Annotated in this window: 48 protein-coding genes (1 of these 48 running past the window's edge); 23 read left to right on the top strand and 25 right to left on the bottom strand. The window is 66.0% G+C overall.

The window, feature by feature from the left end; translation table 11 throughout:
* The first annotated feature begins 58 nt into the window (after window positions 1-58).
* Together ACSHT2_RS26185 and ACSHT2_RS26180 are read left to right on the top strand one after the other, a co-directional pair.
* Window positions 59-1,528 (top strand): YcjX family protein, encoded by a 1,470-nt coding sequence (locus ACSHT2_RS26185; RefSeq protein ID WP_440637439.1) that lies wholly within the window; start codon window positions 59-61, stop codon window positions 1,526-1,528.
* Entirely contained in the window at window positions 1,525-2,556 is a 1,032-nt protein-coding gene (locus ACSHT2_RS26180; RefSeq protein ID WP_440637437.1) for a YcjF family protein, read from the top strand. The genes ACSHT2_RS26185 and ACSHT2_RS26180 overlap by 4 nt, the downstream gene beginning before the upstream one ends.
* 274 nt (window positions 2,557-2,830) lie before the next feature.
* Here ACSHT2_RS26180 and ACSHT2_RS26175 read toward each other — a convergent pair whose 3' ends face one another.
* Window positions 2,831-4,360 (bottom strand): glycosyltransferase family 39 protein, encoded by a 1,530-nt coding sequence (locus tag ACSHT2_RS26175; protein ID WP_440642932.1) that lies wholly within the window; start codon window positions 4,358-4,360, stop codon window positions 2,831-2,833.
* 386 nt (window positions 4,361-4,746) lie between these two features.
* On the opposite strand from ACSHT2_RS26175, the gene ACSHT2_RS26170 reads away from it, so the two are divergent.
* The 4 genes from ACSHT2_RS26170 to ACSHT2_RS26155 all read left to right on the top strand — a co-directional run bounded on the left by ACSHT2_RS26170 (window position 4,747) and on the right by ACSHT2_RS26155 (window position 8,646).
* Window positions 4,747-6,480 carry an adenylate/guanylate cyclase domain-containing protein gene (locus tag ACSHT2_RS26170; RefSeq protein ID WP_440637436.1) on the top strand — a complete coding sequence of 578 codons (1,734 nt, stop codon included), beginning with the start codon at window positions 4,747-4,749 and terminating at the stop codon, window positions 6,478-6,480.
* Between the two features lie 235 nt (window positions 6,481-6,715).
* Window positions 6,716-7,915 carry a SorA family sulfite dehydrogenase catalytic subunit gene (gene sorA, locus ACSHT2_RS26165; RefSeq protein WP_440637434.1) on the top strand — a complete coding sequence of 400 codons (1,200 nt, stop codon included), beginning with the start codon at window positions 6,716-6,718 and terminating at the stop codon, window positions 7,913-7,915.
* 12 nt (window positions 7,916-7,927) lie between these two features.
* On the top strand, window positions 7,928-8,236 hold the full coding sequence (gene sorB / locus ACSHT2_RS26160; protein ID WP_440637432.1) for a SorB family sulfite dehydrogenase c-type cytochrome subunit: 309 nt from the start codon (window positions 7,928-7,930) through the stop codon (window positions 8,234-8,236).
* A 209-nt stretch (window positions 8,237-8,445) separates the two neighbouring features.
* On the top strand, window positions 8,446-8,646 hold the full coding sequence (locus tag ACSHT2_RS26155) for a cold-shock protein (protein ID WP_008563500.1): 201 nt from the start codon (window positions 8,446-8,448) through the stop codon (window positions 8,644-8,646).
* A 169-nt stretch (window positions 8,647-8,815) separates the two neighbouring features.
* Here ACSHT2_RS26155 and ACSHT2_RS26150 read toward each other — a convergent pair whose 3' ends face one another.
* The gene (locus ACSHT2_RS26150) at window positions 8,816-9,277 is read right to left on the bottom strand and encodes an Lrp/AsnC ligand binding domain-containing protein (protein WP_440637430.1); all 462 of its coding nucleotides are present in this window, start codon (window positions 9,275-9,277) and stop codon (window positions 8,816-8,818) included.
* Between the two features lie 113 nt (window positions 9,278-9,390).
* Here ACSHT2_RS26150 and putA point away from each other — a divergent pair, with 113 nt between their 5' ends.
* Together putA and ACSHT2_RS26140 are read left to right on the top strand one after the other, a co-directional pair.
* Entirely contained in the window at window positions 9,391-12,390 is a 3,000-nt protein-coding gene (putA, locus tag ACSHT2_RS26145; protein WP_440637429.1) for a bifunctional proline dehydrogenase/L-glutamate gamma-semialdehyde dehydrogenase PutA, read from the top strand.
* A 114-nt stretch (window positions 12,391-12,504) separates the two neighbouring features.
* Window positions 12,505-13,710 (top strand): CaiB/BaiF CoA transferase family protein, encoded by a 1,206-nt coding sequence (locus tag ACSHT2_RS26140; RefSeq protein WP_440637427.1) that lies wholly within the window; start codon window positions 12,505-12,507, stop codon window positions 13,708-13,710.
* Window positions 13,711-13,725: 15 nt separating this feature from the next.
* Here ACSHT2_RS26140 and ACSHT2_RS26135 read toward each other — a convergent pair whose 3' ends face one another.
* A complete protein-coding gene (locus tag ACSHT2_RS26135; RefSeq protein ID WP_440637426.1) occupies window positions 13,726-14,334 on the bottom strand; it encodes a TetR/AcrR family transcriptional regulator in 609 nt (202 codons plus the stop codon).
* A 90-nt stretch (window positions 14,335-14,424) separates the two neighbouring features.
* Between ACSHT2_RS26135 and ACSHT2_RS26130 the strand changes: the two genes are divergently transcribed.
* Window positions 14,425-15,087, top strand: a complete 663-nt coding sequence (locus ACSHT2_RS26130) for a glutathione S-transferase family protein (protein WP_440637424.1) — start codon at window positions 14,425-14,427, stop codon at window positions 15,085-15,087.
* A gap of 123 nt (window positions 15,088-15,210) precedes the next feature.
* On the opposite strand, the gene ACSHT2_RS26125 is transcribed toward ACSHT2_RS26130, so the two are convergent.
* From ACSHT2_RS26125 to ACSHT2_RS26100, 6 genes are all read right to left on the bottom strand, one after another.
* On the bottom strand, window positions 15,211-15,375 hold the full coding sequence (locus ACSHT2_RS26125; protein WP_440637423.1) for a hypothetical protein: 165 nt from the start codon (window positions 15,373-15,375) through the stop codon (window positions 15,211-15,213).
* A gap of 24 nt (window positions 15,376-15,399) precedes the next feature.
* Window positions 15,400-16,938: a hypothetical protein gene (locus tag ACSHT2_RS26120; RefSeq protein WP_440637421.1), complete on the bottom strand. Its 1,539-nt coding sequence runs from the start codon at window positions 16,936-16,938 to the stop codon at window positions 15,400-15,402.
* A gap of 92 nt (window positions 16,939-17,030) precedes the next feature.
* A complete protein-coding gene (locus ACSHT2_RS26115) occupies window positions 17,031-18,005 on the bottom strand; it encodes a hypothetical protein (protein WP_440642931.1) in 975 nt (324 codons plus the stop codon).
* A 326-nt stretch (window positions 18,006-18,331) separates the two neighbouring features.
* The gene (locus ACSHT2_RS26110; RefSeq protein WP_440637420.1) at window positions 18,332-18,829 is read right to left on the bottom strand and encodes a TPM domain-containing protein; all 498 of its coding nucleotides are present in this window, start codon (window positions 18,827-18,829) and stop codon (window positions 18,332-18,334) included.
* A 5-nt stretch (window positions 18,830-18,834) separates the two neighbouring features.
* Window positions 18,835-19,740: a TPM domain-containing protein gene (locus ACSHT2_RS26105; protein WP_440637419.1), complete on the bottom strand. Its 906-nt coding sequence runs from the start codon at window positions 19,738-19,740 to the stop codon at window positions 18,835-18,837.
* Between the two features lie 138 nt (window positions 19,741-19,878).
* Window positions 19,879-20,487 (bottom strand): LemA family protein, encoded by a 609-nt coding sequence (locus tag ACSHT2_RS26100; protein WP_271527738.1) that lies wholly within the window; start codon window positions 20,485-20,487, stop codon window positions 19,879-19,881.
* 256 nt (window positions 20,488-20,743) lie between these two features.
* Between ACSHT2_RS26100 and ACSHT2_RS26095 the strand changes: the two genes are divergently transcribed.
* The 3 genes from ACSHT2_RS26095 to ACSHT2_RS26085 are packed head-to-tail and all read left to right on the top strand — an operon-like array spanning window position 20,744 to window position 23,964.
* Window positions 20,744-21,598: an enoyl-CoA hydratase gene (locus ACSHT2_RS26095; protein WP_440637417.1), complete on the top strand. Its 855-nt coding sequence runs from the start codon at window positions 20,744-20,746 to the stop codon at window positions 21,596-21,598.
* Between the two features lie 5 nt (window positions 21,599-21,603).
* A complete protein-coding gene (locus ACSHT2_RS26090; protein ID WP_440637415.1) occupies window positions 21,604-22,752 on the top strand; it encodes an acyl-CoA dehydrogenase family protein in 1,149 nt (382 codons plus the stop codon).
* Window positions 22,753-22,767: 15 nt separating this feature from the next.
* Window positions 22,768-23,964, top strand: a complete 1,197-nt coding sequence (locus ACSHT2_RS26085; protein WP_440637414.1) for an acyl-CoA dehydrogenase family protein — start codon at window positions 22,768-22,770, stop codon at window positions 23,962-23,964.
* A gap of 98 nt (window positions 23,965-24,062) precedes the next feature.
* Here the strand turns inward: ACSHT2_RS26085 and ACSHT2_RS26080 are convergent, their stop codons facing one another.
* The 3 genes from ACSHT2_RS26080 to ACSHT2_RS26070 form a co-directional block, all read right to left on the bottom strand.
* Window positions 24,063-26,387 (bottom strand): xanthine dehydrogenase family protein molybdopterin-binding subunit, encoded by a 2,325-nt coding sequence (locus ACSHT2_RS26080; protein WP_440637412.1) that lies wholly within the window; start codon window positions 26,385-26,387, stop codon window positions 24,063-24,065.
* 126 nt (window positions 26,388-26,513) lie between these two features.
* On the bottom strand, window positions 26,514-27,605 hold the full coding sequence (locus ACSHT2_RS26075; RefSeq protein WP_440637411.1) for a S1C family serine protease: 1,092 nt from the start codon (window positions 27,603-27,605) through the stop codon (window positions 26,514-26,516).
* 171 nt (window positions 27,606-27,776) lie between these two features.
* Window positions 27,777-28,652 carry a dihydrodipicolinate synthase family protein gene (locus tag ACSHT2_RS26070; RefSeq protein ID WP_440637409.1) on the bottom strand — a complete coding sequence of 292 codons (876 nt, stop codon included), beginning with the start codon at window positions 28,650-28,652 and terminating at the stop codon, window positions 27,777-27,779.
* Between the two features lie 172 nt (window positions 28,653-28,824).
* Here ACSHT2_RS26070 and ACSHT2_RS26065 point away from each other — a divergent pair, with 172 nt between their 5' ends.
* The 3 genes from ACSHT2_RS26065 to ACSHT2_RS26055 all read left to right on the top strand — a co-directional run bounded on the left by ACSHT2_RS26065 (window position 28,825) and on the right by ACSHT2_RS26055 (window position 31,419).
* The gene (locus ACSHT2_RS26065; RefSeq protein ID WP_440637407.1) at window positions 28,825-29,961 is read left to right on the top strand and encodes a diguanylate cyclase domain-containing protein; all 1,137 of its coding nucleotides are present in this window, start codon (window positions 28,825-28,827) and stop codon (window positions 29,959-29,961) included.
* A gap of 223 nt (window positions 29,962-30,184) precedes the next feature.
* On the top strand, window positions 30,185-31,051 hold the full coding sequence (locus ACSHT2_RS26060; protein ID WP_440637405.1) for a S1C family serine protease: 867 nt from the start codon (window positions 30,185-30,187) through the stop codon (window positions 31,049-31,051).
* Window positions 31,048-31,419: a response regulator transcription factor gene (locus ACSHT2_RS26055; protein WP_440637403.1), complete on the top strand. Its 372-nt coding sequence runs from the start codon at window positions 31,048-31,050 to the stop codon at window positions 31,417-31,419. Before ACSHT2_RS26060 ends, ACSHT2_RS26055 begins: the two co-directional genes overlap by 4 nt.
* 12 nt (window positions 31,420-31,431) lie before the next feature.
* Here ACSHT2_RS26055 and ACSHT2_RS26050 read toward each other — a convergent pair whose 3' ends face one another.
* The 4 genes from ACSHT2_RS26050 to ACSHT2_RS26035 form a co-directional block, all read right to left on the bottom strand.
* Window positions 31,432-32,508, bottom strand: coding sequence for a sensor histidine kinase (locus ACSHT2_RS26050; protein ID WP_440637401.1), 1,077 nt, complete (start codon window positions 32,506-32,508; stop codon window positions 31,432-31,434).
* Complete coding sequence (locus tag ACSHT2_RS26045; RefSeq protein ID WP_440637399.1) at window positions 32,495-33,187, bottom strand: response regulator transcription factor; 693 nt, start codon at window positions 33,185-33,187, stop codon at window positions 32,495-32,497. The genes ACSHT2_RS26050 and ACSHT2_RS26045 overlap by 14 nt, the downstream gene beginning before the upstream one ends.
* 102 nt (window positions 33,188-33,289) lie before the next feature.
* Window positions 33,290-33,730, bottom strand: coding sequence for a hypothetical protein (locus ACSHT2_RS26040; protein ID WP_440637397.1), 441 nt, complete (start codon window positions 33,728-33,730; stop codon window positions 33,290-33,292).
* Between the two features lie 335 nt (window positions 33,731-34,065).
* Window positions 34,066-36,402, bottom strand: coding sequence for a Tex family protein (locus tag ACSHT2_RS26035; RefSeq protein WP_440637396.1), 2,337 nt, complete (start codon window positions 36,400-36,402; stop codon window positions 34,066-34,068).
* Window positions 36,403-36,696: 294 nt separating this feature from the next.
* On the opposite strand from ACSHT2_RS26035, the gene ACSHT2_RS26030 reads away from it, so the two are divergent.
* Window positions 36,697-37,809, top strand: a complete 1,113-nt coding sequence (locus ACSHT2_RS26030; protein ID WP_440637394.1) for a ring-opening amidohydrolase — start codon at window positions 36,697-36,699, stop codon at window positions 37,807-37,809.
* Window positions 37,810-37,936: 127 nt separating this feature from the next.
* On the top strand, window positions 37,937-39,406 hold the full coding sequence (locus tag ACSHT2_RS26025) for an amidase (RefSeq protein WP_440637392.1): 1,470 nt from the start codon (window positions 37,937-37,939) through the stop codon (window positions 39,404-39,406).
* A 36-nt stretch (window positions 39,407-39,442) separates the two neighbouring features.
* Here ACSHT2_RS26025 and ACSHT2_RS26020 read toward each other — a convergent pair whose 3' ends face one another.
* Window positions 39,443-39,763: a hypothetical protein gene (locus tag ACSHT2_RS26020; protein WP_440637390.1), complete on the bottom strand. Its 321-nt coding sequence runs from the start codon at window positions 39,761-39,763 to the stop codon at window positions 39,443-39,445.
* A 150-nt stretch (window positions 39,764-39,913) separates the two neighbouring features.
* On the opposite strand from ACSHT2_RS26020, the gene ACSHT2_RS26015 reads away from it, so the two are divergent.
* On the top strand, window positions 39,914-40,822 hold the full coding sequence (locus ACSHT2_RS26015) for a PaaI family thioesterase (protein ID WP_440637388.1): 909 nt from the start codon (window positions 39,914-39,916) through the stop codon (window positions 40,820-40,822).
* A 67-nt stretch (window positions 40,823-40,889) separates the two neighbouring features.
* Window positions 40,890-41,255 (top strand): hypothetical protein, encoded by a 366-nt coding sequence (locus ACSHT2_RS26010; protein WP_199751513.1) that lies wholly within the window; start codon window positions 40,890-40,892, stop codon window positions 41,253-41,255.
* Between the two features lie 65 nt (window positions 41,256-41,320).
* Here the strand turns inward: ACSHT2_RS26010 and poxB are convergent, their stop codons facing one another.
* The 3 genes from poxB to ACSHT2_RS25995 form a co-directional block, all read right to left on the bottom strand.
* On the bottom strand, window positions 41,321-43,057 hold the full coding sequence (poxB, locus tag ACSHT2_RS26005) for a ubiquinone-dependent pyruvate dehydrogenase (protein WP_440637387.1): 1,737 nt from the start codon (window positions 43,055-43,057) through the stop codon (window positions 41,321-41,323).
* Window positions 43,058-43,164: 107 nt separating this feature from the next.
* Window positions 43,165-43,797, bottom strand: coding sequence for a 2-dehydro-3-deoxy-6-phosphogalactonate aldolase (locus ACSHT2_RS26000; protein WP_440637385.1), 633 nt, complete (start codon window positions 43,795-43,797; stop codon window positions 43,165-43,167).
* Between the two features lie 13 nt (window positions 43,798-43,810).
* Window positions 43,811-44,725 carry a 2-dehydro-3-deoxygalactonokinase gene (locus ACSHT2_RS25995; RefSeq protein ID WP_440637384.1) on the bottom strand — a complete coding sequence of 305 codons (915 nt, stop codon included), beginning with the start codon at window positions 44,723-44,725 and terminating at the stop codon, window positions 43,811-43,813.
* Window positions 44,726-44,957: 232 nt separating this feature from the next.
* On the opposite strand from ACSHT2_RS25995, the gene ACSHT2_RS25990 reads away from it, so the two are divergent.
* Together ACSHT2_RS25990 and ACSHT2_RS25985 are read left to right on the top strand one after the other, a co-directional pair.
* Window positions 44,958-46,055, top strand: a complete 1,098-nt coding sequence (locus ACSHT2_RS25990; RefSeq protein ID WP_194391757.1) for an LLM class flavin-dependent oxidoreductase — start codon at window positions 44,958-44,960, stop codon at window positions 46,053-46,055.
* A gap of 57 nt (window positions 46,056-46,112) precedes the next feature.
* Entirely contained in the window at window positions 46,113-46,667 is a 555-nt protein-coding gene (locus tag ACSHT2_RS25985; RefSeq protein WP_440637382.1) for a flavin reductase family protein, read from the top strand.
* Between the two features lie 198 nt (window positions 46,668-46,865).
* Here the strand turns inward: ACSHT2_RS25985 and ACSHT2_RS25980 are convergent, their stop codons facing one another.
* The 5 genes from ACSHT2_RS25980 to ACSHT2_RS25960 all read right to left on the bottom strand — a co-directional run bounded on the left by ACSHT2_RS25980 (window position 46,866) and on the right by ACSHT2_RS25960 (window position 55,555).
* Window positions 46,866-48,740: a sigma-54-dependent Fis family transcriptional regulator gene (locus ACSHT2_RS25980; RefSeq protein WP_440637380.1), complete on the bottom strand. Its 1,875-nt coding sequence runs from the start codon at window positions 48,738-48,740 to the stop codon at window positions 46,866-46,868.
* Between the two features lie 198 nt (window positions 48,741-48,938).
* Window positions 48,939-52,244 (bottom strand): carboxyl transferase domain-containing protein, encoded by a 3,306-nt coding sequence (locus ACSHT2_RS25975; protein ID WP_440637379.1) that lies wholly within the window; start codon window positions 52,242-52,244, stop codon window positions 48,939-48,941.
* A 12-nt stretch (window positions 52,245-52,256) separates the two neighbouring features.
* On the bottom strand, window positions 52,257-53,978 hold the full coding sequence (locus ACSHT2_RS25970; RefSeq protein WP_440637378.1) for an AMP-binding protein: 1,722 nt from the start codon (window positions 53,976-53,978) through the stop codon (window positions 52,257-52,259).
* A gap of 148 nt (window positions 53,979-54,126) precedes the next feature.
* Window positions 54,127-54,783 (bottom strand): aspartate/glutamate racemase family protein, encoded by a 657-nt coding sequence (locus ACSHT2_RS25965; protein ID WP_440637377.1) that lies wholly within the window; start codon window positions 54,781-54,783, stop codon window positions 54,127-54,129.
* 1 nt (window position 54,784) lies between these two features.
* A complete protein-coding gene (locus ACSHT2_RS25960; protein WP_440637375.1) occupies window positions 54,785-55,555 on the bottom strand; it encodes a GntR family transcriptional regulator in 771 nt (256 codons plus the stop codon).
* A 200-nt stretch (window positions 55,556-55,755) separates the two neighbouring features.
* On the opposite strand from ACSHT2_RS25960, the gene ACSHT2_RS25955 reads away from it, so the two are divergent.
* Window positions 55,756-56,877 carry an ABC transporter ATP-binding protein gene (locus ACSHT2_RS25955; protein WP_440637374.1) on the top strand — a complete coding sequence of 374 codons (1,122 nt, stop codon included), beginning with the start codon at window positions 55,756-55,758 and terminating at the stop codon, window positions 56,875-56,877.
* A 1-nt stretch (window position 56,878) separates the two neighbouring features.
* A protein-coding gene (locus ACSHT2_RS25950) for an extracellular solute-binding protein (RefSeq protein ID WP_440637372.1) crosses the window boundary here: on the top strand, window positions 56,879-57,069 show its beginning. 859 nt of this gene lie beyond the right edge of the window; only the first 191 of its 1,050 coding nucleotides appear in the window; the start codon lies at window positions 56,879-56,881; the stop codon falls past the right edge of the window.

The following is a 57,069-nucleotide window of genomic DNA, read 5'->3' as shown; positions in this document are numbered from 1 at the left end:
ATTGCCACTTTTGTGAACAGTCGCACATATCTGCCCGCCGAAATCACCTAACGTTCATATGGCATTCAGTTTCCAGGATATGGTCGAAGAGGCGCGGCTGTCGGCGAGGGCGCTGATCGATTATGGCGAGCATTTCTTCAATCCTACGGTGCGGCTTGGCGTCACCGGCCTGTCGCGGGCCGGTAAGACCGTATTCATCACAGCGCTGATCCACGGGCTGACGCGCGGCGGGCGGTTTCCGGTGTTCGAAGCCTATGACTCCGGCCGGATCGCCCGAGCGCATCTGGCGCCACAGCCGGACGATGCCGTGCCGCGCTTTGCCTATGAGAACCACCTGCGCGCGCTGATCGAGGAACGGCGATGGCCGAACTCGACGGTCGACATCAGCGAGCTCAGGCTCGTCGTCGAGTACCAGCGCCCGAACGGAGCGGACCGCACGTTGACGCTCGACATCGTCGACTATCCCGGCGAATGGCTGCTCGACCTGCCGCTGCTCCAGAAAAGCTATGAGCAATGGTCGACGGAAAGTCTGGCGCTGTCGCGCGGGACACCCCGGGCGCATCTCGCGGCGCACTGGCACGCGCATCTCGCAACGCTCAAGCCCGAAGCGCGCGAGGACGAGCAGGCGACGCTGACGGCCGCAAAGCTCTTCACCGATTATCTGCGCGCGTGCCGCGAGGAGCGGTTTGCGATGAGCCTGTTGCCGCCCGGCCGCTTCCTGATGCCCGGCAATCTCGCAGGCTCCCCCGCGCTGACCTTTGCGCCACTCGATCTGCCCGCTGGCGGACAGGCACCCGACGGCTCGCTATGGGCGATGATGGTGCGCCGCTTCGAGGCCTACAAGGACGTCGTGGTGCGGCCGTTCTTCCGCGATCATTTTGCGCGGCTCGATCGCCAGATCGTGCTGGCGGACGCGCTCGCCGCATTCAACTCGGGCCCCGAGGCGCTGCACGATCTCGAAGCCGCGCTTGCCGGCATTCTCGGCTGCTTCAACATCGGCCGCAGCACCTTGCTCTCCAGCCTGTTCCGGCCGCGCATCGACCGCATCCTGTTTGCGGCGACCAAGGCGGACCATCTGCATCATTCCAGCCACGACCGGCTCGAGGCGGTACTGCGCCGCGCCGTTGCGGGCGCCGTCGCGCGCGCGGAAAATACCGGCGCGGCGATCGACGTCGTTGCGCTCGCCGCCGTCCGCGCCACGCGCGAGGCGCAGGTGGCGCGTGGCCGCGACAAATTGCCGTCGATCCTGGGCACGCCCGCCGCGGGCGAAAGCGCCGGCGGCGAGTTCTTCGACGGCAACACGGAAGTTGCGACTTTTCCGGGCGATCTGCCCGTCGATCCCGAGCCGCTGTTCAACGGCGCCGATGCGTTCCGCGGGCTCTCGACGGAGGCGGCCGAGAAAAGCGACTTCCGCTTCCTGCGCTTCCGCCCGCCCAAGCTCGAACGCGAGGGCAACGACGAGCCGGCATTGCCACACATCCGCCTCGACCGTGCCTTGCAGTTCCTGATCGGAGACAAGCTGTCATGAACGACCGATCCCAGCAGCGGCGGCCGGCGACGTTCCGGCTCGACGATCCCAGCGTCGTCGTCACCGAGGCCGACGAGACGGGACGGCTCGGTCGCGGCACGATCCAGATCACGCCGGAGGCCGATCCATCGACGCTGCCGGTGCCGGTTCAGGCCGCACTTCCGGCGCGGCGCCGCTTTCCCTGGGGCGCGCTGTTCTGGTCCGGCCTCGCCGGGCTGACGCTGCTCGGGGTCGGGCTCGGCGTCGTCCATTTGATCGAGGATTTGTTTGCGCGCAGCGAGAGCCTCGGCTTCGTCGGGCTTGCGCTTGCGTGCGTCACCGCACTTGCGCTCGCGGTGGTGATCGGACGCGAGGCGGTCGGGCTGACGCGCCTCGCAACAATCGAGAAGCTGCATCAGCGCGCGGCCGCGGTGCTCGCCAGCGACGATCGCAAGGAGAGCCGCGTCATCGTGCAGGACCTGCTGAAGATCGCGCACCAGAACCCGCAGCTGGCGCGGGCCCGCGCCACGCTGGAGAGCCAGGCCGGCGAGATCATCGACGGCGCCGACATGATCCGCCTGGCAGAGCGCGAACTGATGTCGCCGCTGGATGCGGAGGCGCGGCGGCTGGTGTCATCGGCCGCGCAAAAGGTATCGATCGTCACAGCGGTCTCCCCCCGCGCGGCGATCGACGTGCTGTTCGTGTTCGTCGCCGCGCTGCGCCTGATCCGCCAACTTGCCTATCTCTATGGCGGCCGCCCTGGCGCGCTCGGCATGATCCGCCTGCTCCGTCACGTCATCGCCCATCTCGCCATCACCGGCGGCATGGCCGCGAGCGACAGCCTGGTGCAGCAGATGCTCGGCCATGGCATCGCCGCGAAGCTTTCGCAGCGACTGGGTGAAGGCGTGCTCAATGGTTTGCTGACGGCGCGACTGGGGCTAGCTGCGATCGACGTCACGCGGCCGCTGCCGTTCGCGGCGCTGCCGCCGCCGAAACTGTCGGATCTCGCGACGGATCTGCTGCGGAAGAAGGACGACGAGGAGGCGTAGCGCGCTTCTTCCCCTCTCTACCCCTTGCGCAGGGCCGTCGCATATGAGGAAACTCGGCTGCGGCCATCCTTCGAGACGCCCGCCTCCGGCGGGCCCTCAGGATGAGGGCGGAGTGTGCAGCAGCGTTTCAAAGGACACCGCTTTGGCGAAGCCTCATCCTGAGGAGACCGCAAAGCGGTCGTCTCGAAGGACGAGGCGCTTGCTCAGGCCCGTCCGAAAAGTCATATGCGATAGCCCTGCCCCCTTGCGGGAGGAAGCAGCCCGATCTTGGCGCTTATCCGAGCGAACGCCTCTCGAATTCCCCGGCCAGCACCCGCCACTGGAACAGCGGCGAGTCCTTCGGCGGTGAAAGCTCCGGGGTCCAGCCGGTGAGCTTTTCAAGCACATAGGTGTCCATCACGAGGCCGCGCCAGCGGCGCTCGACCTCGCCGAGCTGCTCGCGCTTGGCCGGGATGTTCTGCCACAGCGACGAACGATCTTCCGGCGCGCGCCCGACATAGACGCCGGCCTGTCCCCTGATCTTGTCCATGCCGGGGTCGCGAAAATCCTGGAAGCGGCCGCGCTCGTTGATCTCGATCACGGGCACGCGGCCCCTGAACAGCCAGCGCATCATGGCGTAGGTGCGGTAGTCCGTTGTCGCGATCCAGGTCGCGCCGGTCTCGTCGAGCGCGGCCTGCGCGCGCGCGGCGACCTGCTCGTAGCCGGCCTCGGCGCCGATCGGATCGATCTTGCCGAGGAAATTCCAGGGCGCGGCGACGTAATAGAGAAACACGATGACGACGAAGGCGATGCCCGAGACAATTGCGGTCCTGGCCCAGAACAGTGACGATTTGAGCATTCGGGCCGACCATCCCTCCTTCGTCATCGTTGCGAGGTTCACCGCGGTGGCCGCGAAGCCGACCGGCCACATGAACATCGGCCAGGTGTCGCCGACCCGGAGCGTCATCGACTTCGCAAGGAAATAGAGGAACGGGATCAGCACGGCGGTCGACAGCAGGATCGCGACCGGCTCGCGCGTGCGATAGCCGCGCCACGCCGTCAGCACCAGGCCGGTCAGGACCACCGGCAGCATGACGAAGCCGACCAGGCCGAATTGCAGGCCGATGTAATCGCCGATCGTCCGCAGCGAGATGCCGTAACTGGCGGTGGCGCGCACGCCCTGGAAACGGAACGAGGCCCAGTCGTGCTGCGCATTCCAGATCAGCACCGGCGAGAACGCGGCGATCGCAATCAGGACGGCGAGGTAAGGGTAAGGGCTCCGAAGCCAACGCCAGCGCCAGTCCGGCACCAGCAGAAAGGCGGCAACCGCCGGCGCGAACATGATCGCCGTGAATTTCGACAGCATAGAGAGGCCTGCGAACAGGCCCGCCGCGAGCCACCAGCGGCCGTCGCCGCCCTGTGCGAGCCGCACCAGCGACCACATCATCGCGACCGCAAACGGGATCATCGCGACATCGGGCGCGACCTTGGCCATCAGCAGGCCGTAATAGAGCGCGGCCTCCGGCATCAGCACCGCGAACATGACAGCGCGCGCATCATGGGTGAGGCGGCGGACGATGTCGGCGAGCAGCAGCTGAGTCATCAGCATTGCGACGATGCCGCCGAAGCGGACGCCGAGCGCGGTGTCGCCGAAGATCGCGGTACTGAGGCGGATCATCCAGGCGATGCCGGGGGGATGATCGAGAAAGCTGAGCGCCGTTTCCTTCGACCAGGTCCAGTAATAAGCTTCGTCCGTGCGCAGCTCGATGGCGGAGGCGTAGACGATGCGCAGCACGGTCATCGCGGCGATGATCGCTGCGGCCATCACGAGCGGCCGGCGCGCTGCGCCGCGGAGGGGCACGGAGATGTCAGGGGCTGTCGTCACGGCCGCGCTTTTCGCCAACCTGAGAGGGGGTGTCAATGCGGGGGGTAACACCGCAAAACGCCGCTGTCGTCCCGGGCAAGCGTAAGCGCAGACCTGGGACCCATGGCAACAGGACGGAGTTTGGCGATGGCTCGTAGCTACCAACCGGCCCTAAACCGCTCCCTGGGATTATGGGTCCCGGATCTGCACGCGCCTACGGGCGCGCTTGTCCGGGACGACGGCGGTGTGTGTGGCTCCTTGCCGCGCAAGTGATCCCGCAGCCTGTCCACATCAGGAATTAAACGCTACGCTGGCTGTTCTCCTTGGTGAACTGATACAAGCGAATCATGGCCACCGCTCCCGTACACATGCCCGAACTCGTCCGCGCTACCGGCGTCCGGCAGCTGCGGCTCATCTGCGGCGTCATCCTGTTCGCCTATGTGGTCAGCCATTTCCTCAACCATGCGCTCGGCAACATCTCGGTGGATGCCATGGAGGTCGGGGTCTACTATCATACCCTGTTCTGGCAGTTCCTCCCCGTCGCGATCGTGTTCTACGCGGCTGCGCTCACCCATATGGGCCTCGGCATCTACGCCCTGTATCAACGCCGGCAGTTCCGCTGGCGGACGGTCGAGCCGCTCCAGCTGGTGCTGGGCCTGAGCATCCCCGCGTTGGTCATGGGGCACGTGATCGGGGTGCGGCTCGGCTACACGCTGTACGATCATCAGAAGCTCTATCCGCAGGAGCTTTATCTGTTCTTCGTCGCAGCGCCGGGCCGGCTTTGGCAGATGACGATCCTGCTTCTCATTGCCTGGGTGCACGGCTGCATCGGCATCTTCTTCTGGCTTCGCCTGAAGCCGTTCTTCACGCGCGCGGCGCCCTATCTGCTCGCGGCCGCCGTGCTGATCCCGACGCTGTCGCTGCTCGGCATCTATCAGGGCGGCCGCAGCGTCGCCGTCGAGAGCGAAGATGGAGAATGGCGTACCCAGAACCTCACCCGCCGTCAGGTCGGCACGGTCGCTGAAGGCAATACGCTCGACCGCATCGCGGGCGGCCTCACCATCGGCTATTTCGGATTGCTCGCCTTGGCGCTGGTGGCACGCGGCGCGCGGGCCTTGCGCGAGCGGCGCGGCGGCATGATCGCGCTGTCCTACGGCAACGGCAAGACGGTGCGCGTGCCAAAAGGCCTCTCCGTGCTGGAAGCGAGCCTGCGCCACAACGTGCCGCATGCCAGCGTCTGCGGCGGCCGCGCTCGCTGCTCGACCTGCCGCATCCGCATCATCGGCGACCATGGCGCCCTGCCCGAGCCGTCGCAGCGCGAGGCCTTCGTGCTCACCCGCGTCGGCACCTCCGATCCCTCGATCAGGCTCGCCTGCCAGCTGCGGCCGACCGCCGACCTCTCCTTCTTCCAGCTCTTCACACCGCACACACTCTCCGCGAATACGCAGACTTCGACGCCCGCCAGCATCGGCCAGGAGCGCTATCTCGTCAGCCTGTTCGTGGACATGCGCGGCTCGACGCAGCTTGCCGAGAAGCGGCTGCCGTTCGACACGGTCTTCATCGTCAACCGCTTCCTCGGTGCGGTCTCGCAGGCCGTCATCGAGAATGGCGGGCAGCCGAACCAGTTCGTCGGCGATGGCATACTGGCGCTGTTCGGGCTGTCGGCGGACCCGCGAACCGCGTGCCGGCAGGCGCTGAAGGCCGCCGCCGGAATCGCCACCCATATCGACGAGCTCAACGAGCTCCTGAGCCACGATCTTCGCCAGCCGATCCGCTTCGGCATCGGCATCCACGGCGGCGAGGTCATCATTGGCGACATCGGTTATCGCGATCACATCGTCTTCACGGCGCTGGGCGATGCCGTCAACGTCGCCGCCCGCCTGCAGGACATGACCAAGACCCTGGCCTGCGAGGCGATCGTCTCGGAGGAAATCCTCCGCACCGCGGACCTCGCCGACGACGCCCTGCCGCAGCAGGAGGCCGCAATCCGCGGCCGCGACGAGCCGATGGCGGTGCGCGTCGTGGCGGATGCAAGGACGTTGGCGGCGCTGGTGGATCGAACCGAGCGCGTCGCGGCGTAAGGCAGCCACGGCGGCAGTGCGCTCCCTCTCCCGCAAGCCTTGCGGGAGAGGTGCACCGAGACTGCGGTTACAGCCCGGCTCAATTTCACCGCGGCGTAACACCGGCCTGCTGCAACGCAGCGGCATGGGCTTGCTGCGAAAGCACCAATTGACATCATCCAAATCGTTGCGACAGATGAACGCAGGATCGCGGTGATGACCGTGGTCCAACGAAAAGCTCCGGGAGGAGACCAGAATGTTCGACCGACGCGACCTGCTCAAAGGAGCGGGCCTTGCCGCCATTGCGGCTACACTGAACTCCACCAAGGCGCTGGCGCTCGACACCGTCACCCTGCCCTTCGCCAATGGCGAACGACCGCTGGTGAAATATCCGCAGAAGCGACCGATGATCGGCCTGACAAGCCGGCCGCCGCAGCTCGAGACGCCGTTTGCCGTGTTCAACGACGGCCCGATCACGCCGAACAACGCGTTCTTCGTGCGCTATCACCTCGCTGGCCTGCCTTACGATCTCGATCCGGACAAGTTCACGCTCGAGGTCAAGGGCAAGGTCGACAAGCCGCTGAAACTTTCGCTGAAGGACATCAGGAAGATGAAGGCGACGGAGATCGTCGCCGTCAACCAGTGCTCCGGCAACAGCCGCGGTTTCTTCGAGCCGCGCGTCGCAGGCGGCCAGCTCGCCAACGGCGCGATGGGCTGCGCGCGCTGGCGCGGCGTACCGCTGAAGGCCGTGCTGGAGATGGCCGGCGTTCAGAGTGGCGCCAAGCAGGTGACGTTCAACGGCATGGACGGACCGGTCAGCGACAAGACGCCCGATTTCGTCAAGGCGCTCGATCTCGATCACGCCACTGACGGCGAGGTGATGCTGGCCTATGGCATGAACGGCGAGGACCTGCCGTTCCTCAACGGCTTCCCGCTGCGCCTGATCGTACCCGGCTATTACGGCACCTACTGGGTTAAGCACCTCAACGAGATCACCGTCATCGACAACGTCTATGACGGCTTCTGGATGAAGTCGGCCTATCGCATTCCCGATACGCCGAACAACGCAGTCGAGCCGGGCACCGCGCCGAAGGCGACGATCCCGATCAACCGCTTCACCATCCGCTCCTTCATCACCAGCGTCCCCGATGGCGCCAAGCTGAAGGCGGGAACGACGACCCTGCGCGGCATCGCGTTCGACGGCGGCAAGGGCATCAAGGAAGTCCAGGTCTCCACCGACGGCGGCAAGACCTGGACCAACGCAAAGCTCGGCAAGAACCTTGGCAAATACGCCTTCCGCGAATGGAAGCTGCCGGTGAAGCTCGCGGCCGGCGGCCATGAGCTCAAGGTGCGCGCCACCGGCAATGGCGGCGAGACGCAGCCGGACACGCCGCGCTGGAACCCGGCGGGCTATCTGCGCAACGTCGTCGAAGCCGTCCGCGTGACGGTCGCCTGAAGGAGAATGATCATGCAGCGCACCGTTCTCCCCGCCGTCACGCTCGCCCTCGCCGCCATGATAGGTTCGGCGCTGGCCGCGCCGGTCAATTACAAGACTCCCGACGAGATCGCCGCCTTCAAGCCCGGTCCCAATCTCGAGGTCGTGCAGGGCAATTGCAGCGCATGCCACTCGTCCGACTACATCGCCACGCAGCCGCCGATGAAGGACAAGAAGGGCTTCTGGCAGGCCGAGGTAACCAAGATGATCAAGGTCTATGGTGCGCCGATCGACGATGCCGATGTCGGCAAGATCGTCGACTATCTGGCCGCGACGTATTGACGGATGCGGGGGGACGCGTGCGGGCCATTTGACCGCGAAACGGGCAAAACCGGCAAAAACGCCGCGAAGTTGAGCGGAATTCAGCGAAATGCCGATGTGGTTTGAGCTACCAAGCCTGCCACATTCCGCGTATCCTATAGGACCGAACCGGCCGGTTGGCGGGGACTGGCGGTTCGCGATCTCGGAGGAAGACCCGCGGAGAAGTCGTGATGGCTAAAGGTACGGTCAAGTGGTTCAACCCGACGAAGGGTTATGGATTTATCCAGCCTGCGTCGGGGGGCAAGGATGTGTTCGTGCATATCTCGGCAGTGCAGAAGGCCGGTCTGTCCACCCTCAACGAGGGACAGACGGTGGAATACGAAGAGATCGCAAACCGGGGCAAGACCTCCGCAGAAAACCTCAAAGTATAAGCCCGCCAGCTATTGCTGCCTCCCGGGCCAATCCGGGAACCGGGCCAAGAAAATTCAGTAGACGGCCAGTGCAGTCGACGACAGGCGTTGCGATTGCGCGGGGATAGTTATTTTTCCTTGGAAGACCGCTTGTTCACGCCACAGCAATGACAATCGCGACGGCATGTCGTCAGCCTACCGGCAACGGTGCGTCGCGCTTGATCTCCTCCATCACCGCATAGGTCCGCGTCTCGCGCACGCCCGGCATCGACAGCAGGGTCTCGCCGAGAAAGCGTCGATAGGCGGCCATGTCCGCAAGCCGCGCCTTCACAAGATAGTCGAAGCCGCCGGCAACCATGTGACACTCGAGCACCTCGGGCGCGAGCTTCACCGCACGCGCAAAGCGCTCGAAATTGTCGGGCGTGGTCTTGTCGAGCAGCACCTCGACGAACACCAACAGGCCGAGACCGAGCCGGTGCGGGTTGAGCCGCGCGCCATAGCCTTCGACAACACCCTCGCGCTGCAATCGCTTCAGCCGTTCGCCGATCGACGTGGGCGACAGCCCGATGCGCTCGGCGAGCTCGACATTGGCGATGCGCCCGTCCTGCTGCAGAATCGAGAGGATCTTCCGGTCGATGCGATCGAGTTCCATATTTTATTCGGCCATTCGCTTCATGAGCTTTATTTTCTAAGGCAGAACGACTAATTTGTCTATCGAACGACGGTCATGCGGGCCTTATCCTGGATCTAGCCACAGGACACGCCATGCCGAACATCCCGCCTCCCTTCACGGCCCCCTATGCACCTGACGATGCCGACATTGCCGCGCGTCTGTTGCCGGCGTCGCAGCTGTCCCCGCCGCAGGAGGCGCGGATCGACCGCACCGCGACGCGGCTGATCGAGGCGATCCGCAAGCGTGACGACCGCCTCGGCGGGGTCGAGGACATGCTGCGGGAGTTCGCGCTCTCGACCAAGGAAGGGCTCGCGCTGATGGTGCTGGCCGAGGCGCTGCTGCGCGTGCCGGATGCGCGCACCGCCGACCAGTTCATCGAGGACAAGCTCGGCGAGGGCGATTTCATCCATCACGAGACCAAATCGACGGCGTTCCTGGTCAACGCTTCGGCCTGGGCACTTGGCCTGTCGGCGCGGGTGATCCAGCCCGGAGAGACGCCCGACGGCACGATCGGCCGTCTCGTGAAGCGGCTCGGCGCGCCGGCGGTGCGCACCGCGACGCGCCAGGCGATGCGGCTGATGGGCAATCATTTCGTGCTGGGCGAGACCATCGAGCAGGCGCTGGAGCGGGGCGGGCCGCGCTCCAGCCAGAAGACGCGCTATTCCTTCGACATGCTCGGCGAAGGCGCGCGCACGGCGGCCGATGCGAAACGCTATTTCGACGCCTATGCCAGCGCGATCGAGACGATCGGCGAGGCCGCGGGTCGCCATCCCCTGCCCGACCGGCCCGGCATCTCAGTCAAGCTCTCGGCGCTGCATCCGCGCTTCGAGGCGATCAGCCGTGGCCGTGTGATGGCCGAGCTGGTGCCGCTGGTGCTGGACCTCGCACAGCGCGCCAAGGCTCACGATTTGAACTTCACCATCGATGCCGAAGAGGCCGACCGGCTGGAGCTGTCGCTCGACGTGATCGCGGCCACGTTGGCCGATGCCTCGCTAGCCGGATGGGACGGATTTGGCCTGGCGATCCAGGCCTATCAGAAGCGCGCCTGCGCGGTGATCGACTATGTCGATGCGCTTGCCCGTGCACATGACCGCAAGCTGATGGTGCGGCTGGTCAAGGGCGCCTATTGGGACACCGAGATCAAGCGCGCCCAGGAGCGTGGACTCGACGGCTATCCGGTGTTCACGCGCAAGGCGATGACGGATCTGAACTACGTCGCCTGCGCGACGAAGCTGCTGGCCCTGCGACCCCGCATCTTCCCGCAATTCGCCACCCACAACGCGCTGACGGTCGCGACCGTGCTGGAGCTTGCCGCTGATAGCGGCGGCTTCGAATTCCAGCGCCTGCATGGCATGGGCGAAGCGCTGTACGAGCAGCTGGCGAAAGACCACCGGGACATCGCCTATCGCACCTACGCGCCGGTCGGCAGCCATCGCGACCTGCTCGCCTATCTGGTGCGGCGGCTCCTGGAGAACGGCGCGAACTCGTCCTTCGTGGCGCAGGCCGCCGACTATCGCGTGCCGGTGTCGGCGCTGTTGCAGCGTCCGGCGGATGCCATCGCCCGGCCGCAGGCTGCGGCCCATTCAAAAATCCCATTGCCCTGCGATCTCTTCGCGCCGGAGCGGCGCAATTCGCGCGGCATCGAATTCGGCGAACGTGCCGTGCTCGACCGGTTGCTGACCGACGTCAAGGCCGAGGCGGCCGGCCTCAAGCCGGTCGCCGATGCGTCGCCGGATCAGGCCAATGCGGCGGTCGCCGCGGCGCGCGCCGGCTTTGCCGCCTGGACCCGAACACCGGCCGGTACGCGCGCGGCCGCGCTGGAACAAGCCGCGCATCTGCTGGAGAGCCGCGGCTCTCACTTCATCGCGCTGTTGCAGCGCGAGGGCGGCAAGACGCTTGACGACGCGCTGTCGGAGCTGCGCGAGGCCGCCGACTTCTGCCGCTACTATGCCGCGCAGGGCCGCAAGCTGTTCGGGGTCGAGGCTGTCATGCCGGGCCCGACCGGCGAGAGCAATGCCCTCGCCATGCGCGGCCGAGGCGTGTTCGTCGCGATCTCGCCCTGGAATTTTCCGCTGGCGATCTTCCTGGGACAGGTCACGGCAGCGCTGATGGCCGGCAACAGCGTGGTTGCAAAGCCCGCCGAGCAGACGCCGCGCATCGCAAGCGAGGCCGTTGCCCTGCTGCACGAGGCAGGCATCCCCAAGAGCGCGCTGCACCTCGTCACCGGCGATGGCCGCATCGGGTCCGTGCTGACCGCGCATGCGGATATCGCGGGTGTCGTCTTCACCGGCTCGACCGAGGTGGCCCGCAGCATCAACCGGACTCTCGCCGCCAAGGACGGGCCGATCGTGCCGCTGATCGCGGAAACCGGCGGCATCAACGCGATGATCGCGGATGCCACCGCGCTGCCCGAGCAGGTCGCCGACGACGTCGTGACCTCGGCCTTCCGTTCAGCCGGCCAACGCTGCTCGGCGCTACGGCTGCTGTTCGTGCAGGAGGACGTCGCCGACCGCATGATCGAGATGATCGCGGGCGCCGCGCGCGAGTTGAAGATCGGCGATCCCTCCGACGTCGCGACCCATGTCGGGCCGGTGATCGACGGGGAGGCCAAGCAACGCCTCGATGCGCACATCGCGCGGATGAAGCGCGAGGCGCTGCTGCACTTTGCGGGCACGGCGCCGGACGGCTGCTTCGTCGCGCCGCATATCTTCGAGCTCGGGGACGCAGGTCAGCTCACCGAAGAGGTCTTTGGCCCGTTTCTCCATGTCGTACGCTATCGCGCCGAGAACCTCGAACGCGTCCTGCAAGCGATCGAGCGCACCGGCTACGGGCTCACCCTCGGCGTCCATTCCCGCATCGACGACACCATCGAGGCGATCATCGACCGCACCCAGGTCGGCAACATCTACGTCAACCGCAACATGATCGGCGCCGTGGTCGGCGTGCAGCCCTTCGGCGGCAACGGCCTGTCCGGAACCGGCCCGAAGGCCGGCGGCCCGCACTATCTGCCGCGCTTTGCCACCGAGCAGACGGTGACCATCAACACCGCAGCAGCCGGCGGCAATGCTGCCCTGCTTGCGGGGGAGGAGTGAGGCCCTGCACCTGGCGCCGTTGCATCCAGCCGAAACATCGGTCTAATGCTCGACGATGCGCCCGCGCCAATTCCAGCGCGCGGGAAACGACAAGAGCGAGGGAGCAACGCCGCGATGGACAAGGGCATTTTTGCTGGGCTGAAGGTTCTGGACTGCGCGAGCTTCATCGCAGCGCCCGCGGCCGCGACCGTACTGTCCGATTTCGGCGCCGACGTCATCAAGATCGAGCCGCCGGGCGCTGGGGACCCCTACCGCAATCTGCCGAACCTGCCGGGCTATCCGACCGGCGAGCACAATTTCGCCTGGCTGCTGGAAGCCCGCAACAAGAAGAGCATCGCCCTCGACCTCGCAAAGCCGGAGGCGCAAGCCGTGCTGTACAAGCTGGTGGCGGAGGCCGACGTTTTCATCACCAACATGCCGCCGCCGGTGCGCGCCAAGCTCGGCATCACCTACGACCATCTCGCCCATCTCAACGACCGGCTGATCTATGCGTCCTTCACCGGCTATGGCGAGAAGGGTGAGGAGGCCAACAAGCCCGGTTTCGACAGCAACGCCTATTGGGCCCGTTCCGGCCTGATGGACCTCGTCCGCGCCGACACCGACACCACGCCGGCCCGCTCGGTCGCCGGCATGGGCGACCATCCCTGCGCCATGGCGTTCTACGGCGCCATCGTCACTGCGCTCTATCAGCGCGAGAAGACCGGCAAGGGCTCGCACGTCGCCTCCAATTTGATGGCGAACGGGGTGTGGGCGGCGAGCGTGCTGGCGCAGGCAAAGCTCTGCGGCGCCAAGTTCGGCGAGCGACGGCCACGCGAGCGCGCGCTGAACGCGGTCGCCAACCACTATCAATGCAAGGATGGCCGCTGGCTGATCCTGTCGCTGCTCAACGAGGAGAAGCAGTTTCCGACGCTGGCCCGCTGCCTCGGACGCGAGGATTTGATCAATGATCCCCGCTTCGCCACGAAAGCCGACCGTCACGCCCGCTCGGTTGAGCTGATCAAGATTCTGGACGACACTTTCGCGACCAGGGATCTCGCCGAATGGCGGGAGATCCTCGACGGCAACGGCCTCGTGTTCGGCGTCGTTGCCATTCTGGACGACATCCCGAACGACAAGCAGATGCTCGACAACGAAGTGCTGGTGCCGTTCGAGAACGACACCATGCTTACCATCAACAGCCCGATCTGGATTGACGGCGTCAAGAAGGTGCAGCCGCGCAAGCCGCCCGCCGTCGGCGAGCACAGTGACGAAATTTTACGTGGCGCGGGATACGACGAGGCGGCGATCAAGCAGCTGCGGTCGAACGGGGCGGTGGGATAGGCCGGCGCGCCGGCGTTACTTCCGCGCGATCAAGCTGCCCACCAGTTCCAACAGCTCTGCCTTCGCCTCACGGCGGAAGCCGGCTCTGGGCGTGGCGAGTTGGCGAAAGAGCAAGCCAATCAGCACCGAGACGAACAACTCGGCGTGGCGGCGTGGGTTTCGTGACTTCGCAGCTTTCAGTGCAAGCTCCGCACTCTGCCGCCACGTGTCAAACCACTCGGCGACCACGGGCCGATAGTGCTCTTGCCTCGCGGCGGCCAGGAAGGCCTCATAGCAGGCGATATGCGTCTCGGCTTCTGTGCTGAGCTCGCGGACGTAGAAATCGACCAGCGCGTCGATCCAGGCCTCCACCTCGAACGCCTTGTCCTGAAGGCTGAGAGCCAACGCACGCAGCCTGCCGACTTCGCGCGCCAGAGCGAACTGCAGGGCCGCCTCAACCAGCGCATCACGGGTTCCGAAATGATGCGTGACCGCACCGAGCGAAACCCTGGCCTCGGCCGCCACCGCCCGGTGGGTCACGCCGTCAAGTCCATGTCGCCCGATGATGCGCAGCGTTGCCTGCATCAGGGGCCGCTCGCGCTCGCCCGACTCTGTTTTTGAATCCCTGCTCATCCGGCCCAGCATCCAGCTCTTGACCCGCGACAGAACAAATGTTCTGTTATGCGGATCATATGTAATATGATTGTCCAGGCCCCCGAAGGCAAGGAGCGTTCAATGTCCAGCTACCGCCTCCACTATTTCCCCGAGTCAGGCAACAGCTACAAGCTCGCGCTGATGCTGACGATGTGCGGCGAGCGGTTCGAACCGGTCTGGACCGATTTTGCCGGCGGCATCACACGCACGGTGGAGTGGCGCAAAGCCGTGAACGAAATGGGCGAGATTCCCGTGCTCGAGATCGACGGCGTGAAGATGACGCAGACCGCGCCACTCCTGCTGCAGCTTGCGGAGCGGCATGGCCGCTTCGGCGCCGAGAGCGCCGACGAAAAGTTCGAGCTCTTGCGCTGGCTGTTCTGGGACAACCACAAGCTCACCGGTTACATGGCGACCTACCGCTTCATGCGCGCCTTCACCGAGAAAAACGATCCGCAGGTGCTGAAACATTTCCGCCGGCGGCTCGACGACTTCCTCGGCATCCTCGACGGACACCTCCAGCACAACGACTTCGCGATCGGGGCGAAGCCGACGGTCGCCGACATCTCGATGATGGCCTATCTGCACTATCCGAGCGACGAGCACGGCTTCGATTTCGCGGCGAGCCATCCCGCCATCCACGCCTGGCTCGGCCGCATGGCCGCACTGCCCGGCTGGAAGCCGGCCTATGAGCTGCTGCCAGGCAAGCGGATGACGAACTACGCGAAGCGAGAGAGCGAGCGCTGAAGCCTCAGTGCCGTCGTGGCCGGGTTCCACTCGCCTATGTCCCGGCCATCCACGATCTTGAGCATGGGTACGAGAACGTGGATGCCCGGGACAAGCCCGGGGCATGACGAAAGAAAGCGGAGGCTATCGCAGCGCCAGCCAGCCCAGCGTGAACAGGATCCCGCCGATCATGACGGCCGCCGCGATCGCCCAGGTGCTGACGCGGACGCTGCCGGTGACCTGCTTGGCTTCCTCATTGTGAGCGATCTCGCGATTGCGCTCCTTGTTGGCTTCGCTCGTATTCGTCATGGGTCATCCAAATCGCTTGTTGGTTTAACGCGTCTTGATGAAGCACATGCCGATGCGGCGCGAGGCCGCGGCAGCCTGACAGGTGAGACCGTTAGCACAGCTCCATGACGTAAAACTCTTGTCCGGCGTTCCCGATCCCGCATCCTGCAGGGAACAATGCGCGCCCCAGCCGTCCTGATATTCGGTGCCGGCGAGTTCCCTACCTCCGCGGGTCTGCGGCCGGCTGGCAAATCCGCGTGAGAAATCAGGCCGTTTGCCGGAGGCGAACGCGGCCAGAATGTCGCGGCGGCGGAGCTGGTCGCCGAAAAAATGCGGTGAGGCCGGCACGATGGCGGAATTGGACAGCCTGTCCGCGAGCCAGTCGACGCCAGGGAAATGGAAGCCGCCGATGCCGCGGGTCTGGTGGCAGCCGGCGCAGGTGACGTCGTTGAGACGGCGCTGGAAGCCTGCGACCGAGCGGACGTTCTGCATGTCGACACCGCGTGCCGCCGCCTGTTTCAGCGCACCGATCACGTCGCCATCGGTGAAGACCGGATCGCCGCCACCCTCACCTTGCATCATGCCGAACTCGGGCTGCAGCGCCGAGGCATCGAGGCCGGCTGGGGTCGGCACCACCGCGGCCCTGGCCAGGAATTTCTCCGGGATCAGCACGGTGCCGCGATCGAACTCACGCAGATGATCAGGCGCGAGCAGCCAGGCCTTGAAGTCGCGCAGGAGCGCATCGTCGGCGAGGATCCTGTCGCGGTCGATCTGGTTTTCCAGCGTCGATTCCTCGAAGGTCTTCGTGGCAGCGTCGTACTTGAACACCTTGAGCAGATAGTCGGAGCGGAAATCGTGCAACGCCGATTTCGGCGCGACCGAGACCTGGATGTTGGTCTCGATGCGGTCGAGCATGGCGTCGTGGGGCGGGAAGCGACTGCCGATCAACCGTTGCCAGTCGCCATTGTCCAGCCAGCGCCGCGCGATTTCGGCGCAGGTGACCGGCTTGCCGTTCGCATCCGTCTGACGCGGATCGCGCGCCTTCATCACCAGATTGAAAGTCATTGGCAGGCGCGTTGCGGTCTTGCCGCCCTCCGGCCCGCCGTCGAAACGCGCAAGACGGTAGATCAGCCGGATCTCGCCGCAGGACTCTTCCGACACATAGGCGCGGTCCATGCGGTTGACGATCCCGGCCAGCACGAACCGCGTGTCGCGGGACTTCAGATTGGCCCGATCGAACAACTGGACGTCGAAGCCTTCGCCGACGCCGATGGTCTCGGTCGGATATGTCGCCCTGTACCGAACGATGTAGCGATCGAATTCAGCATCGATCGCCCGCGGAATCTCCTTCAGCTGCGACAGCGACGCGAACATCAGGTCGGTCGTGAGCGGGACGTCCGCGTTCCGCTCCGGCGAGAGCAGACGCGAGATCGTCAGCGTATTGTTCTGGTCGAGCTTGCGCAGGAGATCGGGATCGGTGATCGCCGTGCCGCGCGTCAGCGCAGTATTCTCCGCTGCGAATGGCGAAACGACGCCGCCCAACAATACGGCGACAGCAAAGAGAATTCGCAAGGCGCGGCTCATGCCTCAGGTAACACCGCGCAGAGACGCCTATTCAAGTAAAAAGGCGCCTCACATGGTGGTGAAGCGCCCTTTCGAAAGTCGATATCGAACGCTCAGCGCGACACGATCAGGCCCTTGCTGGTGACGACCACCCAGCGGCCGTCCTGGCGGCGGATCGCATCGACGCGGCCAACGCCGGGGATGGGATCGCCGGGATAGACCTCGTAGAGCCCGTCGCGGCCCTCGATCAGCGCACCGCCATTGCCGGCATTGCGCAGCCTCCAGCCCTCGATTGTCGGCAGACGGCCGACGACGGTCTTGGGGGCGGCGGGAGCCGGTGCGGCTGCGGCGGTCGCAACCTGGGCCGGCGCGATCGAACCGGTGGTCTCCCTGGCGGGAGCTGCTGCAGCCTGGGCGGCCGCTGCGGGCGGCGTGGCGCGAAGCTTGTCGACGGTCTCGGACAGCTTGGCGATCTTGGCCAGCGGCTCGGCCTGGGCCTTCTCAAGCTTGTCGAGGCGGTCATTGGTCCGGTTGAACTGGCTGACGCCGGTTTTCGAACCCTGCTCGATATTGGCCTTCAGTGCGACAAGGTCGGCATCGATCCGCGCGACCGAAGCATCCAGCGCGCTGGTGTCGGCGACCTGCACCGGCGTCTGGGCCGGGGCGGCGAAACGCATCATGCCGGCGGTCGCAAGCGCGCCGCTGATCGCGCCGACGCAAGCGGCGATCGCCACCACCGCGGCCATCGCCGACAAGCGGCGCTTGCCGCCGGGCTGGCGCGGCTCGTCCGCCTTCACATGGGGAGCGAAGTCCTCGCGGTCCCAGGACCGGTCCGAGGGCGCCATGACGATGAGCTTGCCCGGCTTTGGCTCGGGCTTGGATTCGTCCTTGGGCTCGGCTTTCGCTTCGAATTTCGGCACGTCGATCCGCGGGGGCTCGACCTTGGGAGCATCCGCCTTGACCGGATCCGGCTTGGGCGGCGCCTCGTGATCGGGGGCGATCGAGGGGGCGTCGATCCCGGCCGCGGCCTCGACGGCCTGCGACGCTGCGTCAGCAGCACCGGAATCCTGGGCAGCCTGCTCGGGCATTGGTTCGCTCACGGCTCAAATACTCCAGTCTGGATTGACCTTTTGGTAACTTTCATTGCTTGCGAAATCCTTACCTTCGGACCCGCTTACCGAAACTTTAGGAATTGATCCGGGGCCGAATTTGGCCGGGAAGATGGAACCGGCGTGGCGGGTGTGAAACAGTTTGTAACCGGGGGAAGATGAACGGCGGCGCAACGGCCGGACCATCTCTCGCTTCGAGGCTCGCCGCGCTCGAACCTCAGGGTAACCGCGATGGATAGAATGCCCGCTGCCTCCACATCGTCAGTGACGGAGGGGCGGCACATGCAGCGCCGCATCACAGTCCGTCACATCACCACCGGCTCGTCCGGCAGTTCGTTCGAATGCGGCCCCAGCGGCGGGAAATGACGCGCCAGTTCGCGCGACACCGCCTCGATGCCGCCAATCACGCCGCGCTCGAACCGGCCCGATCTGAACTCGGACTCCATCGCATGGCAGATCGTCTCCCACCCCTCGGCGCCGACCTTCGAATCGATGCCGCGATCGGCGACGATTTCGACGTCGCGGTCGGCGAGCAGGAGATAGATCAGGACGCCGTTGTTGTGCGCGGTGTCCCAGATGCGCAAGTGCGAGAACACGTCGAGCGCGCGCTCGCGCGCCGGCTGGTTGCGGAACAGCGGCACGCCGTCAAGCGCGCCTTCGACGACGAAGCGGACCTGACCGGAATGGGTCGCCTCGCCGCGCTTGATGGCGTGCTCGATGCGGTCGAGCACGGCTTGCGGGAAGATCTGCTTCACCCGCCAATGATGCTGCACGAGATGTCTGGCAATGCGCTTGATGCTCATGATCGCTACCAGTTCCCCGAGGCGCCGCCGCCGCCGAAACTACCCCCGCCGCCGCTGAAGCTGCCGCTGTCGCTGGAAGACGATCCGCTGCTCCAGCCGCCCGAGCCGCCCGACCACGAGCTGCCGCGCGACGACCTCGTGCCCGGCCCCATCGCCGAAAAAAGATCGGCGATGAACCCGATGATGAAGCCGAGCACGCCGACGGCCGCGGCGATCGCGGCGGAGCCGAGGATGAGCCAGGTCACCGCCGCGATGATGCCCCCGGTCACCAAGGATCCGAGCAACCGTCCCAGGATCGCGCGGAAGAACCCGCCGACGCCTATCGAGGCAAACAGCGCCACGGCAAACACCGGCATGAGGTCGTCCAGATTGTGGGCGAAGTTTGCGCTGCGCGACGGTGACGGCAGCGGCTCGCCATCGATCACCCGCATCATGCGGTCGACGCCTGCGCCGATGCCCGCGGCGAAGTCGCCGCTCCTGAACTTGGGGGTGATATCCTCGTCGATGATCCGCCGCGAGGTCACGTCGGTCAGCGCGCCTTCGAGGCCATAGCCGACCTCGATGCGCAAGTGCCGGTCGTTCTTGGCGACGACGAGGATCGCGCCGTCGTCGACCTTCTTGCGGCCGATCTTCCAGGCCTCAGCGACCCGGATCGAGAATTGCTCGATCGTCTCCGGCTGCGTGGTCGGCACGATCAGGACCGCGATCTGACTGCCCTTGCGGTTCTCGAAGTCACGCAGCTTTTGCGACAGCGCGGCGATGTCGGCGCTGGAGAGCGTGCCGGTCCGATCGACGACGCGGCCGGTAAGCTCGGGTATGTCGACGTCGGCGAAGGCGGGAATGACGATGACGAACAGCAGTGTGACGGCGAGGACGAACGACGAGAAGACCCGCCACACCCTCGCTGTCATCGCCCGGCTTGACCGGGCGATCCAGTATTCCAGAGACGCCGGCGAGATACTGAGAGGCCGCGGCGTACTGGATTCCCCGCTTTCGCGGGGAATGACGGCGGTGATCGGGGCTTGTCGCATTCGCAAAACGGCGCGCGCTTACTTCGATGGCGCCGGGGCGGGGTTGAAGTCCACCTTCGGCGCGGTCGAGATCGCCTTCTCGTTCTCGACCGAGAAGTTCGGCTTCTCCTTGTAGCCGAACGCCATCGCGGTGAGGTTGCTCGGGAAGGAGCGTATGGTGACGTTATACTCCTGCACCGACTTGATGTAGCGGTTGCGCGCCACCGTGATCCGGTTCTCGGTGCCCTCCAACTGCGACATCAGATCCTTGAACAGCGCGTCGGACTTCAGCTGCGGATAGTTCTCGGTGACGACCAGCAGCCGCGACAGCGCGCTGGAGAGTTCGCCCTGGGCCGCCTGGAACTTCTGGAACGCGGCGGGATCGTTCAGCACCTCGGGCGTCGCCTGGATGCTGCCGACCTTGGCCCTGGCGTTGGTGACGCCGAGCAGCACGTCCTTTTCCTGCTGGGCAAAACCCTTCACCGAGTTGACGAGGTTGGGCACGAGATCGGCGCGGCGCTGATACTGGTTCACGACCTCGGACCAGGCAGACTTGATCTGCTCGTCCTCACTCTGGATCGCGTTGTAGCCGCAATTGGTCAGGCTCAGCGAGGCCAGCGCCGCCAGCACGGTCAGGATCTTGCGCATCAAATTTCTCCCGGTGAAATCTGACGCAAACTACCAGATCGGGCACACGAGACGCCAGCTTCCCAACGTCATTCCGGGGCGATGCGCAGCATCGAACCCGGAATCTCGAGATTCCGGGTTCGCTTCGCGCCCCGGAATGGCGGCGACAAACAGTTGCGCACGGCAGCTCCAGCCGGCTGACGCAAGCCTCTTGCCTATCGCAGGCCGACATAGTCAACTCCGGCAAAACAAAAGCGGAAACGCCGGAGGAAACGCCATGTCCTCGTTCGAGACCATCCTCGTGGAGAGGCCGGATCCGGCGATCACCCGGGTCGTGATGAACCGGCCCGAGGCGCGCAATGCGCAGAACCTGCAAATGACCTACGACCTCAATGCCGCTTTCGACGCGGCGGTGCAGGACGATGCGGTCAAGGTAATCATCCTCGCCGGCAATGGGCCGCACTTCTCGTCCGGCCATGACCTGCGCCCCGGCGCCAGGAATGCCGCAGGCGTCGATTTTCCACCGATCGGACATTGGGGCGGTTTCGCCGAAGCCGGCGCCCATGGCCGCTTCGCCCGCGAGCAGGAAATATATCTCCAGATCACGCGGCGCTGGCGCAACCTCGCCAAGCCGACCATTGCCGAGGTGCATGGCAGGTGCATCGCCGGCGGGCTGATGCTGGCCTGGGCCTGCGACCTCATCGTCGCCAGTGACGATGCGCAGTTCTGCGACCCCGTCGTCACCATGGGCGTCTGCGGCGTCGAATGGTTCGTGCATCCCTGGGAACTCGGCCCGCGCAAAGCCAAGGAGTTCCTGTTCACCGCCGACAGCTGGAGCGCGCAGGAGGCGCACCAGCTCGGCATGGTCAATCAGGTCGTGCCGCGCGCGGACTTGTCATTGCGCGTGCTCGAGCTGGCGCGCCGGATCGCGGCAAAGCCGTCCTTCGCGCTGAAGCTGACCAAGGAAGCGGTGAACCGTTCGGTCGACGTGATGGGCCAGCCGGCCGCGATCGACCAGGCTTTTGCGCTGCACCAGCTCTGCCACGCCCATAATCTCCAGGAGTTCGGCATGATCGTCGATCCCTCCGGACTGCATCCCTCCGTGCGCAAGCCGCCGGCGGCCGCGGAGTAAACACGATGGACCTCAACCTCAGTGACGAGCAAAGATTGCTGCGCGAAAGCGCGGAACGCTTCGTGGCGGAGAGTTACAATGCCGATCACCGCCGCAAGATGGCGAACGATCCGCTCGGCTTCAGCCCTTTGGTGTGGAAACAATTCGCCGAGCTCGGCTGGCTGGCGTTGCCGCTTCCCGAAGAGTTCGGCGGGCTCGGCGGCGGCGCGGTCGAGATCGGCATTTTGATGGAAGCCTTCGGCCGCGGGCTGGTGTCGGAGCCCTATGTCGCAACCACGGTGCTAGGCGCCGCGCTGATCGCCAGATGCGGCACCACGGAGCAGAAGCAGGCGAGCCTGCCCAAGGTGGCGGACGGATCACTGAAGCTTGCCTTTGCGCATTCCGAGCGCGCGGCCCGGTTCGATCTCGCCAAGGTCACGACCAGTGCCAACAAGACGTCGGAAGGCTGGCGCCTCGCCGGCAGCAAGATCGCCGTGCTCGACGGACATGCCGCCGACCAGATCATCGTCTCCGCGCATATCCACGATCATCGAGGGCCGTCGGGGCGGATCGGCCTGTTCCTCGTGCAGGCGACGACGCCGGGCCTCGTCATCAGCGACTATCCACGTCTTGGCGGCGGACGTGCCTGCAACATCGAGCTGTTCGACGTGCATCTGCCGGAAGACGTCCTGCTCGGCGACGGCAGCGATGCTCTGCCGGCGATCGAATGGGCCGTCGACCGCGCCATGGCAGCACTAGGTGCGGAAGCCGTCGGCATCATGCAGACGCTGCTGGACACCACGCTGGAATATACCAAGATCCGCAAGCAATTTGGCCGGCCGCTCTCCGCCAACCAGGTGATCCGCCACCGCCTCGCCGACATGGCGATGCAGGTCGACGAGGCCCGCTCGATGGCGCTGCGGGCCGCGTTGAAGGTGGATGCTGCGCCGATCGAGCGTGCCCGGGCGGCGTCGGGCGCGAAAGCAAAAATCGGCAGATGCGCGCGCTTCGTCGGCGAGCAGTCGATCCAGCTCCATGGCGGCATGGGCGTCACCGAGGAGCTCGAGGTCGGCGCCTATTTCAAGCGGCTCGTCGCCTTCGACACGCTGTTCGGCGGCAGCGCGCATCATTATGGCCGCCACGCCCAGCTGAGCCGCAGGGCCGTCTCGGCCTGACACAAGGAGCGCATTATGGACCTCTCGTTCAATGCCGAGGAGCGTGCCTTCCAGGACGAGGTGCGCGGCTTCATTGCGAAGAACCTCACCGACGAGATAAAGCGCGCGACCGCGCTGACGCCGTCGGTGTTCTCGGACCCCGACATCGGCATCGCCTGGCAGCGCGCGTTGCACCGCCAGGGCTGGGGCGCGCCTGGCTGGCCGGTCGAACATGGCGGGCCGGACTGGACGCCGGCACAGCGCTGGATTTTCGAGACCGAATGCGCACGCGCCGGCGTGCCCAATGTAAACGTGATGGGCGTGAAGATGGTCGGTCCCGTCATCATCGGCTTCGGCTCACCGGAGCAGAAGAACTTCTACCTGCCGCGGATTCTCTCCGGCGAGGACTATTGGTGCCAGGGCTATTCCGAGCCGGGCTCCGGCTCCGATCTCTCCTCGCTGAAGACCCGCGCCGTGCGCGACGGCGACGACTACATCATCAACGGCACCAAGATCTGGACCACGCATGCTCACCACGCCAACCGCATGTTCGCGCTGGTGCGTACCGGCGACGGCCCGCGGCAGCAGGACGGCATCAGCTTCATCCTGATCGACATGAAGACGCCGGGCATCACCACAAGGCCGATCCTCACCATCGGCGGCGATCACGAGGTCAACCAGGTGTTCTTCGACGATGTGCGCGTGCCGGTCGCCAACCGCGTCGGCGAGGAGGGCAAGGGCTGGACCTATGGCAAATATCTGCTCGAATTCGAGCGCGGCTCGGGGATTGCCTCGGCCAAGCTGCGCGAGGGGCTGAAGGCCATCGCGGATCTTGCCGAGTCCGATCTCACGGGACGCGCGATCGACAGCCCCGATATCGCGACGCGCATCTCCGAGGTCGAGGTCGACATCGACGCGCTTGAAATGACCGAGCTGCGCGTGCTCTCGGCACTGCAAACCGGGCAAAATCCCGGCGCGGTGTCGTCGATCCTGAAGCTGCGCAATAGCGAGATCCGCCAAGCCGTGACGCGGCTGGGCGCCGACGTGATCGGCCACGACGCCCTCGCCGTGGAGCCGATGCGCCCGCTGTACAAGCTCAACCACGAGCCGGCGACGCCCGAGGAGATGCTGACGGTGATCCCGGAATATCTCAACGGCCGCGCCTACACGATCTTCGGCGGCACGTCGGAGATCCAGCGCGACATCATCGCAAAGATGATGCTGGGGATTTAGCTGGGCTGGCGCTCCACCCTCCGCCGTCGTCCCGGACAAGCGCAACGAAGCGGAGCGCAGATCCGGGACGACAGCGGAGATTGGAACAACGAGGAGAGTTAACCCGCCGCCTTCGCGTCCCGGATCGCCTTCCAGATCTTCTGCGGGGTCAGCGGCGTGTTGAGCTGGGTGATGCCGAGCTCGGCGAGCGCGTCCATCACGCCGTTGGTGACGCAGGGTGGGCCGCCGATGGCGCCGGATTCGCCGCAGCCCTTGGCGCCGAGCGGGTTGGTGCGGCAGGGCGCGGAGCCGTCCAGCGTCACCTCGATCGGCGGAACGTCGTCGGCGCGCGGGATGCAGTAGTCCTGGTAGCTCGCGGTGAGGAGCTGGCCGTCGGCATCGTAGGAGACGCCTTCGTACAGCGCCTGGCCGATGCCCTGCGCCACGCCGCCATGGATCTGCCCCGTCACCAGCATCGGGTTCACGGCAACGCCGACATCGTCGACCGTGGTGTAGCGCACCACCTTGGACACACCGGTCTCGGGGTCGATCTCGACCTCGCAGATATGCGTGCCGTTCGGCCAGCTCGGACCATCGACCTCACCCTCGGAATCGACGCTGAGCTTGGCGCCGCTCTCCTTCTCGGCAAGATCGAACAGGCTGATGCGGCGGTCGGTGCCGACCACGGTGAGCATGCCGCCCTGGTACTCGATGTCCTCGACCGAGGTCTCCAGCACGTTGGCCGCCTTCTCGCGCGCCTTCTGGATCAGGTCATTCGAAGAGACCGCGACCGCCGTGCCGCCGACGAACAGCGAGCGCGAGCCGACGCTGCCAAAGCCCATGGCGAGATCGGTGTCGCCCTGGACCACGTCGATCTTGTCCATGGGGATGCCGAGCGTGTCGGAGATCATCTGGGTGTAGGTGGTCTGCAGCCCCTGCCCCATCGCCATGGTGCCGGAATGCAGCACGACGCGCCCTTGCGAGGTCGCGTGCAGGCTGACCTTCTCGGTGTGCGCGCGACCGCCGGTCCACTCGATGTAAGAGGTCAGCCCGCGGCCGTAGAGCAGGCCCTTCTTCTTCGCCGCCTTCTTGCGCGCGGCAAATCCGTCCCAGTCGGCAAGCTTCACGGCGCGATCGAGCATGTGGGCGAAGGCGCCGGAGTCGTAGACCTGGCCCGCCGCATTGGTGTAGGGCAGCTGCGCCGGCTTGATGTAGTTGGCCTTCCGGATCGCACGCGGATCCATGCCGATCTTCCGCGCGGCAGCATCGAACAGACGCTCGACGATGAAGACCGCCTCGGGGCGGCCCGCGCCGCGATAGGCGCCGACCGGGGCGGTGTGGGTCATCACCGACTTCACCTCGAAATGCACCAGCGGCAGATCGTAGACGCCGGTCTGCACGAAGGGCCCGAGCACCAGCGGGATGATGTTCGCCGCACCCGAGGAATAGGCGCCGGTGCAGCCGATCGACTTGACCCGATAGGCCAGCACCTTGCCGTTCTCGTCCAGTGCGAAGGCCGCCGTCGAGGTGAGGTCGCGGCCGTGGGTGCCGCCGACGAACTCGTCGGTGCGGTCGCCGCGCCAGCGGATCTTCCTGTTCAGCTTGGTCGCGGCATAGGCGACGATGCCGTCCTCGGGGTAGAGGTTGGTCTTCTGGCCAAAGCCGCCGCCGATGTCGCCGACCAGCACGCGCACGCTGTCCTTCGGACGCTTCAGCACGGCTTCCGCCAGCACGTCGCGGGTCGAGGCCGGGGTCTGCGACTGCACGTGCAGCAGGAGACGGCCTGTTTTCTTGTCGATCTCGGCAATGGTCGAGCGCGGCTCCATCGCGGAGGGCACGAGGCGCTGGCTGACGAGATCGAGTTCAACGGTGTGCGCGGCCTTGGCAAAAGCTTCGTCCACCTTGGCCGCATCGCCATAGCTCATCGCGCCGACGATGTTGTCAGGCGCCTCCGGCCACACCACGGGCGCGCCGGGCTTCACGGCTTCGACGGGATCGACCACCGCGGGCTGAACGTCGTACTCGACGACGATCGCTTCGGCCGCGCTCTGCGCCTCCGCGCGCGATGAAGCCACCACTGCAGCCACGGCCTCGCCGGCATAGCGCACGACCTCGTGGGCGAGCAGGCGGCGCGGCGGCACCGTCATCGGCTTGCCATCGGGGCGCTTGAAGATGTTGAGCGTCGGGATGCTGCCGATGTCGTCCTTGACGAGATCGGCGCCGGTGTAGATTGCGGTGACGCCGGGCATCGACGCCGCCGCGCCGGTGTCGATCGAGACGATCTTCGCGCGGGCGTGCGGTGAGCGCAGCACGTGCAACCACAGCGCGCCGTCTTCCGGCTTATCGTCGATGAACTGTCCCTTCCCGGTGAGCAGCCGCTGGTCTTCCAAACGCTTGACGGGTTGTCCCGCTCCGAAACGCAAATTGCCGGGAAGAATGTTCATTCCGTTGTGTCCTCGAAATCCGGAAAACGACCGCGGCGGTTTTAACCGATTTTGCGGGCCAGACAACCGAGCCCCGGCACATCTGCAATGCGCTTCAGAGCCCCCTTGCCGGCGCAGATGGGCCGGCTAAGTCCTGTCGATGTCGATGATGCCCACATTCACGTCACGGGTGTCCGAGCCGCGCTTGACCGTGAGGCGAACGGTCTTCCCGGAGCCGGCCTGCTCCAGCGCATCGGTCAGGTCGGAGAGGCGCCGCACCGGCTTGCCTTCGACAGCGGTGATGATGTCTCCGACCGCTCCAGTCGAAAAGTTGACACCGCGGATCCCCGCCCGCTCGGCAGGGCTACCGGGGGCCGTCCGCACCACGATCACCCCTTCGACGCCAAGCCGGGTCGAAACATCCTCGCCGGCGGCCACGATGCCGATGCCGGGTGTCGGCACGCGGCCGTTGCGAATGAGCTCGGGCACAATCCGGTTCACGACGTCGACCGGGACCGCGAAGCCGATGCCGGCGTTCGAACCCGAGGGCGATATGATCGCCGTCGTGACGCCGATCAGCCGGCCGGCGGAGTCCAGCAACGGGCCGCCCGAATTGCCCGGGTTGATCGCGGCATCCGTCTGAATGACGTTGGCAATCTCCCGTCCGCCATGGGTCGGAAGCCTGCGCTTGAGCGCGCTGATAATTCCGCTCGTCATCGATTGGTCCAGTCCGAATGGATTTCCGATCGCGAAGGCGGATTGCCCGACCTTCAGGTCGCCCGAACTGCCGAGAGCCACCGGCGGCGGAAGCTCGCGCACGCTGCGGATCCGCAGCACTGCAAGATCGTAATTGGGAGCCGTGCCGACAAGGTCGACCTGGGCCACCTCCCCCGACGCAAAGCGCACGGCAATCTCGCCGCCATTGGCGACGACGTGATTGTTCGTCACGAGATGCCCGTCTCGATCCCAGACGAATCCCGTGCCGGAAGAGCCGCCCTGGCCTTCCTCACCCATGAGAGGATTGGCCGCGGATTTCACCGCCACCTGGACAACCGAAGGAGACACGCGCTCGAAGATTTCGATGGTCGCCTTTTCGCCATCGGACAGCGGACCGCGCTGCTCGACCGCGCGTGCGGAGGGCGCCGCCCATGGGACAGGGACATGCAGGATCTTCGTGGCGGTGACGGCGAGCAGCAGCGCGGCCAGGACGACGGCGGCAACCGTGTAGCGACAATTCATCGGTGATCACCCTCTCTTGTGCTGAATACGGCCTTGGGATGCACATGCATGGAGTGACAGACCTCGCTCACGCAGCAACGTCGCAAACGAACGGAAGTTTCTCGGTTGGGCAGGTAAGGACTTTTGTGCTCCCTGAACGGGTGGCGGGGCATATTGCCACGTGACAAGCGGCTATGACACCTGCCCCAATGCCGCTTCCACGAACTTGCGCTGCTCGGCAGTGAGGGCGGCCTGCGGCGGGACGGGATCGCCCACGTCATAGCCTTGGATGGTCAGGCCGGCCTTGATGCAAGCGGCGAGGTTGTAGCGGGCGAAGGCTTCGTTGATGCGCCACAGCCGGCGCTGGAGCGCCATGGCCTCGTCCCACCGTCCGGCCTTGCAGAGTTCGTAGAGTGCGACGCTCTGGCGCGGGATGATGCAGGCCGGTCCCGCCATCCAGCCGCGGCCGCCGATCAGCATCACTGCGGCGGGGATATGAGCCGAGGCCGAGAACACGCGCAAGGCATCGCCGCAGCGGTTCATGATCGAGAGCAGCCGGCCGGTGTTGGTCGAGGCATCCTTGATGTAGCCGATGCGCGGATGTTCGGCGAGGCGCGCAATGACGTCGAGGGTGAGATCGGAACGCTGAAATTGCGGATTGGTGTAGATGACGACGGGAATGTCCACGGCATCGGCGATGGCGCGGAAGTAGGATTCGACCTGGGCATCGGCGAGTGGGAAATAGGCTTCCAGGATCGCGAGGATGCCGTCGGCGCCGAGCTTCTGGTAGGCCCTTGCCTGCGCCACCGCATCCGTCGTGGAGGTGGAGGCCACGCCGGCCACGACAGGCACGCGGCCCTGCACGGCCTCGATCGTGGTCTGCACGACCACCGCGCGTTGCTCGGCGTTGAGATAGGCGAATTCCCCGGTCGAGCCCAGCGGCGTCAGGCCGTGCACGCCGGCGCCGATCAGGTCGTCGCAGAGCTTTGCGAGCACGTTGGTCCGCACCGTGCCGTCGGCACCGACGGGCGAGACGAGATAGGGAAAGACACCGTGGAATTCGGACATGTCAGCTGCATTCAGGACATCAGGCCGCCGTGCGCGCCCCAACGCTGCTAACACGAGGAAAAATCGCCAGCAAGCCTGTGCATTGACCACTTCTTAAGGACGTTGCGCACCAACATCATCTCGCGCCCCTTCCCCTACCCCTTGTTAGGAAGAAGCAGAGATGGTGCCGGCCATGACTCTGACAATGCTGTCCAGGTTCCTGCATCCCGATCCGCGCATCCGGCGCGAGCTCGTGGATCTCCTGTACACGTCGCTGCCGCAAGTGTTCGCGATTGGCGTCACGTCGGTGACGGGCGCAGCCGCGCTGACGCTCATGAGCGGCGATACCGGCTATGCGGTGATCTCGCTCTTCATCTTCATCACGGCCGCAGCCCGGATCGCATCCCTGCTCCGCTACAAATCGCGCGCTACGCAGTTCTCCGATGCCGACGTGATCCGCTGGGAAGGGCTTTACGGCGCCGGCGCGGCCGCCTTCGGCCTTGCGCTAGGCATGTTGTCTTATCGCGCGCTCGAGCTCGACGACGGACCCGGCGCCTGGATCGCGTTCGGGCTTTCGATGTCCTTCTGCGTCGGCATGGTCTCGCGCGCAGCGATCCGCCCCTGGATCATCCTGACCACCGCCGCGGTGCTGTTGACGCCGACCATCCTGGCCGGCCTGCTCCGCCCCGAGTTCGCCTACAAGCTCGGCGCGGTCATGCTGGTGTTCTTCTGGCTCACATTGCGCGAGGCGTCGAAACATCTCAGCGCCGCCTTCGTCGAGCGGCTCGAAGCAAAGCACCGGCTGGCGCGCCAGGCGACCCACGATTTCCTGACGGGATTGCCGAACCGCGCCGCGTTCTTCCAGGCGCTGGCGGAGACCCGCGGAAACTTCGCCATCATCGCCATCGACCTCGACGGCTTCAAGCCGGTCAACGACCGCCACGGCCATCACGTCGGCGACGATCTGTTGCGCCAGGTGGCAGAGCGGCTGTCGGTCTGCATCGGCGGGACCGGACTTGCCGCGCGCTTCGGCGGCGACGAGTTCATGATGCTCAAACCGGTTGCTTCAGGCGATGCCGGCCGAGAGCAAGCGCTCGCGCTGGCGCGCCAGGCCATTCGCGATCTCTCGATGCCGTTTTTGCTCACGGACATTCCGGTCCGCATCGGCGCAAGCGCCGGCATTTTGGTCAGCGCTGATGCAGCCACCGCCGGCTCAACGTCGCAGCTCATGGAGCGGGTCGATCGTGCGCTCTATACGGCGAAACGTGCCGGAGGCGGCCGTTGCGCTTGGTCGGATGAGAGCGCCGAGCTGGAACGCGCAGCAGGCTGAAGCAGTCCTGTTCGATTTGCGCCTTGAGCAGCCGCACCCGCGGGCCCCAGGGATCGCCCCCTCCAGGCCATCGGCCTGCGCGCCGGTTCTGCCCAGGCGCTTTGCACAGGCGCTGTTCCTGCACCGATGGCGCGTCGGCCGGCGCCGGCTCGGTCCTGGCCACCCGGGCAGTTTCGCAAACGCCTGCGACGTCCCAGATTGAGGACAGCTACAGGAGCTTGCCATGACCGCCCCTACTCCCCTGTCTTCCCTGTCGTCCGCCCTCGCTGACATCGTGGCGCGCACGGCGCCTTCCGTTGTCTCCGTGCATTCGCACCGTTCCCGCGCCACCGGCTTCGCCTGGAAACCCGGCCTGATCGTCACTGCCGACGAGGCGCTGGCCGATGAGGGCGCGGTCGAGATCGGCCTTGCCGACGGAAGCACCGCGGCCGCCACGATCGCCGGTCGCGACCATACGACTGACATCGCGCTGCTGCGCGTCGATGCCGCCGTCGCGCCGGTCAAGCTCGCCGCGACGGTACCGCCGCTCGGCGCCTTGTCGGTGGTGGTCGCCACCAATCGCGAGACGCCGAGCGCCGCGCTCGGGATGGTGTCGGCATCCGGCAAGAGCTGGCGCTCCTTACGCGGCGGCGACATCGATGCCCGGATCGAGCTCGACGTCCGCCTGCACGGGAGCCAGCAGGGCGGCCTCGCGCTCGACGCATCGGGCGAAGCCTTCGGTATGGCCGTGCTCGGACCGCGGCGCGTCCTGGTGATCCCGACGGCGACGATCGAGCGCGTCGCGGCTCAGTTGGAGGCGCGCGGCCGCATCGCGCGGGGATATCTCGGCCTCGGGCTCCAGCCGGTGCGGCTCGACGACGGCGTCGGCGCCATGGTGATGAATATCGACAAGGCCGGTCCCTCGGCCGCGGCCGGCATCCGTCAGGGCGACGTGATCGTGGCAGTCAACGGCCAGAAGCTGTCCGGCGTGCGGGCGCTGGCGCAGACGCTCGGGCCTTCGAGCGTCGGCGCGGTGGTCGACGTCGCAGTGCGCCGCGGCGGCGAGCCGGCCAGCTTCAGGGTCACGGTCGCCGAGAGGCCGGAGGCGTGAGCGAGGACAAGACGGCCGAGATCGTGCTCGCCCTGGAGATCGACGACCCCGCCCTCGCCGATCGCCTGGCGTCGCTGCTCGGCAATATCCCCGGACTTCGTCTCGCTGCGCCCGGCGAGCAGGGCGCCGCCGCGATCGTCGCGCGCGATCCGCGCATCATGCCTGCGGACATTGCCCTGACGCAGCGCGAGCTCGACGTGCTGGCGCTGATGGCGGAAGGCGCCTCGAACAAGATGATCGCGCGTCAGCTCGGCATCTCCGTGCACACCGTGAAATTTCACGTCGGCTCGCTGCTCGACAAGCTGGATGCCACCGGCCGCACCGATGCAGTCGCGCATGCGGCGCGGCGTGGCGTGATCGAGCTTTGACGCCGCCAAGCCTCACGGCGCTGGCGCCGCCGGGAAGCTGAGCGCGACCGTCAGGCCCGGTACATTGTCATGCAGCGCAATCTCCGCGCCATGAAGGTGCGCGACCGCGGCGACGAGGCTGAGGCCGAGGCCATTGCCCGGCGTGTAGCGGCTCTGTTCGAGCCGGTAGAAGCGCTTGAAGACGTGATCGCGCTGCTCGGCGGGAATGCCCGGACCGTCGTCGGCAATCGCGATCACCGCAGCGCCATCGGCTCTGCGGCAGGTCACGGTCACCTGCCCGCCCTTGCAGCCGTGCTTGATCGCGTTATCGACGAGATTGGCAATGGCGTCGAACAGCAGGTCGCGGTCTCCGGTGATCGCCACGTCGCGTTCTCCGGCAAGGCTGAGCTTTGTAGCAACCTGCTCGGCGGCGGCATCGTAGAGCTCGACGACCTCTCCGGCGATCTCGGCGAGATCAAGCGCGCGGAAGGCGCCGGTGCGGGCGCGGGTCTCGATCTCGGATATCCGGGTGATGGAGGCGAACATGCCGAGCACGGCATCGAGATCGGCGATGGTGTCCCCGATCAGCGCGGCGTCGGTCTCGCTGTTGCGCGGGGCGTGATAGGCCTTTTCCAGCCGGCCGCGCATGCGCGTCAGCGGCGTCCGCAGATCGTGCGCGACATTGTCGCTGACCTGCTTGACCTCGCCCATCAGCGTCTCGATGCGGTCGAGCATCTGGTTGAGGTTTTCGGCGACACGATCCCACTCGTCGTTGCTGCCTCGCAATGGGATACGCTGGTCGAGGCCGGAGAGCATGATGGCGCGGCTGGTGGCGTTGATCTGTTCGATCCGTCCGACCGTGCGCCGCGTCACCAGCACGGCCGCGAGCCCGGCGAGCACCAGCAGCAGCATCGCGACCGCGACCATCGCGAGCTCGATCATGCCGGTGAAGACGTCATGATCGGCGACCGTGCCGAGCCGGCGCTCCACGTAGGCGAGCGTCCCGAAATAGACATAGGCCATGATTGCCGCGACGATCAACCCAAACGCCGCGATCGCGATCAGCGCCAGGCGGAAGGTCGAGGAGCGGAGGGTCTTAGCCAGGAGCACGGAGGCAATATCCTATGCCGCGGATGGTATGGATCAGCGGATAGGCCTGGGCATCGTCGACCTTGCGACGAACGCGCCCCACATAGACGTCGATGATATTGGTTGACGGATCGAAATGCAGGTCCCAGACGTGCTGAAGCAGCATCGCGCGAGATACGACGCGGCCCTCGTTGCGGACGAGATATTCGAGCAGCTGGAATTCGCGCGGCAGCAGCGGAATCTTGCGGCCTCGGCGGCTGGCGCTGCGTGCGATCAGGTCGATCGCGAGATCACCGACGCGCACAAGCGTCTCCTTGGCGATGGTCTCGCTGCGGCGGCCGAGTGCTTCCAGCCGCGCCAGCAGTTCGGTGAAGGAGAACGGCTTGACGAGATAGTCGTCGCCGCCGGCGCGCAGGCCGCGCACGCGGTCGTCGACTTCGCCGAGCGCGGAGATGATCAGGAAGGGCGCGACGATGCCGTCGTCGCGCAACTGGCGCATCACGCTGATGCCGTCGATATCGGGCAGCATGCGGTCGATGGTGATCACGGCATAGTCACGCGCGGCGCCGTGGCTCAGGGCTTCGCGGCCATTGGCTGCGAGGTCGACGTCGTAGCCCGAGACGGTCAGCTCCTCGACCAGCTGGCCTGCAGTTTCCGGATCGTCCTCGACGACCAGGATGCGACGGTGACCTCCGCTCATGACACAAACTCCGCGCGACGATCGCCACCAGACTATCCCGTTCCGGGGCTGAGCGGAACCGCCCGGTGGCGATCGCGACAATGGTGCGGTACGGCGATGCGACTACCAATAGTCTCCGCACACATTGACCCATTGCCACCCATAGGGCGTCCAGCTCCTGCGCCAGCAGCCGTCATTGTAGCCGGCGTAGAAATAGGGCGCACCGAAGGCACCGAAGCGACGGAAATGGTGATGATGGAAGCCATGGCGGCCGTGCCAGCCCGCGCCGGCGAAGCGCGGCCCGATCGCCGCGTGCGCGAAGCGCGCCCCGCCGAAGCCAGGCCCGCCGGCGTGAGCAAAGCGGGCGCCGCCCATGCCGCCGGCCCGCATGCCGCCGAAGCCGCCGGCGTGCATGCCACCGCCGAAATGTCCGCCACCGCCGAAATGGCCGCCACCGCCAAAGCCGCCATGACCTCCACCGCCGCGCGCGAGCGCTGGTGAAGCGACTGCCATCATTGCTGCGATCAAGGTCGCCGTGAGGCTCTTGAGAAGCCTGTTGTTCATCGAAACGTCCTCCTTGCAGCGCGGCAGTCCCCATGCCGCGCGAGGAGGATTAGATGAGGAGAAGGAGCAGGTGCCTTCAACTTACAAATGCGCCAGATTCTGACGCGGGTGTTAGGGAGACCGCGCTCTCTCCCCGTCATTGCGAGCGCAGGGAAGCAATCGAGAATCCCTCCGCGGAAAGACTCTGGATTGTTTCGCTGCGCTCGCAATGACGACGTGGATGGGGCCACTCCATACGTCGAGCAGCTCGACGCGCGGAGACTTGCCCCTCACCCGGAATCCGCGCTACGCGCGAATTCCTACCTCTTCCCGCCAAGAGCGGGGAGAGGTGAGAGTCACGCCCGCTTGCCGCCATTCTTCTCGGCCGCACGGCGCAGCGCCTCCGCAAGCGCGCCGCCGCCGGAAGACTCCTGCTTGCGCGGAGCCGACGAGGTCATGCGGGCGGGATTGCGCGAGCTGTTGTCGCGCTGCATGCCGGGTGCGTCCTTCTTAGGCCCGACCTCGTCGTCGAGGCGCAGCGTGAGCGAGATGCGCTTGCGGGCGACCTCGAAGTCCAAGACCTTCACCTTGACGATATCGCCCGGCTTCACCACCTCGCGCGGGTCCTTGATGTAGGTCTTGGACATCGCCGAGATGTGCACGAGGCCGTCCTGGTGCACCCCGATGTCGACGAAGGCGCCGAACGCGGCGACGTTGGTGACGGTGCCCTCGAGGATCATGCCCTTCTTGAGGTCCTTGATCTCCTCGACGCCCTCCTTGAACACCGCGGCCTTGAACGCAGGGCGGGGGTCGCGGCCCGGCTTTTCGAGCTCGCGCAGGATGTCGGTGACGGTCGGCAGGCCAAAAGTCTCGTCGACGAAATCCTTCGGCTTCAAGGTGCGCACGATCTCGCTGCTACCGATCAGCGCCTTGATGTCGCTCCTGGTGGCCGCGAGAATCCGGCGCACCACCGGATAGGCTTCCGGATGCACCCCGGAGGCGTCGAGCGGGTCCTCGCCGCCGAGGATGCGCAAGAAGCCCGCGCACTGCTCGAATGCCTTGGGCCCGAGCCGCGGCACGTCCTTCAGCGCCTTGCGCGACTTGAACGGACCGTTGGCGTCGCGGTGCGCCACGATGCTCTGCGCAAGGCCGGAGCCGACGCCCGACACGCGCGCAAGCAGCGGCGCCGAGGCGGTGTTGACGTCGACGCCGACCGCGTTCACGCAGTCTTCGACCACCGCATCGAGCGATTTTGCGAGCTTGGCCTGGCCGAGGTCGTGCTGATACTGGCCGACGCCGATCGCCTTGGGCTCGATCTTGACGAGCTCGGCGAGCGGGTCCTGGAGCCGCCGCGCGATCGAGACCGCGCCGCGCAGGGTGACGTCGAGGCCGGGCAATTCCTCCGAGGCGAAAGCCGAGGCCGAATAGACCGACGCGCCGGCTTCCGACACGACGATCTTCGTCATCTTCAACTCGGGCAGGCCCTTGACGAGGTCCGCGGCGAGCTTGTCGGTCTCGCGCGAGGCGGTGCCGTTGCCGATCGCGATCAGCTCGACGCGATGTTTCAGCGCGAGCCTGCCGAGCGTCGCCAGCGACTCGTTCCACTGCCGCTGCGGCTCGTGCGGATAGATCGCGATGGTGTCGACCACCTTGCCGGTCGCATCGACGACCGCGACCTTGACGCCGGTGCGGTAGCCGGGATCGAGTCCCATGGTGACGCGGGTGCCTGCCGGCGCGGCCAGCAGGAGGTCCCGCAAGTTGGAGGCGAACACGCGCACGGCCTCGGTCTCGGCCGCATTCCACAGCCGCATGCGCAGGTCGATGTTGAGATGCACCTGGATCTTGGTGCGCCAGGCCCAGCGCACGGTGTCGATCAGCCAGCGGTCGCCGGGGCGCTTGAGGTCGGCGATGCCGAACCGCTTCATGATCTTCAGTTCATAGCCACTCGGCACGCCCGGCGGCGGCGCCTCCGCCTCGGCCTGGATCTGGAGATCGAGGATCTCTTCCTTCTCGCCGCGGAACATCGCGAGAATGCGATGCGATGGCAGCTTGGTCAGCGGCTCGGAGAAATCGAAATAGTCGGCGAACTTCTCGCCCTCGGTCTTCTTGCCGTCGCGCACCTTGGAGGCCATGCGCGCGTTGGTCCACATCTCCTCGCGCAATGCGCCGATGAGGTCGGCGTCCTCGTCGAAGCGCTCGACCAGAATGGCGCGGGCGCCGTCGAGCGCGGCGGCGGCATCCGCAACGCCCTTCTCGGCGTTGACGAAGCTTTCTGCCACGACCTTCGGATCGTTGACGGGCTCAGCCATCAGCTGATTGGCGAGCGGCTCGAGGCCGGCTTCCCTGGCGATCTCTGCCTTGGTACGGCGCTTCGGCTTGAACGGCAGGTAAATGTCTTCGAGGCGTGCCTTGCTGTCGGCGGCCATGATCGTGGCTTCGAGCGCTGCATCGAGCTTGCCCTGCTCGCGGACCGATTCGAGAATGGCCTTGCGGCGGTCTTCGAGCTCACGCAGGTAAACCAGGCGCTCCTCCAGGGTGCGCAATTGCGCGTCGTCGAGCGCACCGGTCGCTTCCTTGCGGTAGCGGGCGATGAAGGGAACCGTGGCGCCGCCGTCGAGCAGCGTCACCGCCGCCTCGACCTGCTCGGCGCGAACCCCAAGCTCCTGCGCAATTTTGTGGTTGATGTTTGCCACGCGAGATTCCCTCTATCAAAGCACGCGACGCAGGGGGCGAACCACCGGCCGCGGGACGCCGCTTATGGACCAACCGAGGTTGATTCATCAAGGTGGGGCGCGCAACCGTCGACAGAGGATTTTTTACTGGATCGATGCCATCTCGCCACATTCGTGGGGGCGCGCGGCTTCTCTCCTGCGTCGCGGGCCAGAATAGCAGACCCGTCATCCTGAGAGCTTGTGGCTTGACAGGAGCCGCTGTTCAGCGGCGGCTGTCTGCTCCGCCGGGCCCCTGAACTCCACACGAGGACAATCATGCGTACAACATCGGTCGGCGTGTTCAAGGTCGCCACCACGGGCCCCGGCGACGTCTCCGGTCTCATGGCCATGATCAATTCCGGCGCGATCGACCCGCGCGAGATCCTGGCGATCCTCGGCAAGACCGAGGGTAATGGCGGCGTCAACGACTTCACGCGGGAATACGCCGTCAGCGCGCTGTGCACGGCGCTGGCACCACACCTCGACCTGCCGCCGCGCGAGGTCGAGCAGCGCATTGCCTTCGTGATGTCCGGCGGCACCGAAGGCGTGCTCAGCCCGCACATCACGGTGTTCACGCGTCGAACCGTCGACGCCCGTCGGGTGGGCCCCACCGGCATGCGGCTGAGCATCGGCATGGCGCAGACGCGGGATTTCCTGCCCGAGGAGCTCGGCCGCTCCGCGCAGATCACGGAAACGGCGACGGCCGTGAAGGCCGCCATGGCGGATGCCGGCATCAGCGATCCCGCCGACGTCCATTTCGTGCAGGTCAAGTGCCCGCTGCTCACCAGCGATCGCATCGAGGCGGCAGCGGTGCGCGGCAACAAGACAGCGACGACCAGCGCCTACGCCTCGATGGCCTATTCCCGCGGCGCCTCCGCGCTCGGCGTCGCCGTCGCGCTCGGCGAGATTGCAGCCGATCTCCGCGATGAGGACGTGCTGCGGCGCCATGATCTGTTCTCGTCCGTGGCCTCCACCTCATCAGGCATCGAGCTGATGCACAACGTCGTCATCCTGCTCGGCAACTCGGCGGCATCAGCAAGCGAGTTCGAGATCGGTCATGCCGTGATGAGCGACGCCATCGACTCCGGCGCGGTGGTCGCGGCGCTTGAAAGCGTCGGACTCCGCATCGCGCCGCAGGCAACGAAGGGCCGCGAGCTCGTCAACATGTTCGCCAAGGCGGAGGCCTCTCCTGACGGCAGCGTGCGCGGCTTTCGCCACACCATGCTGGAAGACACCGACATCAGCTCGACGCGCCACGCCCGCGCAGCTGTCGGCGGCCTGATCGCTGGCCTTGCCGGCACCGGGGCGGTCTACGTGTCCGGCGGCGCCGAGCACCAGGGCCCGCCGGGCGGCGGGCCGGTTGCAGCGATCGCACGACTGTCGGATTGATACGACCGGCATCTCCGGTCTTGCGACCTGTCCGCCCCACGCAACCCTGCCCCTCGCGCCGGCTCGCTTGATTCGGACCGTTCCTTGCGAAAGGAAGATAGCCGCTATCCAAGAGGATTTTGACGTCATGACTTTGCCGATGAGCTGGAATGAATGGGCGCAGCACGATGGAGTCGCGCTGGCGGGGCGCGTCCGCAAGGGCGAGCTGACGGCGAAGGAATTGGCGCGGCAGGCCGCGGCAGGCGTTGCCAAGGTCAATCCGGCACTGTCGGGCGTGGTCGAGCTGTTCGAGGACGTGATCGCCGACCCCGCCAAGGATGGCGCCAATCTCGCCGGCCCGTTCGCCGGCCTGCCCTTCCTGATGAAGGACCTCGGGCCAACCATGAAGGGCCGACTCCAGGAGATGGGCTCGCTGCTGATGCGCGGCAATCGCGCCAGCGCCGACACGTTCCTGACCGGAAAACTCCGCCAGGCCGGGCTGAACCTGATCGGACGCACCACGACGCCGGAATTCGGCGTGTGCAGTTCCGCCGACAATCCCGCCGTCTACGTCACGCGCAATCCCTGGAATACCGACTACACCACCTGCGGCTCGTCCGCAGGCAGCGCGGCGATGGTCGCCGCGGGCGTGGTGCCGATCGCGCATGCGACCGACGGTGGCGGCTCGATTCGCATTCCCGCCGGCGTCAATGGCAATATCGGGCTGAAGGTCTCGCGCGGCGTGTTCTCGCTCGCCCCGCACATGTCTGACCTCACCGGCCTCGTCTCGATCCAGGGCTGCCAGTCGCGCTCGGTGCGCGACACCGCCGCCTTCGTCGACCATGCGCGCGGGCCTGCGCCCGGCGAGTTCATGCCGTTCTGGACCACGGCGCAGCCCTATTCCGAGATGATCAAGCGCGATCCCGGCAAGCTCCGCATTGCGCTCTCACACACATGGGGCGACTATACCGCGACGCCTGAGATCGCCGCCGAGCTGGAGAAGGCCGGCCGCTTCCTCGAAGGCCTCGGCCATCACGTCGATCACGCGCTGCCCGAGCTCGATTTCCGTGCCGCGTTCGCGGCGCAGACCACCTGCTACATCTCGAACTTTGCGGTGGTGATCTCCAACATGCTCGCTGCGCGCGGGCTGGAAAAGCCGCCGGAAGATCTGATCGAACCCGTGAACATTCGCATCTGGGAAGCCGGCCGGCACACGAGCTTCGCCGAACGGGCGAAGATGCAGGGCGTATTCAATACGACCTCGCGCAGCTTCGGCGCGTTCTTCGAGCAGTGGGACGTGATCCTGACGCCGATCACGGCGCTGCCGACGCCGAAGGTCGGCACCAGGGAATACCTCACCATCTCCGATAATCCCGACGTGCTCGACTGGTTCGGCAATCTCTGGCGCAACTTCGCCTTCACGCCACTCGCCAATCTCTGCGGTATGCCGGCGATCTCGATGCCGATGGCAACCCAGGATCACGGCCTGCCGCTCGGCATCCAGGCCATCGCCAAGCAGGCCAATGACGGCCTCTTGCTGCAACTCGCCGCCCAGATCGAGCGCGCGCTCGACGGCAAGTGGAACGGTGGCAAGAAGCCGAAGGTGCATGTGAGCTAGCGGGTGGGCGATCGCACCGACATGCGATCGCACGCCTCAATTCTTCACCGCCGGAATTTCCTCCGGCCGCGGCTGCTGCTGGCCCTGCTGATACATCGCGAGCGCCTTGTCGAGCGCTTCGCGCAGCGCCAGCGCCGCGGCCAGGCTGCAACGCAGGTGTGCGGTCTGGACCACGTCGACCCTGACGGCGGCGCCGACCGGCATTAGGAGGTTGGCGGCAAGCTCGATCTGGATCGCGCCGTTGTGGTGGCCGAAGCAGGATGCGCCGTCGAAATAGATGATCGGCGCCCGCTCCGAGCTCGAGGTGGAAATGGTGACGGGCCCCTGATTGGTGCCGGGTGTCTCGGGGTCGGTCATGGGCGCTCCTTGCGGGCATGGGACGAACGAAGCGCTCACCATCGTTGCTTTGGCCTGCCCTGTCGAGGCCAAACCGCCCCCGGCAGGCGTCCCGGACAAGGCACATTCGGGGGTTTTGCGCGGCGCTCGGCACTGGTCTAGAACATCGCCATGTCCACTGTACCTGTCACGCTCCCATTCGAGGAACTCGCCGAAGCCATCAAGGGCCGCCGCTCTGATTACGGCCATATCAGCGGGCTCCAGCTCGACCGCTTCGCGCCCGCCGAGGCCTGGTCCAGCCTGCCCTACCGGCCCGTCTTCGTCGGCGACACCGAGACCGGCGTGCTGCACGGCGGTGTCGTCACGGCAATGCTGGACGAGAGCTGCGGCATGGCCGTGCAGCTTGCACTTGACGGCACGCGCGCGATCGCAACCCTGGACTTGCGCATCGACTACCAGAAGCCGGCGACGCCGGGCCTCGACATCAAGGCGCATTCGGTCTGCTACCGCACCACACGCTCGATCGCCTTCGTGCGCTCCACCGCCTATCAGGAGTCGGAGGACGATCCGGTCGCGACCGCCACCGCCTGCTTCATGATCGGCGCCAACCGCACCAACATGCTTGCCGACCGCCGTATGGATGCGCGCAGCATCCCATCGCTGGAGGCTCCTGAGGATCCGGATGGGCCGTTTGCGCGCAGCCCGTTCGCGCGCTGCCTCGGCATCCGCGTTAACGACGACGGCACGCTGACGATGCCGTTCTCGCCGAAGATCATCGGCAATCCGATCCTGCCCGCGATCCATGGCGGCATGACCGGCGCCTTCCTGGAGACCACCGCGGTCGTCGGGGTGGCGCGCGAGCTCGGCACTGCGGCGCCGCCCAAGCCGATCGGCCTCACCGTCAACTATCTGCGCTCCGGCCGTGCCCTCGACACGTTCGCCGACGTCTCGATCGTGAAGCAGGGCCGGCGCATCGTGGCCTTCGAGGCGCGGGCCTGGCAGGATGATGCCACCAAGCCGATCGCCACCGCTTTCGGTCATTTCATGCTGCGCCCGACGCCGGGAAGTGACGACGAATAAGCGGATTTTGACTTGACGGCCGAAGTTCCGGCAACAACGATAGCACGTCCCCGCGAGAGGTATTGGATTGCGGCATCCGCTCGACATCGTCGCCATGTTCGCCGCGCTCTGGCTGCTGGCATCGATGATGCTCGACGCGCTGACGCCGAAGGATCTGACGGCGGTGACGATCGCCGTCGCGATCGGACCCGCGATCGTCATCACGGCCGTGTTCTACCATTTGCGCTGCCCGCGCATGGATTTTGCCGTGGTGTTTGCCGCGCTGTGGCTGATCTCGGACATCGCCATCGCCTTCGTCGCAGCGAAGCAGTTGCCGCCTTTCCTGATCGGGCTCGGCTTTTTGCCGGCTCTGCTGGTCGGCGCCGTGCTGCACTGGCGACGCTTCCAGAACCGCCATGATCGGCTGGCCACGCCATCGGTGAAGCGCGGCTGAGGCCGCGCGCTCGGTGTTCACCACTCCCCGTTGGGGAGAGGTGAACCAAACCACCTCAGCCGAAATCAGCGCGGCAAGAGGTTCGTCTTTGCGAGATCGAGCACCTCGTCGCCGCGACCGTTCATCACCGCACGCAGGATCCAGAGGCTGAAACCTTTGACCTGCTCGGCGGTGATGGTCGGCGGCATCGACAGCTCCTGCTTGGCGGTGACGACGTCGAGCAACGCCGGCCCATTGTGCGCCAGCATCTCCTTCATCGCGCCGGGGAGCTCGCCGGGATCCTCGACGCGTTTCGCGAAGATACCCATCGCGCGCGCCATCGCGGCGAAGTCGGGGTTCTCCAGATCGACACCGGTGTCGACGAACCCCGCCGCCTTCATCTCCAGCGCGACGAAGCCCAGCACGCCGTTGTTGAAGACGACGACCTTCACCGGCAGCTTCATCTGCGTCAGCGTGATGAGGTCGCCCATCAGCATGGTGAAGCCGCCGTCGCCGGAGAGCGAGATGACCTGGCGGCCGGGCTGTGCGGCCTGCGCGCCGATCGCCTGCGGCATCGCATTGGCCATCGAGCCGTGCACGAAGGAGCCGATCAGCCGGCGGCGGCCGTTCATGTCGAGATAGCGCGCGGCCCACACGGTCGGCGTGCCGACGTCGGCGGTGAACACGGCATCGTCGGACGCATGGTCGCTGATGACCTTTGCGAGATATTGCGGATGGATCGGCTTGGCGCCCGGCGTGCCCCTGGCGAGCGAGTCGAGGCCTTCGCGGGCCTTCTTGTAGTGCGCGACTGCGTCGTCGAGATGCTTGCGCCGCGTCTTGGTCTTGAGCAGCGGCAGCAGCGCCTCGATGGTGAGCTTGACGTCGCCGACGAGGCCGAGATCGATCTTGCAACGCCGGCCGAGATTTTCGGGACGGAGGTCGATCTGCGCGACCTGGCAGTCGGTCGGGAAGAACTGCTTGTACGGAAAATCGGTGCCGAGCATCACCAGCGCGTCGCAGGCGTGCATGGCGGCATAGCCCGAGGAGAAGCCGATGAAGCCGGTCATGCCGACGTCGTAAGGGTTGTCGTACTCCACATGCTCCTTGCCGCCGAGCGCATGCACGATCGGGCTCTTCAGAGCTTCCGCCAGCTGCATCAGCGGCGCATGCGCCCCGGCGCAGCCTCGGCCGCAGAACAGGGTGATGCGCTCGGCACCGTTCAGGAGGTCCGCCAGCGCCTTGAGCTCATCGGCCTCCGGCACGACCTCCGGCGCCGACAAGGCAAGGCCGCGCGCCGTCGACAGCGCCCGCTTCGGGGGACTGCGGAAGGCGACGTCGCCGGGCATGGCAACCACGGCAACGCCGCGCAAGCCCACCGCGGCGCGAATCGCATTCTCCAGCACGTAGGGAAGCTGGCTCGAATCCGAGACCAGCTCGCAATAATGGCTGCACTCGCGGAACAGGTTCTGCGGATGGGTCTCCTGGAAATAGCCGCCGCCGATTTCGGCGGTGGGGATCTGCGCCGCAATCGCCAGCACCGGAACGCGGCTGCGGTGCGCATCGAACAGCCCGTTGATCAGATGCAGATTGCCCGGGCCGCAGGAACCGGCGCAGACTGCGAGGCTCCCGGTCATCTCCGCTTCGCCGGCCGCTGCAAACGCTGCAACCTCCTCGTGCCGGACGTGGATCCACTCGATGGTGCCGCGACGGCGCAGCGCTTCGGTCAGCGCATTCAGACTGTCGCCGACGATGCCGTAGATGCGCTTGACGCCGGCCTGTTCGAGCGTTGCCACGAAAAGATCGGCTACGTTGTTGATCGCCATGTCGGTCTCCTGCTCCAGCCAGTCGCATGTCTACGATGCACAAACATCGGTTGCGACACCGCGAGGGACAATAAGCTATGACACGCTCATGGCTTGTCTGTTCCGGCTCAATTTTTCGCAATTGCCCGATCGTAGGCCGCAACTGTGACCTTCGCGCGAGCTGCGACATCCGCCGCCGTCATGCCGGGCTTGTAGAGGCTGGAGCCGAGGCCGAACGCCGTCACGCCGCCCTTGATGTACTCCGCGAAGTTCTGGTCGGAGACGCCGCCGACGGCGGCGATCATCACGCCTGATGGCAGCACGGCCCTGATTGCGGCGATGCCGGAGGCGCCGAGCACGCTCGCCGGAAAGAACTTCAGGCTCGACGCACCCGAGCGCGCGGCAAGCAGCGCCTCGGTCGGCGAGAACACGCCGGGCATCGTCACCATGCCGTGCTGATGCGCGCGCGCGAGCACCTCGGTATCGACATTGGGCGAGACCATGAGCTTGCCGCCGACGTCGTTGAGACGATCGACATCTACCGTGGTCAGCACCGTGCCGGCGCCGATCAACACGCCTGATGGCGCCTGCTTCACCGCCATCGCGATGGAGCGGAACGGATCGGGCGAGTTCAAGGGAATCTCGATCGCGGTCATGCCGGCTTCGATCAGCACGCCGACAATGGCCTCGGTCTCCTCGGGCTTGACGCCGCGCAAGATCGCGACCAGCGGCCGTTTCATCGGCGGAAAAGGAACGCTCATCTCAAGAATCCTTCTACTTCGTCCAGATCGCGGCAGCCGCCATCGACAAACCGCGGCGGACGGCTTCATCCGCATCGACTGGCCTTGCGGTCATCGATAACGCCTCGAAAGCCAGCCGGTACAACACGGCGAGCCGTCCCGAGGCAATCAGCATGACACCCGCTTGCGGCACGGTGCCGGAGAGCCCTGCCGCCAGCTCGACACCGATCAACGTGCCCGAAAGCGTCTCGCGCGCGGCGGCCGGCGTGCCGCCGAACAGAAGCTGCCGCGACCGCGCACCGAACAGGAGATTGCCCGCGAAGGCCGGCGCCTCATACGCGGCGTTCACTGCCGCCTTGAAGCTCGCGACATCCTCGGCGTCGTCTGCGCCGGCGACCGCGAGCGACAGGATCGTCTCACGCGAGACAGCACTGAACAGCTCGCCGGTCATGAAGGTGGAGAAATGCGCGACCGTGCCGTCCTTCACGCGAACCCATTTCGAATGCGTGCCGGGCATGCAGACCAGCGCCTCGCCCGCGGCATCGAGGCCGAGCGCGCCGAGCAGTTGCGTCTCCTCGCCGCGCATGACATCCGGCGCCTTCGGGTCGCGCTGCGCGATGCCCGGCAGGATCCGGATATCGCGCGCCTCGCCTGGCACACGCACCGCCTGCTTCAGAATGGCAGAGAGCGGAGCCGGCGCGTCGACATAGCCGGCCTCGACCCAGCCGGTGCGGGCACCGGCCATGCCGCAAACCAGCACCGGCAGATGATCCGGCGCTTCGACCGCCGCAAGATGCGATCGCAGCACCGCCGGGAAGCCGGCCTTCGCCGCCGCCAGCATGCCCTCGCCGCTGCGACGCTCGGTCAGCACCTGGCCGGCGCGGTCGATCAGCCAGAGCCGGAAGCTGCTGGTGCCCCAGTCCACCGCGACATAAGCGGGTTCGGTCATGTCAGGCCTCGTCCTCGTCTCACGGCTAAGACGCCGTCTCGCGACAAATGAGACGATGTCTTGCAGACTCCCGTCGAGATACCGGCTATTGCGCGGGCAAACCAGCGCTTTCTCTCCAATTTGAGGCTCCGACGCGCTGGCACACCGCTTGCTGAAGAACCGCTTGCTGAAGACTGGTCGCTCAACTCCGTCAACGCGCGACAAGACGCGTCAACATCAGATGAGGAAACCCATGGAGATCGGCTATTTCACGATGCCTTCGCATCCGCCGGAGTGCGGGTTGAAGGAAGGACACGATTGGGATCTGCAGGTTCTGCGCTGGCTCGACGAGCTCGGCTATCAGGAAGCCTGGATCGGCGAGCATCACACCGCGCCCTGGGAACCCAATCCCACGCCGGACCTGCTGATCGCGCAGGCGCTGATGCAGACCAAAAAACTTCGCATCGGACCGGGCGGCTTCCTGCTGCCCTATCACCACCCGGCCGAGCTCGCCAACCGCGTCGCCATGCTCGACCATCTCTCCGAGGGCCGGCTCAATTTCGGCGTCGCCGCATCCGGCCTGCCGAGCGACTGGGCGATGTTCAACGTCGACGGCATGAGCGGGCAGAACCGCGACATGACCCGCGAGGCGCTGGAGATCATCCTGAAGATGTGGAGCGATCCCGCGCCCTGGACCTACAAAGGCAAGTTCTGGACGGTCTCCAAGCCGGACACGATGTTCGACTTCCTCAAGCCCCACATCAAGCCGCTGCAGGCGCCGCATCCGCCGATCGGCGTCGCTGGCCTGTCGAAGAACTCGGACACGCTGAAGCTTGCGGGCGAGCGCGGCTTCATTCCGATGAGCCTCAACCTCAACCCGGCCTATGTCGGCAGCCACTGGGACTCCGTCGAGATCGGGGCCGCCAAGACGGGGCGCAAGCCGAACCGGCAGGACTGGCGGCTGGTGCGCGAGGTATTCGTTGCCGACACCGACGAGGAGGCCTGGAAGCTCTCGACCGGCGACATGATGGGCCGGATGATGAGCGAGTACTTCCTGCCGCTGCTCGGCCATTTCGGCTTCAAGGACTATCTGAAGCACGCGCCCGACGTGCCCGACAGCGACGTCACCGTCGAATATTGCGCCAAGCGGAACTGGATCGTCGGCTCGCCCGCGACGGTCGCCGAGAAGATCGAGAAGATCTACGACGAGGTCGGCGGCTTCGGCGTGCTCTGCGTGTTCGGCTTCGATTACAAGCACAAGCCGGAAGCCTGGCACCACTCGCTCTCGCTGCTGAAGAACGAGGTGATGCCGCGCCTTGCGCATCTCGGCTCGGCGAAGAAGGCGGCTTGACCGCCTGCGGGTGTGGCGCGATCGTGCCGCACCCGTATTCATTTCGGAGATTTCCGCGTGACGGTCGATGCCAAGGACTTCAAGCAGGCGATGCGCCAATGCGCCGGCGCCGTCGCGTTGGTGACGGTGGGTGCCGAGCACGGCAAGCGCACAGGCCTGACAGTGACCTCGGCCTGCTCGCTGTCGGACTCGCCGCCCTCGCTGATCGTCTGCGTCAATCGCAACGCCAGCGCCCATACGCGCATCCGCGAGGAAGGCGCGTTTGCGATCAACTTCCTGAATGAGGATCACGCGCTGCTCGCGCTGACCTTCAGCGGCCAGAAGGGCGTCAACGGCGACGACCGTTTCGCCTTCGGGCAGTGGACGCGTGGGACAACCGGCGCGCCGGTGCTGACCGACGCGGTCGCCGCGTTCGATTGCGTGCTGGCGCAGGAGTTCGAGACCAGGACGCATTCGATCTTCGTGGGCGAGGTGCGCGACGTCTCGCATTCGGCCATGGCGACGCCGCTCGTGTACTTGCGCAGCAACTTCCATACGCCGCGGGAGATGCGCGAGGGCGTGACGATCGGCGACGTCGACGCGCGGCATCTGAGCTGGACGGATTTCTCGTAGTGGCGGCCCTCTTCCTTTCTCCCCTTGTGGGGAGAAGGTGGCGCGAAGCGCCGGATGAGGGGTATCTCTCCGCGTATTGAAACGAGAATTGGACTCGCGGAGAGAGACCCCTCACCCGTCTCACCGCTGCGCGTCGAGCCACCCTCTCCCACAAGGGGAGATGGGAAGAAAGACGCCCCTTCGCGAACTGATAGCGACCTACTGCGCCGTCGCGATCTTCAACTGCTTGATCTTGCGATACAGCGTGGCGCGGCTGAGCTTCAGCGCACGCGCCGCCTCCGTCACGCGGCCGCCGTGCTTGCGCAGGGCTTCGGCGATCGTCCCGCGTTCGGCGGCCACGAGATCGGGCTCCGCCGCCCGTCCACCGAACGGCGGCAGATCAAGATCGGCATCCGTGATCACACCGTCTTCCGCGGTGCAGCCGGCGAGCCGCAGCACGTGACGGAGCTGGCGCATGTTGCCGGGGAACGGATAGGCCGCGAGCTGTGACCAGGCCTCGTCCGACAGGCGACAATTCGGCGCTTCCTCGCGGGCGATCTGGCGAATGACATCGTCGCGGTCCGCGCGCTCGCGCAGCGCCGGCAGCCGCACCTCGATGCCGCGCAGGCGGAAGTAGAGATCGGCGCGGAACGCGCCCTGCTCCGCCATGCGGCCGAGATCGCGATGCGTGGCGCTGATCAGGCGGATGTCGACGGCGACGGGCTTGAGCGCTCCGAGCGGCCAGACCTCGCGGTTTTCCAGAACGCGCAACAGGCGCGTCTGCAAGCCGATCGGCATGTCGCCGATCTCGTCGAGGAACAGCGTGCCGCGATCGGCCTGCACGATCAGGCCCTTCGAACCGTCGCGCCGGGCGCCGGTGAAGGCGCCGGCCTCGTAGCCGAACAGCTCGGCGTCGATCAGGCTCTCCGGCATCGCCGCGCAATTCAGCGCGACATAGTTGTGACGCGCCCGGTTGCTGGCGGCGTGAATGGCGCGCGCGAATACATCCTTGCCGACACCGGTCTCGCCATGCAGCAGCACCGGCAGATTGTGATCCCCGATGCGCCTGAGCCGGTTCACGCTCTTGATCAGGCCGGGATCGCGGCCGGCGAGCCGATGCATTGCATCGAAGCGATCGACAGGCGCATCGCGGCGCGGCGCAAGCGGGCGCGCCCTCTTGCGCAGCGGCGGCGCGACATGGACCTGGCCCAGGGCACTGCCGTCGGCACGGCGCAGCCGAACAACATCGTCCGCGCCACACGCGGCTTGATGGTCGAGCTCGAGGTAGCGCGACAGATCAATGCCGGAGGCGATCATGCCGTCGGTGAGGCCCAGCAGCAGACGCGCGGAACGGCTGGCGCCGATGATGCGACGGTCGTCGTCATAGGCGATGAGGCCGCTGCCGCCGTTGCCGGGCACGGTGGCGATCCAGGCGTTGTGGAAATAGCCACGGAAGATCGCTCCCTCCATCCGCCGCGTCGCCTCCATGGTCACAGCCAGCGCAAGCTGGTGCGCGGTACGTTCGAGATCCTCCCGGCAGGAGGTGATGTTCACCGCACCTGCGAGACGTCCGGCCTGGTCGAACAGCGGCGCCACGGCACAGGAGAACATGTGCCACTGCGCGCGAAAATGCTCGTCGCGATGCACCAGGATCGGCTTCTCCTCCGCGAGCGCGGTCCCGAGTCCATTCGTGCCCTCGAAGGTCTCGGCGAAGTTCGAGCCGGTGTAGATCTTCCAGTCCAGAAACATCTTTGCATCGGCTTCGCCCGGCAGGCGGCTGAACAGCATGGTCGCGTTCGCATCCGCGAGATTGACGCAGTAGCCGGCGTCGCGCAGCACACGGGCGAGATCGTCGAGCTCGGGCATTGCGAGCCTGATCGTCTGCTCCATCGGTTCGGCGGCGTGCCGGATTTCGGCTTCGGTCAGCGTCTGCGGCGGCCCCTGGCGGGCCGGATCGAGCTTGTGACTGACCAGGCAGCGCCGCCAGGAACTAGCGATCCGCGACGAGGCATCGACGTCGGCCAAGCGGTCTGTGACCTGATTGGCGACGGACAAGACACGGGCGACATGGTTCGAGGCCGAAAGGCTGGCCATCGCGGACGTCTCCACCCTGTATTATTGTGCAAAGTCTGGCACCACGGGCGGGGATGTCAATCGGGAACCGGGAACGGAGGCATGGCGAGCTAATCTCCATGTCGTCATGGCCGGGCTCGTCCCGGGCATGACGATGGGGAAACAACTCGTGTAGATGATCGGAAGCGGCGGTGACGCTCCCAGAATGCTGCACCGCCCTCACCACGTGTCGATGCACGGCCGCTTCTTCGCCGTCCTCGGCTCGGGCTTCGGCACCGATCGCAGGCCCGCCATGATCCATCGCCGGGTCTCGGCGGGGTCGATGACGTTGTCGATCTCGAACACGGAGGCGATCGAGACCGCCTTGCCGTTGGCGTAGAGTTCGGCGACCTTGTTGCGGTAGTAGGTCTCGCGCTCGTCGGGATCGGCAATCGCCTCCATCTCCTTGCGGAAGCCGAGGCGGACATAGCCCTCGAGCCCCATGCCGCCGAACTCGCCGGTCGGCCAGGCCGCGGTGAAGAACGAGGCATGGAAGCCGCCGCCGATCATGGACTGCGCCCCGAGACCATAGCCCTTGCGCAGCACGATGCCGAACAGCGGGACGGTGAGGCTCGCGCCTGTGACGAACATGCGGGAGACGTGGCGCACGATCGCGGTCTTCTCGGCCTCCGGGCCGACCATGAAGCCGGGCGTGTCGCAAAGCGAGACGATCGGCAGATCGAAGGCGTCGCAGAGCTGGAGGAAGCGCGCGGCCTTGTCGCCGGCATCGGCATCGATCGCGCCGCCGAGATGGCGCGGGTTGTTGGCGATCAGGCCGAACGGCTTGCCCTCGATGCGGATCAGCGCGGTGATCATGCCGACGCCGTAGTCGCGGCGCAGCTCCAGCACGGAATCCTTGTCGGCGACGAGGTCGATCACGCTGCGGACGTCGTAGACGCGCAGCCGGTTCTCAGGGATGGCGCGGCGGAGCAGGCGCTGGTCGGCGGCTTCCCAAGACGTAACCGCCCCCTGGAAATAGGACAGGTATTTCTGCGCGACGGACGTCGCCTCCTCCTCGTCCTCGACCAGGATGTCGATGACCCCGTTCGGCGCCTGGAACGAGGCCGGGCCAACCTCGGCCGGGTGATAGACGCCGAGCCCGCCGCCCTCGATCATTGCCGGACCGCCCATGCCGATCGAGGCGTTCTTGGTGGCGATGATGACGTCGCAGCAGCCGAGCATCGCAGCGTTGCCGGCGAAGCAATAGCCGGAGACCACACCAACCACCGGCACGAGGCCCGAGAGCCTTGCGAACTGCACGAAGGACGGACCGTCGAGCCCGGTCATGCCGAGCCGGTCGGTGTCTCCGGGCCGGCCGCCGCCGCCCTCGGCGTAGAACACCAGCGGCACGCGCCAATCCTCCGCGAGCGTCAGCATGCGGTCGATCTTCTTGTGGTTCATATGACCCTGCGTGCCCGCGAGCACGGTGTAATCATAGGCCAGGACGATGCAGCGCCCGCCCTCGGGGCCGAATTTCTCGGCATTCACGGTGGCGACGCCCATGACGAGGCCGTCGGCCGGCGTGTTCTTGATGAGATCGTCGAGCTTGCGCCGGCGGCGCTGTGCCGCGATCGCAAGGCTGCCGTACTCCATGAACGAGCCTTCGTCGACGAGCTGGGCGACGTTCTCGCGCACGGTGCGCTGATTGGTGTTGCGGCGGCGCTCGACGGAGGCCGGGCGGTTCTCGTCGAGCGTATTGGCCTGGCGCGCGATCAGCTCCGCGAGATCGGGGCGGATGTGGTCCAGATCGATGTCGGCTTCCGCTGCGGTGCTATCAGCCGCAACATCAAGCGGTTCGAGATACAGGATCGGCTCGCCATGCATCAGCGTGACCCCGTCGCCGGCAAGGAGCTTCATGACCCGGCCGCCCTGCTCGGCCATGACGAGATGCTCCATCTTCATGGACTCGATCACGGCAAGCTGCTGGCCGGGGCGCACGATCTCACCTTCCTTGACTTGGATGGTGACGATGGTTCCTTGCAGGGGCGCTGCGACCATCACCGCGCCTTCGGGCACCACTTGCGCGACGTGCGCCTCCGTGCCCTGGGCGCCGCTCCGCTCGGTCGCAGCGAAGTAGAGCGGCTTTGCCGCGCCCTCGGCCGCCCCGACGAGCTTGCCGATATTGCGATCGATGAAATCGGTCGCGATGCGGTTGATTCTGAAGTCCGGATGCGCGAGCACCGCCTGGAGGAAAGCGATGTTGGTGACGACGCCGTCGATCCGGAACTCGCGCAGGGCACGCGAGGCTTTCGCGACCACGTCATGCCAGGCCTCGCCCGGCGTATGGACGATGACCTTTGCCAGCAGCGAGTCGAAGGCCGCACTGGTCTTGTAGCCGGCATAGCCAAAGCTATCGACGCGGACTCCTGGGCCCGACGGCGGCTCGAACACAGCAAGCACCCCGCCAGTCGGATGGGTCGCGCCCGTCTCGTCAAGCGTTTCCATGTTGACGCGAAGCTGCATGGCATAGCCGCGCGGCTTCGGGATCGATCCCTGCGCGAGGCCGAGGGAAGCCAGCGTGCCGCCTGCAGCGACCGCGAGCTGGGCGCGGACGAGATCGAGCCCGAGCACCTCTTCCGTCACGGTGTGCTCGACCTGGAGCCGCGGGTTGGCCTCGATGAAGGCAAAGCTGTCGTTCGCCGTGCCGTCGACCAGGAACTCGAAAGTGCCGAGATTGTCGTATGAGGCCGCCGTCGCAAGCTGCTTCGCCGCCTCGATGATACGACCACGCAAGGCATCGCTCAGCGAGGGGCTCGGCGCCACCTCGATCAGCTTCTGATGGCGACGCTGGATGGTACATTCGCGCTCCCAGAGATGGGAAATCGCACCGTGGCGGTCGCCGATGATCTGCACCTCGATGTGGCGCGCCTGCCGAATCAGCCGCTCGGCATAGACGCCGTCGAAACCGAACGCCGCCCTGGCTTCGGACTGGCAGCGCGCATAGGCTTCCGCGAGATCGGACGCGTTCTCCACCACGCGCATGCCGCGACCGCCGCCGCCGGCCATCGCCTTGATCACGATCGCCGCGTTGCTGCCGAGCGACGCGAAAAAGGCCGTGATCTCCTCGAGACTCGACGGCCCGCTCGTGCCGGCGATGATCGGCACGCCGCAGCGCTTCGCCAGTTGCCGCGCCGCGACCTTGTCGCCGAACAGTTCGAGCGCTGTCGCCTTGGGCCCGACGAACGTGATCCCTGCATCAGAGCAGGCCTTTGCGAAGGCCGCGTTCTCGCTGAGAAAGCCATAGCCGGGATGCACGGCGTCACAGCCCACCGCTTTGACCGCCTTCACCGCGGCGTCGATGTCGAGATAGGCCCGCGCGCCCCGGCCCGGAATTTCGATCGCCTCGTCCGCAACGCGCACATGCAGCGACAGCGCATCGTCCGCAGGATGGATCGCGACCGTCGCGATGCCGGCATCGGCTGCCGCGCGCGCGATGCGAATGGCGATCTCGCCGCGATTGGCGATCAGGAGCTTCTTGAACGACATGATCTCTCTCACTCAGACAGCAGCAGGCAGGATTGGATTGAGGTCCTGCTTCTTCACTTTGCCCGTGGCCGTCAGCGGCAGGGCTTCGATGATGCGGATCTCGGGAACCTTGTAGACGGCCATGCGCTCGGCACACCAGCTGCGCAGGTCTTCCGCAGAGACGCTGCCGACGGCCTCCGGCTTGAGCTGGACAAAGGCGACCGGCACCTGCCCCTTGTCGGGATCGTCGCGGCCGACCACGCCCGAGCCCAGCACCTTCGGATGCTGCCCGAGTAGTGCCTCGATCTCCGGCGGAAAAACGCTCATGCCCTTGACCTTCAGCATCTCCTTGCGGCGGCCGAGGAAGTGCAGGAAACCATCCTTGTCGATGGTGCCGATGTCGCCGGTGCGAAGCCAGCCATCGATCAGAGACTCCGCGGTCGCCTCCGGCTTGTTCCAGTAGCTCTTGAGCAGTGACGGCGTGCGTACGCGGATCTCGCCTTCCGCACCCAGCGGCAACAGCGCGCCGGTCTCGAAATCGGTGATCTTGAACTCGGCACCGGGGACCGGCAGCCCGACGAAGATCGGCTGGTTGTTGAGGTCGAAATCGTCGTCCTGGAAGCCGGCCGTGAAGGTGTTTGAGGTGTGGGTCTCCGTCATGCCCCAGGCCGCTTCCATGAGGATCGTGCCGGTGAGATCCTTCCAGCGCTTGCGATAGTCGGCGTTGAGCTTCTTGACGAAGGAGACCACGCGCACCTGCCTCAACGACGACAGATCGAACTCGCTCCAGCGTGGATGATCCATCAACTCGACCGCGCCGTCGACTGGCATCGCGATGATCGTGACCTTGTATTTGTCGATCGCGGCCATCGCGCCGACGGCATCCCACCGGGCGAGCAGGACCAGCGTCGCGCCGGAGAACAGCGGGAAGATCAGGCCGAAATTCTCGCCCGCGATCCAGAATTCCGGAAAGAACGACAGGAACACGCTGCTCTCGTCGGACAGGACCGAGATGCCGTAGTTGGCCGCGGCCGTGTAGACCATGTCGCGATGGGTGTGGACGCAGCCCTTGGGCATGCCGGTCGTGCCGCCGGTGTAGTTGAGCGCGGCGACATCATCGAGCCCAGGCGGCGGTAGCGGCACAGGAGTCGGCATCGCCGCGAGCGCCGGCAACAGATCGGTCGCGCCTGCGATTGCGACACGCGGCGCGCGGATCGAGTCTGGCGCCGGAAATGCCGGCCTTGCAGGCACGACATCGGCAAAGCTGGTGACGATGATCTCGCGCAGCCGCACCTCGCCCCTGACCTGCTCGACGACCGGCATGAGCTGATCCAGCGCGACGATCACCTCGGCCTGGGTGTCGTTGAGCTCGTAGGACAACTCGAACGCGCGCGACAGCGGGCTGACGGGGACGTGGATCGCGCCAAGCTTCAGGATACCGAAAAACACGATGTGGAACTGCGGGCAGTTCGGCAGGAAGACGGCGACGCGGTCTCCCTTGCGCACGCCTTTGGCCTGCAACAACGCCGCAAAGCGGTCGCTCTGCCGGTCGAGCTCCGCATAGGTCATGACGTGACCGTAGAAGATCACCGCAGGCCTCTCCGGACTTTGCTTCGCCCAGGCGCGCAGATATTCCGTCAGGGGAACTTCGCCGTGCAGATAGTTCGGCGAGCGCGGCATGCCCTTCGGCCAGGCCTTGTCCCACAACCCGCGCAAGGTGGCGAGGTAGTCCTTTTCGTTGAGGCCTGCACTCATGGCGTCTTCCCGTGCTGCTTGTTCTTGATCGCGAGGGACGCAACGTGCCGTCACGCGACCTCGTTACACGTCGAGCACGGCAGAGTTCATGTCAAGGAAAACAGTTTTCCGCAGCACGGCCGATGCCGCGGCGCGGAAAAACCAGACGTTACGCCGCGACGAGGCGAATGATCCGCCGCACGGCTGACGTGATCGGTGCGATGACCGGCACGGTGAAGATCGACTGAAGCTCGCGTGCTGCTTCACCCAGCGGCCCGCCACCGATGATCACCGCCTCCGCTCTGTCCTGCGCAATGCAGGCCTCGACCGCGCCGGCAAGCGCAGTGCGTAACAGCGATGGATCACGCATCAACTCATGCGGATCGCCTTCGGTGAAGCGTGTGCCGGTGTAGTGCGATCGCAATCCCAGCGCGTCCGGCAGTGAATCGATCTTCGCTTTCAGCAGCGGCGTCGTGGTCGCCACGCCGAAGCGCCGGCCGTTCTCCGCAGCTTCCAGCATCGAGGACTCGCCAATGCCGACGGCAGGCAATTTCATCGTCGCCTTGATCCCGGCGAGACCGGGATCGCCGAATGCCGCGACGATGATGCCGTCGCACTCGCCGCTGCGGGCACGTGCGATCTCCTCGACCTCCGGCGCTGCTGCTTCCAGTGCATCCGCCGAGACGATCATCGTGGGCGCACGCGTTGCCGTGGCACCGGCAATGTCGAAGCCATCCGCGGCTGCAGACTTGGCAATCGCCACCATCATCGCGGTGGTCGCCTCGAGGCTGTTCGGATTGATCAGGAGGATACGGCGGCCGGCCATGCTAGCCGCCCGCCCGCGCCCGTGCGCCGATCTCCTGGAAGATCGCGGTGAGCTCGTCGACCTCGTCCTCGCCGTCTTTCGGCCGGATCCGCTGCTCCATCTCCTCGATGTGATGACGCATGGCATGGACCGCGCCGGCCTTGTCGCGGGCGAGGATCAACGCGCCGATGTCGGGATGGGCGTCGGGCGAGCAATCCGGCTCCCCCGGCTGCTCGAAGGTCGCGATCGCCAGCGATGTCCGCAGCATCAGTTCGCGCGACATTTCCAGCAACACGCGGTTGCCGGCGAGCTTGGCGACCAGGATGTGGAACTCGGCCGTCAGCGACAGCGAGGCCCAGCGGTCATTGCGATCGTGACGCGCCTCGCGCTCCATATGCGCCTTCAGCTCCGCCTTGCCGGCTTTGTCCAGCCGGTCGACCGCGGCGCTCACAGCTGCGGTCTCGATGATCCGGCGCGCGGCAAAGATGTCCTGCGCCTCCTCCCAGCTCGGCCGGTACACGAAGGCGCCGCGGTTGGGGATCTGCATCACCACCTTGCGCGAGGCGAGATGGGATAGCGCCTGGCGGATGTGAATCCGTGTGGTACCGAAGGCCGCGGCGAGCTTGTCCTCGCCGAGCTTGGCGCCCGGCTTGAGCCGCTTCTGGCTGATCGCGGTCAGGATGCCCTGGACCACCGGATCGTCGTCGATGCTGCGCGGATCGACGGCCTCCGGCTCCCTGTGTTTCGGCTCGGAGCGCTTCGGCTTGCGCTTGAGGGGACGGGTTCGCTTCATGCATTGCTTCTACAGGATTCTGGAATGCTGCCGGAGCCCATTTTTTATACAAACTGGCTGCTCGACTGTTTACAATATAATCATAATATTGGCGCCAATATTTGGCGCCTAAAAATTGTCGCAATGATCGCAGGGCCTTAGCGGACGAGCCGCGCTGGCACGGCGATTGCTAACCCTCCTCGCGCAGGACAACGCGAAGGATGGAGCTGGCGTTGAGCGATGTACGCGGACTCTCGCTGGATCTGAAGGGCATCGGCCACGCCTTCGGCGCGACCGTTGCGCTGGACGAGATCGATCTCACCGTTGCAGCCGGTGAGTTGATCGCCCTCCTCGGTCCGTCCGGCTGCGGCAAGACCACGATGCTCCAGATCATCGCGGGCTTCCTGCGTCCGTCCCGGGGCGAAGTGCGCTTCGACGGCGCGCGGGTCGAGCATATTCCGGCCAATCGCCGCCGCATCGGCATGGTGTTTCAGAACTATGCGCTGTTTCCGCATCTGACTGTGTTCGAGAACGTCGCCTATGGCCTGCGGGCGCGCAAGACGGCGAAGGACGTGGTCGCGGCAAAGGTCGAGCAGATGCTCGGCCTCGCCCAGATGGCGTCGTTCGCCCGAAGGCTGCCCGGAGAGCTCTCCGGCGGACAGCAGCAGCGCGTCGCGCTGGCGCGGGCGCTTGCGATCGATCCGGGCCTCGTCCTGCTCGACGAACCGTTCTCGGCGCTCGACAAGAATCTGCGCCTCGACATGCAGATCGAGATCAAGAGCCTGCTGAAGACCTTTGGCGTCACCTCCATCATCGTCACGCACGACCAGGAGGAGGCACTGTCGATGGCCGACCGCATCGTCGTGCTGAACAAGGGACGGATCGAGCAGATCGACAGCCCGGACGCGCTCTACGACCGCCCGGCGAGCCTGTTCATCTCGAGCTTCATCGGCCACACCAATCTCCTGCGCGGCACCGTCACCGACGCCGATCGCGTGCAGCTGGACGCCGGGCCCGAGATCGATCTCGGCCGTTCGGCTCAGCGCAGGCGCGGCACACCGGTGACGATCTCGGTCCGGCCTGAAAACATCACGTTCGACGCCGAGCGGCCCGGCGCCATCCCCGTCACGATCCGCGCCACTGTGCCGCTCGGCGCCGTCAGCGTCACCGAGGGCGTCACCGCGAGCGGCGAAGCCGTGAAGATCAGCCAGGCCCGCGCCGCCGGCCTCGCGAAAGCGCAGGCCGGTGACACGGCCTGGCTCGCGATCTCCGATGTCTCGCGCGTCAGCATTTTCAGCACGCCCGTCGACGACGTTTCCAAGCATCAGCAAAGGAGTGTTTGACATGAGCCTATCCCGGAGATCGCTGCTCACCTCAGGTTCGGCCGCGCTTGCGGCGGCCAGTCTCGGATGGCCGACATCATCACGGGCGGCCCCCTCGATCGTGGCAACGACCTATCCCGGCAGTTTCGATGAAGCCTTCCGCTCGGTGGTCGGGCCGACCTTCAAGAAGTCCAGCGACGGCGGCGTCACCTT

Origin of the sequence: Bradyrhizobium sp. PUT101, from assembly GCF_052043945.1 — a bacterium.
In the GTDB taxonomy this organism is placed as follows: Bacteria; Pseudomonadota; Alphaproteobacteria; order Rhizobiales; family Xanthobacteraceae; genus Bradyrhizobium.
Note: the sequence above shows the minus strand (reverse complement) of the source record. Positions and strands in the feature narration are given on the sequence as shown.

Excerpts from the sequence above, each read along its gene's own strand:
- ACSHT2_RS26075 (WP_440637411.1), bottom strand. The coding sequence starts at position 27,605 with ATGAATTGTCGCTACACGGTTGCCGCCGTCGTCCTGGCCGCGCTGCTG.
- ACSHT2_RS26040 (WP_440637397.1), bottom strand. The coding sequence starts at position 33,730 with ATGAACAACAGGCTTCTCAAGAGCCTCACGGCGACCTTGATCGCAGCA.
- ACSHT2_RS26150 (WP_440637430.1), bottom strand. The coding sequence starts at position 9,277 with ATGGAACTCGATCGCATCGACCGGAAGATCCTCTCGATTCTGCAGCAG.
- sorB (WP_440637432.1), top strand. The coding sequence starts at position 7,928 with ATGCAGCGCACCGTTCTCCCCGCCGTCACGCTCGCCCTCGCCGCCATG.
- ACSHT2_RS26110 (WP_440637420.1), bottom strand. The coding sequence starts at position 18,829 with ATGAGCATCAAGCGCATTGCCAGACATCTCGTGCAGCATCATTGGCGG.
- ACSHT2_RS26085 (WP_440637414.1), top strand. The coding sequence starts at position 22,768 with ATGGACCTCTCGTTCAATGCCGAGGAGCGTGCCTTCCAGGACGAGGTG.
- ACSHT2_RS26125 (WP_440637423.1), bottom strand. The coding sequence starts at position 15,375 with ATGACGAATACGAGCGAAGCCAACAAGGAGCGCAATCGCGAGATCGCT.
- ACSHT2_RS26105 (WP_440637419.1), bottom strand. The coding sequence starts at position 19,740 with ATGACAGCGAGGGTGTGGCGGGTCTTCTCGTCGTTCGTCCTCGCCGTC.
- ACSHT2_RS26090 (WP_440637415.1), top strand. The coding sequence starts at position 21,604 with ATGGACCTCAACCTCAGTGACGAGCAAAGATTGCTGCGCGAAAGCGCG.
- ACSHT2_RS25975 (WP_440637379.1), bottom strand. The coding sequence starts at position 52,244 with ATGTCGTTCAAGAAGCTCCTGATCGCCAATCGCGGCGAGATCGCCATT.
- ACSHT2_RS26095 (WP_440637417.1), top strand. The coding sequence starts at position 20,744 with ATGTCCTCGTTCGAGACCATCCTCGTGGAGAGGCCGGATCCGGCGATC.
- ACSHT2_RS26060 (WP_440637405.1), top strand. The coding sequence starts at position 30,185 with ATGACCGCCCCTACTCCCCTGTCTTCCCTGTCGTCCGCCCTCGCTGAC.
- ACSHT2_RS26045 (WP_440637399.1), bottom strand. The coding sequence starts at position 33,187 with ATGAGCGGAGGTCACCGTCGCATCCTGGTCGTCGAGGACGATCCGGAA.
- ACSHT2_RS25995 (WP_440637384.1), bottom strand. The coding sequence starts at position 44,725 with ATGACCGAACCCGCTTATGTCGCGGTGGACTGGGGCACCAGCAGCTTC.
- ACSHT2_RS26170 (WP_440637436.1), top strand. The coding sequence starts at position 4,747 with ATGGCCACCGCTCCCGTACACATGCCCGAACTCGTCCGCGCTACCGGC.
- ACSHT2_RS26080 (WP_440637412.1), bottom strand. The coding sequence starts at position 26,387 with ATGAACATTCTTCCCGGCAATTTGCGTTTCGGAGCGGGACAACCCGTC.
- ACSHT2_RS25990 (WP_194391757.1), top strand. The coding sequence starts at position 44,958 with ATGGAGATCGGCTATTTCACGATGCCTTCGCATCCGCCGGAGTGCGGG.
- ACSHT2_RS26025 (WP_440637392.1), top strand. The coding sequence starts at position 37,937 with ATGACTTTGCCGATGAGCTGGAATGAATGGGCGCAGCACGATGGAGTC.
- ACSHT2_RS26120 (WP_440637421.1), bottom strand. The coding sequence starts at position 16,938 with ATGAGCCGCGCCTTGCGAATTCTCTTTGCTGTCGCCGTATTGTTGGGC.
- ACSHT2_RS26175 (WP_440642932.1), bottom strand. The coding sequence starts at position 4,360 with ATGGCCGCAGCGATCATCGCCGCGATGACCGTGCTGCGCATCGTCTAC.
- ACSHT2_RS26130 (WP_440637424.1), top strand. The coding sequence starts at position 14,425 with ATGTCCAGCTACCGCCTCCACTATTTCCCCGAGTCAGGCAACAGCTAC.
- ACSHT2_RS26070 (WP_440637409.1), bottom strand. The coding sequence starts at position 28,652 with ATGTCCGAATTCCACGGTGTCTTTCCCTATCTCGTCTCGCCCGTCGGT.
- ACSHT2_RS25960 (WP_440637375.1), bottom strand. The coding sequence starts at position 55,555 with ATGAAGCGAACCCGTCCCCTCAAGCGCAAGCCGAAGCGCTCCGAGCCG.
- poxB (WP_440637387.1), bottom strand. The coding sequence starts at position 43,057 with ATGGCGATCAACAACGTAGCCGATCTTTTCGTGGCAACGCTCGAACAG.
- ACSHT2_RS26185 (WP_440637439.1), top strand. The coding sequence starts at position 59 with ATGGCATTCAGTTTCCAGGATATGGTCGAAGAGGCGCGGCTGTCGGCG.
- ACSHT2_RS25970 (WP_440637378.1), bottom strand. The coding sequence starts at position 53,978 with ATGAGTGCAGGCCTCAACGAAAAGGACTACCTCGCCACCTTGCGCGGG.
- ACSHT2_RS26030 (WP_440637394.1), top strand. The coding sequence starts at position 36,697 with ATGCGTACAACATCGGTCGGCGTGTTCAAGGTCGCCACCACGGGCCCC.
- ACSHT2_RS26180 (WP_440637437.1), top strand. The coding sequence starts at position 1,525 with ATGAACGACCGATCCCAGCAGCGGCGGCCGGCGACGTTCCGGCTCGAC.
- ACSHT2_RS26065 (WP_440637407.1), top strand. The coding sequence starts at position 28,825 with ATGACTCTGACAATGCTGTCCAGGTTCCTGCATCCCGATCCGCGCATC.
- ACSHT2_RS25980 (WP_440637380.1), bottom strand. The coding sequence starts at position 48,740 with ATGGCCAGCCTTTCGGCCTCGAACCATGTCGCCCGTGTCTTGTCCGTC.
- ACSHT2_RS26020 (WP_440637390.1), bottom strand. The coding sequence starts at position 39,763 with ATGACCGACCCCGAGACACCCGGCACCAATCAGGGGCCCGTCACCATT.
- ACSHT2_RS26000 (WP_440637385.1), bottom strand. The coding sequence starts at position 43,797 with ATGAGCGTTCCTTTTCCGCCGATGAAACGGCCGCTGGTCGCGATCTTG.
- ACSHT2_RS26015 (WP_440637388.1), top strand. The coding sequence starts at position 39,914 with ATGTCCACTGTACCTGTCACGCTCCCATTCGAGGAACTCGCCGAAGCC.
- putA (WP_440637429.1), top strand. The coding sequence starts at position 9,391 with ATGCCGAACATCCCGCCTCCCTTCACGGCCCCCTATGCACCTGACGAT.
- ACSHT2_RS26140 (WP_440637427.1), top strand. The coding sequence starts at position 12,505 with ATGGACAAGGGCATTTTTGCTGGGCTGAAGGTTCTGGACTGCGCGAGC.
- ACSHT2_RS26115 (WP_440642931.1), bottom strand. The coding sequence starts at position 18,005 with ATGCCCGAGCAGGCTGCCCAGGATTCCGGTGCTGCTGACGCAGCGTCG.
- ACSHT2_RS26155 (WP_008563500.1), top strand. The coding sequence starts at position 8,446 with ATGGCTAAAGGTACGGTCAAGTGGTTCAACCCGACGAAGGGTTATGGA.
- ACSHT2_RS26100 (WP_271527738.1), bottom strand. The coding sequence starts at position 20,487 with ATGCGCAAGATCCTGACCGTGCTGGCGGCGCTGGCCTCGCTGAGCCTG.
- ACSHT2_RS26135 (WP_440637426.1), bottom strand. The coding sequence starts at position 14,334 with ATGCTGGGCCGGATGAGCAGGGATTCAAAAACAGAGTCGGGCGAGCGC.
- ACSHT2_RS25965 (WP_440637377.1), bottom strand. The coding sequence starts at position 54,783 with ATGGCCGGCCGCCGTATCCTCCTGATCAATCCGAACAGCCTCGAGGCG.
- ACSHT2_RS25955 (WP_440637374.1), top strand. The coding sequence starts at position 55,756 with ATGGAGCTGGCGTTGAGCGATGTACGCGGACTCTCGCTGGATCTGAAG.
- sorA (WP_440637434.1), top strand. The coding sequence starts at position 6,716 with ATGTTCGACCGACGCGACCTGCTCAAAGGAGCGGGCCTTGCCGCCATT.